This window comes from Pseudomonas sp. Z18(2022) (assembly GCF_036346535.1).
Lineage (GTDB): Bacteria > Pseudomonadota > Gammaproteobacteria > Pseudomonadales > Pseudomonadaceae > Aquipseudomonas > Aquipseudomonas yamanorum_A.
This window is the reverse complement of the sequence record NZ_JAOTOA010000027.1, coordinates 1-55,993: the sequence shown is the minus strand read 5'-3', so window position 1 is coordinate 55,993 and position 55,993 is coordinate 1. Positions and strand designations below refer to the sequence as shown.

The window sequence follows — 55,993 nt, the reverse complement described above, 5'->3', positions numbered from 1 at the left end:
GCCCGTATATCGTCGGGTTTGTGAAGGATGCCACCGGGTCTACGGACCTGGCGCTGTACTTGCTGGCGGCGGTGATTGTCGCGGGCAGCGTGCTGGCGTTGCGCATGACGCGCACACTCAAGGCCTGACATCAGGGTAAACCGGCGCTGTCGACATCCACGGCGGCGCCGGTGTTTTTATAGTCAAAACACCGCCGGTCCCTCGTATTAACTCCAGCACCAAAGCCAAGTAACAAGAAGGCTACAAACCTTACCTAACCTTTACTCTGGCGCCGCGTAATCCCCTCAAAAAGCACTGTCTGAAACGTATGCCCGGGAATATGATTAAAACCGGTTCGATGCATAGGTAGAGGACTTGTCATGATCAGTCGACTCTCAAAAATGAAAGTAGCCATCGTGCTTATTGCCACCCTCGCCATCGCAGGGCAAGCAGAAGCCCGTGGTGGGTACGGCTATGGATGGGGTCACGGTGGTTACCGTGGAGGCTGGGGCTGGGGTGGCCCGGCACTGCTGGGCGCAGTGGTTGGCGGGCTGGTAGTGGGTTCGGTGGTCGCCAACTCCCAGCCTCCGGTCTACGTGCAACAACCGGTTTACGTGCAACCGCAGCCGGTGTACATCCAGCAACCGCCGCCGGTCTACTACCAGGCGCCGCCGCCTCCGGGCTATTACTACCCGCCGCAACCGGTTCCGCAGCCGCGTTATTGATCGCTCACCCTTGCAGGTCCCGCATGAAAGCGGGGCCTGTCTGGATTGACCGGCGCTTAGAGTAATCCGCCGCCGTCGACATCAATCACGCTGCCAGTGACAAACCCGTTTTCCATCGCCAGCACATACCCGGCCGCCACTTCTTCGGCCTGCCCCACTCGCCCCACCGGCAATGCCCCGCCCGCCTTGGCAAACATCGCCAGTCGCTGCTCCTCGGACAAGCCAGAATACGCCTCGGTATCGATCACCCCAGGGCTCACAACATTGACCCTGCGTGGCGCCAGTTCCTTGGCCAGTTGCTTGCCGAGCGCTTCAGTCGCCGCATTGATCCCGGTCTTGATGAACTGCCCTGCCACCGTTTTGCGCCCCAATTGCCCCGAAGTCAGGGTAATGCTGCCGCGCTCGTCGAGAAACGGCAGCGCCGACTGGATCGCCCGCAGCGAGCCCCAGAGCTTCACGTTGTAGTTGTCTTGCGCCAGGTTCAGGTCGGTCTCGATCAAGGTCTTGGCCTGTACCGCAGGGCCGGCGGTGTAGACCAGATGGTCAAAACGCCCCACTGTTTCAAACAGGCGCTGCAAGGAGGCGGCGTCGGTCACGTCCACCTGCTCGCTGCGCACACCGTTCTCCACGGCTGAAGACAAGCGTCGCCCGGCCAGCACCACGTGGGCCCCGCGTGCCAGAGCCTGTTTGGCCACGGCCGCACCAATACCGCTGCTGCCACCGATGACGATGACGGTTTTGCCGTTGAGGGGAGAAGTCATGAAGAAATACCTGGCTGGGAAAATGAGCTTTCATCTTCCCAGCTTGGCAATCGTTGAAAAATCCCGGTAAAACGACAAGATCTTTAAAGGATTTTTACAGATGAGCTCAATCCTCGATCTTGAAGTGTTCGTGCGCACCGCCGATACAGGCAGCCTGTCGGCGGCGGCCCGCAGCTTGAGCCTGACCCCGGCAGCCGCAAGCATCGCCCTCAAGCGCCTGGAAACCCGTCTGGGTATCCGGCTGCTGGCGCGCTCCACCCGCAGCATGCGCCTGACCGAGGAAGGCCGGCGCTACCTCGACAGCGTGCGCGTGGCGCTGGAAGCATTGTCGGAGGGCGAGCAGGCGATCAAGCAGCAGGGCCAGAGCTTGAGTGGTTTGCTGCAATTGGCGGCGCCCTCGGATTTCGGGCGCAATGTGCTGCTGGGCTGGCTGGATGAGTTCAAGCTCGAACACCCGAATGTGCGCCTTCAATTGCTGCTCAACGACAGCAATGCCGACCTGTTCCGCGAAACCGTCGACATCGCCCTGCGCTTCGGCGTACCACGGGATTCCAGCCTGGTGGCACTGCCGGTGGTGCCCGATCACCAGCGCATGGTGTGTGCCAGCCCAGACTACCTGGCACGCCACGGTACGCCCCGCACCCCACAGGACCTGGCGCAACACAGCACCCTGCGCTACATGCGCCAGGGCCGGGCGAACAACACCTGGTATTTTCGCCAGGGCTCCGTGCTCCAGGAAGTCGAGGTGAGCGGCGACTACCTGAGCGATGACGGCGAGATCGTGCGGCGCTGGGCGCTGGCCGGGCATGGCATTGCCTATAAAGCACGGCTGGATGTGGCCCGCGATATCAAGGCCGGGCGCCTGGTGCCGTTGCTCACCGACTGGCAAGGCGAGCCGACGCCATTCAATTTGATGTGCCCGCACCGGCTGCAAGTGTCGGAACGGGTCAAGGTGCTGCATCGCTTCCTGCAACTGCGCTGCGCCGAACTATTACCGCAATAACCGTCGCGGGGCTTGTTCCAGAGCCTTGCTCTCTGGTATTGGATAGGCACTGTCTCCCCCTTTTGAGGTGTTCACGATGATTTACCGCACACTGGGCCAGTCCGGGTTGAAGGTCAGCGCACTGACCCTGGGCAGCATGATGTTTGGCGAGCAGACCAGCACCGAGGACTCGCTGCGCATCATCGACAAGGCCTGGGACCAAGGCATCAACTTTATCGACACCGCCGACGTCTACACCGGCGGGCGCTCCGAGGAAATCGTCGGTGAAGCCATCGCCCGCCAGCGTCAGGATTGGGTGCTGGCCTCCAAGGTGGGCATCGGCCCGGTGGATGGCCTGCCAAACCGCAGCGGCTTGAACCGCAAGCGGATTTTCAATGCGCTGGAAGCCAGCCTGACGCGCCTCGACACCGATTACCTGGACATCTACTACCTGCACCGTGAAGACCACAACACGCCGCTGGAAGTGACGATTTCTGCGATTGGCGACTTGATCCGCGAAGGCAAGATCCGCCATTGGGGCCTGTCCAACTACCGCGGCTGGCGTATCGCTGAAGTGATCCGCGTGGCCGAACGCCTGGGGGTAGACAAGCCGATCATCAGCCAGCCGCTGTACAACATCGTCAACCGCCAGGCCGAGGTGGAGCAGATCACCGCCGCCGCCGCGTATGGCCTGGGCGTGGTGCCTTACAGCCCGCTGGCCCGTGGCGTGCTCAGCGGCAAATACGCGCCGGACGTGACGCCTGAAGCCGGCAGCCGCGCCGGGCGCCAGGACAAGCGCATCCTGGAAACCGAATGGCGCGTGGAGTCCCTGCGTATCGCCCAGCAGATCCAGCAGTACACCCAGGGCCGCGGCGTAGGGATTGTCGAGTTCGCGATTGCCTGGGTGCTGAATAACTCGGCGGTCAGCTCGGCGATTGTCGGGCCCCGCACCGAGGCACAGTGGGATGCCTACACCGGCGCGCTGGAGGTGAAGATCACGGCGCAAGATGAGGCATTCATTGATTCGCTGGTCACTCCGGGGCATTCCTCGACGCCGGGTTTCAATGACGTGAGCCACTTCGTGTCGGGGCGGATTGCCCGGCCATAACCACGCTTTACGGGAGGATCCGAGAAATCCTCCCGTAAACTGCCCCAAAACAGCGCAAACATCTCACCTTAAAAGCACTATATTCCCTCCCTGAAATCTTCCCTCTTTTGTATAAATCGGTTTTCGCGAGGACAGCGTGTCTAAAGGTGTTGTGTTATCGGTCTTGGCCTCGGTGTTGTTTGCCGTAATGTATTACTTCACGTCGCTGCTCACGCCCTTGAGCGGCCTGGAGATTTTCGGCTGGCGGATGTTGCTGACGGTGCCTTGCATGACCGTGTTCATGGTCGTCAGTGGCGAGTGGCGCCGTGCCTGGGAGTTGGTGCGTCTGGCCGCAGCCAAACCCACGTTGATTGGCGGGCTGGTGCTGTCTTCGGCCTTGCTGGGGGTGCAGTTGTGGCTGTTCATGTGGGCACCGCTCAACGGGCGCAGCCTGGATGTATCCCTGGGGTATTTCCTGCTGCCGTTGACGATGGTGCTCACCGGACGCCTGGTGTATGGCGAACAGTTGTCGCGCCTGCAAAAGGTCGCGGTGTTTTTTGCAGCCTGCGGCGTGCTTAACGAGCTTTATCAGGTAGGCGGTTTTTCTTGGGCCACGCTGGTGGTGATCATCGGTTACCCGATCTACTTCATCGTGCGCAAACGCCTGAAGACCGACCACCTCGGCGGGCTGTGGCTCGATATGGCGCTGATGTTGCCGGTGGCGTTGTGGTTTGTACAAAGCGGCGAGCAGGGTTTTGCCGTGCTCGACGCCCACAAGGGTTTGTACGCCCTGATCCCGATGCTGGGCTTGATCAGTGCCTCGGCGCTGGTGTGCTACATCGTCGCCAGTCGCTTGTTGGCGTTCAGCCTGTTCGGGCTGCTCAGTTATGTGGAGCCGGTGCTGTTGCTCGGCGTGGCATTGCTGCTGGGGGAAAGCATCAAGGCCGGCGAATGGCTGACGTATATCCCGATCTGGCTGGCGGTGATGGTGCTGGTGTTTGAAGGTTTCAAGCACCTGGTTCGCCAGCGCAAGGCCTGATGTGAACCTGTAGGAGCGAGCTTGCTCGCGAAAAACCTGAGAGCAACGCGTTCATCCAGAATGTACGCGTTTTCGTTAACGTTCTTCGCGAGCAAGCTCGCTCCTACAGAAAGCAGGATCAGTCAGCGGTGAGCACACCACGACGTACCTGGTCACGCTCGATGGATTCGAACAGTGCCTTGAAGTTACCCTCGCCGAAGCCGTCGTCGCCCTTGCGCTGGATGAACTCGAAGAACACCGGGCCCATCAGGGTTTCCGAGAAGATCTGCAGCAGCAGGCGCTTGTCGCCCGCCACTGACGAACCGTCCAGCAGGATGCCCCGCGCTTGCAGTTGGTCCACCGGCTCGCCGTGGTTCGGCAGGCGGCCTTCGAGCATTTCGTAGTAGGTATCCGGTGGCGCGGTCATAAAGCGCATGCCGATTTTCTTCAGCGCGTCCCAGGTCTTGACCAGGTCATCGGTGAGGAACGCCACGTGCTGGATGCCCTCGCCATTGAACTGCATCAGGAACTCTTCGATCTGCCCGGCGCCCTTGGACGATTCTTCGTTCAGCGGGATGCGGATCATGCCGTCCGGGGCGCTCATGGCCTTGGAGGTCAGGCCGGTGTATTCGCCCTTGATGTCGAAGTAGCGCGCTTCACGGAAGTTGAACAGCTTCTCGTAGAAGTTCGCCCAGTAGGCCATGCGCCCGCGGTACACGTTGTGGGTCAGGTGATCGATAACCTTCAGGCCGGCACCCACCGGGTTGCGCTCGACGCCTTCGAGGTAGACGAAGTCGATGTCATAGATCGAGCTGCCCTCGCCGAAGCGGTCGATCAGGTACAGCGGCGCACCACCGATACCCTTGATCGCCGGCAGGTTCAGTTCCATCGGGCCGGTTTCGATATGGATGGGCTGGGCGCCCAGTTCCAGCGCCCGGTTGTAGGCCTGTTGCGAATCCTTGACGCGAAACGCCATGCCGCACACCGACGGGCCGTGCTCGGCCGCAAAGTAGGAAGCAATGCTGTTGGGTTCGTTGTTGAGGATCAGGTTGATCTCGCCCTGACGGAACAGGTGCACGTTCTTGGAGCGGTGGGTCGCGACCTTGGTGAAGCCCATGATCTCGAAGATCGGCTCCAGAATGCCCGGGGTTGGCGATGCGAATTCGATGAACTCAAAGCCCATCAGGCCCATTGGGTTTTCGTACAGGTCTGTCATTTTCGGTGCCTCATCATTCTTGTCATTAACGGATGTCGTTAGTTGCCAGCAAGGATGAGGTGGGAAGGAGGCGCACAGGAGATACCCCGCACGCTGCGGGCGAGGAAGTCACCAAAGATGAGGGGGGACCCGAGTAGCTTCATGGTTACATCAGTCTCTTACGGGCGAGGCTTGCGTTAGCGCAAGTCCTTATTCTTGTATGCGTAAATCGATTCTACACAGCGTAAACAGATTTGTCCGTACTCTTATCAAATCCCCATTGCCCTCGCCCGCGCAAGGGGTTTGTTGCACAGGTAGATGCCCAGCAGGATCACGGCTGCGCCCATCAGCATCGGCGTGGTCAGTTGCTCACCGAGCAGCAAAGCGCCGCAGATGACCGCCGTCAGCGGATTGAGGGCGATGAAAACGCCCGCGCGGGTGGCGCCGATACGGCGCAGGCCATCGTAATAGCCGATATAGGCCAGCGCCGAGCCCAGCACGCCGAGGTACAACAAACTCGTCAGTTGGGGCAGATCGATGGCGCTCAGTGCGGCCACCGTCAACCGGCCCGTCGCCAGCGTGGTGATCGTCAGCATCAGCGTGCCCAGCAGGATCGACCAGGTCACAGTTTGCAACGGCCCGAGGTGTTGGTTGAGGCTGCGGGAGAACAGCGAGTACACACCCCACCCCACCACACAGCCAAAAATCAGCAGGTCACCGATCCAGGCATCCGCCGCGCCCTGCAACAGCTGTGGGTTACGGCTGACAATTACCAGCCCCGCGCCGCCCAGGCACAGCGCGATACCCAGCAGTTTGAGCGGCCCTAAACGCTCCTTGAACAGCAGCCACGACGCCAGGCCAATCACCGCCGGGTTCAACGCCACAATCAGCGATGCCCTCGACGCATTGATGTAATGCAGCCCGTAGAAAAAGCACAGGTTGTAGAAAAAGATCCCGAAAAAACCCAGCACGCTTAATTGCACCCACTGCGCGATGGTCGGGCGCACCAGACGAATACGTGCCACGCCCAGGAAGCCCAGCAACGCCAGGCTGGCCAGCACAAAGCGCACGGTCGCTGCCAGCAGCGGGTCCAGGCCTGCGGCCAGATAGCGCCCGGCAACGAAGGTGCCGCCCCAGATCATGGTCACGGCCGCCAGCTTCAGATAGGTGAGACGGTCAGAGGTCGGGGTCATCAGATTTCTACTCAGGAAACACAGGAATGGCTTATTGTTTGGCTAATCCCTTGTCATCGTAAAATGAGTAAATACTCATGACCCTTACCCAGCTGGAAATCTTTTCACTGGTGGCCGAGCTGCAAGGCTTCACCAGCGCCGCCAATCGCCTGGGCATCAGCCAGTCGGCGGTGTCCCACGCAATCAAATCCCTCGAGCAGGAATTGGGTGTGGAATTGATCCGCCGCCATCAGTCCCAGGTGGAACTCAGTGATATCGGCCAACAGCTGCTGTTGCGCGCCCGGGCCATGCTCGGGTTGGCCAATACGCTGCAACAGGAAGCCGCCGATGCCCGCGGGATGAAGCGCGGGACGTTGCGCATCGGCTCTTTCGGGCCCACTTCGTCGATTCGATTGTTGCCCAGGATTCTGCAGCGCTTTGGCCAGTTGCACCCGGGTATTGAGGTGCATGTCGATGAAGGGCCGGATCGGCAGGTAATGCAGTGGCTGGAAGAGCGGCGCATCGATGTAGCGTTCGTGGTGCTGCCCGAGGAGCGCTTCGATACGTTCCCGTTGGTCGAGGACCAACTGGTGGCCCTTCTGCCCGTGAACCATCCTTCAGCCCATCAACCCTGGATCAGTTTGAAGCAGCTATGCAACACCCCATTTATCCTGACCCAGGCCGGGTCTGCCGAGCTGGTCTCGCGGCTGTTCCTCGGGGCCGGGCTCAAACCGGATATCCGCTACCGCTGCTCGCAGTTGCTGAGCACGCTGGACACTGTACGGCGCGGCAATGGTGTGACCATCGTTGCCGAGTTGTCACTGCCGCAGACGAACGAACCAGGTTATTTGAAAAAGCCACTGGCACCTGCCGTCAAGCGCCAGGTGGGGCTGGCCGTACTGGATCAACGCCAATCGTCTCCCGCCACCCTGGCGTTTATAAAGCTGGCAACCCAACAGGATTACTCATCGGACGTCCATTCGGCTTGATGGCTTTGTGTTGATCCGTTGTCGTCAATGGCCGTGAAACGGATCCCGGGCTTGTCCCGGGACGGGTCCGCCCCCGTCAAAAGCACGACTTCGGCAGTATACGGTGCGATCATCGGCGGGTCGTCGCTACGGCTTTGAACGCCATTGGCGGTCAATACAACGCTGGAAAGTGTCACGTAATAGGCACTGGGATTGCTGACCCCAAGCCTCGGTTCATCCCCCGCAAGCCTGCGCCATTTCAGCCCCTGCGGGGTCGCCAGAACGGACGACGACAATGTATTCGGGCGCAGAAACAATTTGATCCGTGCGCGAAACGCCACTTGCACCGTACTGGCTTCGCCCTCGGGCCTGGGCGGGACACCCAATACGTTGAGCCAGAACACCGACTCCCTGTCCGTTGGCAGCGCCGTGCCCTCCCCCTTATTGAACATCAGTCGCAACGCCTTGCCTTGACCGGCCTCCATACGCACGATGGGCGGACTCAGGCTAAAGGGAACATCGCTGAGTTCAGGCGCCAACTGCGCATCCCCATCGTCAACCCAGGCTTGTACCAACCGCGGGCCGCTGCTCTCGTTTGTCAGATTGACCGTGACCTCCCGCGCCTGCGCCGGATAGACCACACGGGTGCGGTCAATCACGATTTCCGCGCGAGGCAAGCTCGAAAACAGCAGCAGCACCAGGCCTGATGCAAATCCCGCCGGACTCAAAATCCAGCGCATCAGCGATAGGCCATGGTGAACGTTGCCACCCCGTTTGCCGTGCCCGGGGTAATGCTGGATCCGGTCTGAATATAACGGGCGGTCAGCGGAATAGTGAACGTCCCGTTGCCTGTGCTGCCTGCCAACCATTGGTTGGGGTTACCGATGGCCGAGGAGTCGGCGCCATAGCGGATCAGCGTGGGCCCGCGCAACAGCTGCAACGCCACACCGTCGGCGGTTGAGCCACCGGCCAGGGACAACACGTCGGTACGGTTGGCCGGTTGGGTCTGGTCGGTCACCGTGACGAATACATCGAGCGTGCTGCCGCCACCACCCCCGCAATTGAGTCGGATGCTTTCGGTGGCACTGCCGGCATGACTGCCGACCCCTTTGAATGCGCTGACCGTCACTTGCCCCAGAGACATTGGCACGGAAGACGTGGTAACGCTGCAGGTGGGTTTTAGCGGAGCGTTTATAACAACCCCGGGAATGATGAATCGGACGTTATTGTGGATGATCAAATCGAGGGGACGCAGATCAAAAGTTGCTACCTCCTGGGACCTGATGGTTCCTCCGACTGTAGGCCCAATCGCCACAAGAAAGACGCGTACGTTCGCCCCCCAGGCGCCGGGTTTGTTTTGCGTGGTTCCGTAAAGAACGGTTCGTCTGTCACTCAGTGCAACCATTGGACGGTTGGGGTCCTGAGCCGCCACTGCTATCCCCACCCCCGGCACATTCGTGCGATAGACACGTATGCTCAGACCCAACGCGTTAAGGCGAACGAGTGAGTCTTCCCCACCCAGATAGCCCCACATAACCGACTCAGCATATCTGGGGTGAAATATGTCCGTGTAAGTACAGCGCATCACGGATTGACTGTTGAAGGCATACCCGCTCGTATTACCAATTACCTGCCCGACTGCCGTTCCGGGAGGTACTGTGATGGGCGACGGGATGGAGATAACAATGTCTCTCGCCCCGCTTGGCTGACAGGTTCCAAAGGCGAACACACTGGACGATGCCACCAGACCGCACAGTATCAATACACCGCGCCCAAACCGATTCCCTGCCTTGGTCCACGTTCGGCGCCCAAGCTTGGTGACCATTGAACGACAGAAGCGGATGGCCATGTTCCCAACTCTCCAAGAATAGTTTGAGTGTTCCAATAAATCGTACATTTTCATATTCCTGTCACCGCGTGCGGTGCCCGCATCACCACGCATTGGCCTTGCAGAAAATCGGTATTGACTTGCCGCTCGCCACTGATTTGTTTCGGCAACTGATAGTCGATACTGCATTGCCCGCCCGCCGCATCGCTCCATTTCACGGTCAGCGAACCGCTGTCCGCGATCCCGCGCACAAACGCCTTGCTGGCCTGACCGACCACGCCCACTTCACGGCCCTGCTCATCGAACACTTGGGCGGCGAATGGCAGTGGCTGGCCGTTTTTCTGCGTGGCCTTGAGTATCACGGCGCGCCCACTGATGGTTTCGAAGGTGATCAATGTCACTGCGCCCAACGTCGGGGCCACCGTCTGGGTTGACTCCTTCAGCTCCACATCCAGGGCGGTGCCTTCGGGGTCGATCTCGACCACGTTGTTCTGGAAAGCCCTGAGTGACGGCACGACTGCGTAGCCGCTGCTGTCGATACGAGTACCGCCAGCGCCGCCCAGCATCGCGCCTTCGGCATTCGGTGCATGAACCAGCGTCGAGGCCTCCCCCAGGCTTTGGGACAAGGTCATGCCACCCGCGTGAGCAACAACAGCGCCATCGGCACTGAAGGACAACTGAGAACTGTCCCTGCTCTGGCCATACCCCGCCCGCAAGTTGGCCGCACGCGTGCGGTAGCCCGCATACGTATTGACATCGCTGGAGCTACTACCCCCGCTGGTACTGCGGTTAGCCGAAACCCCATAGCTGCCTTCGGCATTTTCCCCGTACAAACCGTTGATCCCCACTTGCTGCTGGGTGCCGCGGGACGAACCGGTGTCACGGGATAACGTGGTATTGATACTGGGCGATTTGAAATCACTGCCCAATGGCATCGACAGGGACAGCATGAAGCGATTGTCGATGCGACCCTGTTGCGCGGTGCGCCCAAAAAACACCTCGTCAGCAAGTTCACCATCAGTCAGTTGGCGGGTGTCCTCGATCCGCGAACGCTGGGCCGAAAGGTTCCAATTGACTTTTTTCCAAGTCGCCCCGTAGCCCACCGTAAACGAGGTCTGGCGTCCTTGCTGCTGCCCCCAGTAATCGACCGAGCTGCCATACAGGCTCAACGTACCGTCCCCCAGTTTTTGGCTGACGGTCAGGTCAATACGGCTTTTCTGACGGGCATAGCCATTGATGTCTTCGTCCCGGCGCCCGAGATCACGCACGTTGATCGCATCAGGCAAGCTGAGAAAACCGTCGGACGAAAAACGATAGGCCCCCAGCAAAAAATGCGTACCCGAGCTCGGCAGGTTCTTGTTGTAGCCCAGGCCAAAGCTGTGGCCGGACAAATTGCCCTGTCCCGGCACGCCCGTTCGCGAGCCACTGCCGTCCAGGGAAAACGCGCCGAGAGGCGTACTCACCGCCACACCGACCTTGCCCTGGTTATAACCCTCGGAAAATGAGCCGCCGCCATACAGCGTCACCTCGTCGGTCAGGCCTCGCTGTAACGTGCCCTGGAACACCGACGGGGCTTTGCCTTCGATCCCCCGCTGCTGTACCTCGCCCAAGGTTGCGCTGTATCGGATGGCGTCGGCACGCAACAACTGTGGGGTCACAGAATATGGCACTACAAAGGTGTTCCGGCGCCCGTCCACTTCGGTCACGCTGACGGTCAGGTCGCCGCCGGAGCCAGTGGCAAACAAATCACTGATGACAAAGGGACCTGGAGCAACCTTGGTTTCATAAATGGTGTAACCGTTCTGGCTGACCGTGACAGTGGCATTGCTGCTTGCCACACCACGAACCTGCGGCGCATAGCCTTGTTGCGATTGCGGCAACATGCGCTCATCGGTCGCCAGGGTCACGCCGCGTATGCGCACGCCGTCGAGAATCTGCCCACTGCTGAAGCTGTCGCCAATGGTCAGCTGTGACTTCCAGGGAGCGATGCTGCGCTGCACGTAGGTCGCGGTATTTTGATAAGGCTGCAAGCCAGTGCGAGAGTTTTGACTCAGAGCTCCCTGGTGCCGCAAACGCCAACTGCCCAGGTTAACGCCCGTATTGAGCCCCAGGTAGGATCGATCGTCTACGTTGCCCGAGGTGCGGGCCGACGTACTGAAGTTGTAGTTGAGCAAGCCGGCGGTGACGCCGTCATCCCAATAGGCCGGATCGACATAATCCCGGGCGGATTGCTTGAGGTAGAGCTGCGGAACGCTGGCAGACCACTCCAGCGCAGATGCATCAAAATTGCTGCTGGCCAGTGGAATCCATTGCCCCAGGTCGCCGCAGAGCGCGCCGTCCAGCCGCGGGCTGGTTTTCACGTCAAGGCCGGCGTCGCGCTCAACGTTGTCCCACGCAATACCCAACTGCTCCAGCATTTGCCGGGAAAAACAGGGCACGGCGCCACTTTTCGTATCGAGGGCGATAAAGTCGACATCGCGGCGCCCCACGCGCTGACCGTTGACGATGATATCAACGCGGTAAACACCAGGGCTCATGACGTTGCTGGTATTGAAACGGGACATGTCCACCGTGGCCGCCGTACCGCCGGAGAACGCTCCCAGATCAAAGGTCGGCGTGGTCGCAAAAGCCATCTCGGAGTAGATCAATACCGCGCCGAACAGCCCGCCAAGCATCAACCTTCCAGGTTTGAAGGGCAAAACCGGGGCGCAACGATATACCCGTAGTTGAACGTAATTTGGCATAGTCAAAACTTCAGAAGGGGCTTAGAGCAATCTGTGCGACATCGAGCGATGCGTGCAGCCATCCAACCGACGTCAACAGCCGTCTGTTCACGCTCAAAATTGCAGCGCAGCTCGCTGGGTGGGTGAAAAGGCACCGTAGTCATTGATGTACTTGAAATGCACTTGAGCACTGGGAGGGATGACGGCTACCGCCTCGCGAACCGGCAGGCTCAGCGTGCCGCCTGGCTCGACCATCTGCGCGTCGACCGGGAGCACTCTGGCGCCAGGCCCGGCTCCCATGGCCAAGGCAATTTCATTGAACGTCACGTGGTACGCCGAAGGGTTGTGTACCTGCAGTAACACGCCCTTGGCGCTGCGCTGCAGGGCGAAACGCAGTTGGCCAGGAGCTGTGTCTGCATTGCCGGGCAAACCGGTCGGCCGGAAGAACACCTTGGTGCGTATACGGAAGGCGAATTGCAGGTGATTGCGGTCGCCCTCTTCGGTTACCGGGTCGAATTCGTTAATCCGGGGCGGCACCTCCAACACATTCAACCAGAACAGGGACTCTCGGTCGGCGGGCAATGGAGCCTTGTTGTAGGCCAGGCGCATCGCCTGACTTTTCCCCGCATCCAGGCGAAACACCGGTGGCGAAAGACTAAAGGGGGCTTCGTTCAGCTCACGAGCCTGATGTGCATCACCGCCATCGACCCACGCTTGTACCAGCCGAGGTGTGTGCTGATCATCATTGGTCAACTGGATCGTGATCTCACGGCGCTGCTCTGGATAAACCTGCCGTGTGCCGTTGATGATGACCCCGGCAGAGGCAAGCTGGGTGGCCTGGCTCAGACTGAAACCCAATACAACTCGCATCAGCAAACGGCTGCATGTCGTTGAGAGATTGAACATTGTTTATTCCTTGATAGGCTCTTGTCTGCACCCGGCAATCGCACCGGGTGAGAACTTCAGGCAAAAAACGCAGGGGCAATCAGCCCGGCCTGATCAAGGAAACGTAACGGAGTACTGCACACTGGTACTGACCAACCCAGCGCCCGCGGGCCCACCGGTGGCGATATAGCGTGCTGTGAAAGGCAGCGTCGCCAGGCCGCCGGTGACGGTTGCAGGCGTCGAATTGAGACCCGAGCGCAAGTCGATGGGTGTGTTCACGGCACTGTCGACAATCTGTACTTCTACGTTGGTCGCCGGAGTTGCCGCTGCGACGTTACGTAGGTTGCCGGTGCCCGGATTGATGTTCGGGCTGCTTGCCTCGTACAACACAGCAACTACAGTTCCATCCGGGCATGTTGCGTTACCACCGACGTACACGAAGAACGGTTTTGCCCCGGCGGTTTGACCAGCAGCCGCAAGGGCTGAGGTCTGGACGCTTGACAGCACGACGGGGAAGTTGGCTCCCGTACCTGGAGAGGCACCGGTACCGCCGCTGATCGTGCACGTAGTGCCTTTAACCTCGCCGGAAATCGTGATGGTTCCGTCCGCCGCAGACACAGCAGTGGCCATTACCCCAGAAGTTGCCAGTAATGCCATTGCCAATAGTTGTTTCTTCATCATCAACGCTTCCTTAAGAAAATGGGCTAACGAAAGCGGCCCAAGACAACGTCGTCCTTTGGTCACACCTTCGTAGCCTTCTGTGGGGAGCACGCTGAGATTCGATCCATACAAAGTCTCATCAAATTGTTTCGCGCCTGCGCCTCAACTATTCCGCTTCGGTTTCAACGGGCGCCAGCGCATGGCTCAGGGATGCGCCATTGTCATCGAGGGTCGTGAATTGATCCTCGACCTGCCCTGCCGGCCCTGCGGCGGTGAGCGTCAGCGTGGCGCTGGAGCGCGGTGTCAACATTGGAGGGAGGTCGTTGCGCCAGGTACGGCCTTCGCGGTTCAGCACCACAGAAGACAAGGTGATGAAATAGTCGCCCGGATTGCTCACGTGCAACGAGCGGCCCTGCCACGTCCAACGCAAGGCTGCGGGTGCGTCCTCCACGGCGCCCGGCAAGCTTTCGGGGCGTAAAAACAGCTTGATCCGGGTGCGAAAGGCCAGGCTCAGGTGGTTGCTTTCACCGGCCGGCGGCGCTGGCCGGATCACCAGGACATTGAGCCAGTACAACGACTCCGTGGTGAGGCGTGGCTGATCGGGCTCCGACGTATGGATCAGGCGCAACGCCTGCCCCGCTCCGGCCTCCACCCGCAAGAGGGGCTGCACCACCAGAAACGGCACATCGCTGGACTCAGGCCGCGCCATGGCATCACCCGCGTCGATCCACACCTGCACCAGCCTCGGCTCAAGCGCCTCGTTCGTCAGGCTGAGGGTCATCTCCCGGGCCTGTTGGGGGTATACCACCCGGGTGCGGTCAATGACGACATCTGCCGATGTTTGGGTACTGGCCAACAGGGATGCAGTGACCAGCAATACCCTGATGTTCATCAGCGATAACTCAGGGTGAAGGTCGCAACACCATTGGCGCTGCCCGGAGTGATGTTGTCCCGGGTTTGAATGTAGCGGGCGGTCAGCGGGATACGCAGGGCACCGTTGCCAATGCTGCCCGCCAGCCATTGGTTAGGGTTGCCCTCGGAAGCCGAGTCGGCGCCGTACAGGATCAATTGCCCGCCACTCAATAATTGCAGGCCGACCCCCGTCGCCTTCGACGCAGGCGACAACGACAAAACACCGCTGCGGTTGGTGGGCACCGTCTGGTCGGTCACGGTGATCAATACATCAGTGGTCCGCTCTTCGGTGGCCCCCGCGCAGTTGATCACCAGGTTATCGGTCACGGAGCCGGCATGGCTGCCAACCCCTTTGAAGTCTCTCCTGGCCACCGCGCCCAACGCCAGGGTGAGCGTCCTGGTGCTGACGCTGCAGGTCGGTTTTATCGGTGCCGCGATCACTGCATTGCCCAGGTTCACGGCGAGAAACCCCGGCCCGCTGACGTCCGCAGGGCTGACCGTAAACCTGGCAATCGTGCGAGGGCCCAGCGTGCCCCCCGACACCTGCCCGGTGACCACCAGGTAGAGGCGCCCCTTCAAGCCCCAGGTTCCCGGCTTGCGCTGAGGCGCAATGTGCAACTTGATCGGGCTATCGGAGATGGCCCTCAACGGCGTGTTCGGGTCTTGTGCCGCAATGGCGAATCCCAGCCCGGGAATGTTGCTCGCAAACACTGGCATAACCAGCCCCAGGGCGCGGTAGGTCTGCCCTGTGGCCGGGCTGTTGACGACGGCCAGGGACGACGCCTCGGCTATCTGGATCAGCCAGTTGGGGTAGGTGCAACCCATGGCATGTGTGGTACCGAAGGGAAACTGGCCGATGGCGTCTCCCACCTTCGCGTCAGCCGGCACCTTGATCGTGGGAAGAGAGAGGTTGATGTCGGTACCGGGAGTGCATTGGGCCTTCTCGGCGGCCTGTGACATGCCCATCACACCCAACAAGAACAGGCCGATAAACAGCCTCATGATTGAGTCACCCTGCACTGTCCCTGCACTTGATCCACCTGGCTCTGTCGCCCGCTGCCGGCAGGCGGTAACCGATAGAGGATGGCGCATTGATCAGTGGATTTTTCGCCCCACTTCACAGTCAACGTGCCCTGGTCGGCGATACCGCGCACAAAGGCCTTGCTGGCCTGGCCGATCACCCCCACTTCGTTGCCCTGTTCATCAAACACCTGCGCGGCAAACGGCAATGGCTCCCCCCGCTCCCGGCGGGCCTTGACCACCACCGCACGCCCGACAACCGTCTTGAAGATCACCCGCGTCACCGCTCCCAGGGTCGGTACCACGTCCTGTGTGGTCTGCGTCAGTTCCACATCCTGCGCGGTGCCATCGGGGTCGATGCCCACCGTATTGGCCTGGTAGGCGCGCAGCGAAGGCACCACCGCGTAGCCGCGCCGATCGACCCGCACGTTGCCACTGTTCAGCAACGCGCCCTGGGCATCCGGCACATGCACCAGCGCCGCCGCTTCACCCAGGTAGTGGGAGAAGGTCAGGCCACCGTCATGCACAATCAACCCGCCGTCAGCATTGAACGACCATTGGCTGTTGCCGCCCGCCTGCCCATAGCCCATGCGCACATTGGCCGTGCTGGCGTGGTAACCCACGTTGGCACTGGCCGAGCGCTGGGCGCCACCTGCGTCAGCCGCATTACTGGCAGACACCCCGTAGTTGATCGCCCCGGCGTCATCCAGCACACCGCTGATGCCCAGTTGCTGCTGACGGCTTGAGGATTCGCCGCGGCTTGCGGACAGGGTCGTACTCAGGCTCGGCGCACGCACGCCGCTGCCCAGCGGCATGGACAACGTCAGCAACAGGCGATTGTCTACCTGGCCGCCGCCGGGTGTGCGCTCATCCCGCAGCCCGGTGTGCTGACGGTACTCCTCGACCCGCGAGCGCTGGGCCGAGAGGTTCCAGCTGACCTGGCGCCAGGCGGCGCCGTAACTCACACTCAGGGACGTTTCACGCCCTTGCCGGCGGTTCCAGTAATCGGTCGAGCTGACGGAAAAGCCCAGCGCGCCGAGGCCGACCTGCTGGCTCACACTCAGGTCAAGCCGGCTTTTCTGCCGGGCATAGGCGTCGATATCCCCTTGCTGGCGGCCCAGTTCGCGCACGTTCATGGCATCCGTCAGGTTCAAGTAACCCACGGTGGAAAAACGATAGGCACCCACCGTGAAATGGGTACCGGTTTGCGTGAGGTTCTTGTTGTAGCTCACACCGAGGTTTTGCCCGGTCAGCACGCCATGCCCGGGAATGTGGGCGCGTGAATCCGTGAGGTCCACGGAAAACGCCCCCCAACCGGTGCCGAACGCCACACCTGCATTGCCCTGGATATAACCCTGGGACAGACTCGCGCCGCCATACACCGTCAAGCGGTCGAGCAGGCCATGCTGGAGCGTGCCCTGAAAGGCCAGTGGCGCACCGCCTTCAATGCCACTGTGACGGACTTCACCCAGCGCCAGGCTGTAGCGCGTGACCTCGCTGCGCAACAGGTGTGGCGCGACGGAAAAGGGCACGGTGTACACGGTTTTGCGGCCATCCACTTCGCTGACCGTGACGGTCAGGTCGCCGCCACTGCCGGTGGGGAACAGGTCATCAATGACAAACGGGCCGGGCGCAACGCTGGTCTCATAGATCGTGTAACCATTCTGACTGACACGCACCGTCGCCTGAGTGTCGGCAATGCCTCGCACCACGGGCGCATACCCTTGCTGCGAGGGCGCGACCATCTGATCGTCACTGCTCAGGCTGATCCCCCGCAGGCGAGTGCTGTCGAGAACCTGGCCACTGCTGAAGCTGTCCCCCAGCGTCAGGCGCGACTGCCACGCCGCAAGGTTGCGTTGCAGGTAGGTCGACGTGTTCTGATACGTCGCCCGCCCGTGGCGGGAGTCCCATGACTGGGCGCCCTGGTGACGCAACCGCCAGTGCCCGAGGTTAAGACCGCTGTTGAGCCCCAGGTAGGCATGATCCTCGCCCGTGCCGCGGGTGGTGGTCGAACTGCTGAAGTTGTAGCTGAGCAAGCCGGCGGTGATGCCCTCGTCCCAGCGGGCCGGATCCACCGCGCCACGGGCGGCGGCGTTCATGTAGACCTGCGGCACACTGATCGCCAGCGTCAGTGCCGCCGAATCAAAGGTGCTGACGGCCATCGGGATTCGACTGCCCAGGTCGCCGCACAGCGGGCCGGGCACAGGCACTGGCTCGACCTTGCCGCGAACCACCCCCAGGCGCTCGAGCAACGGCCAGTCCAGACACGGCACGGCGCCCTCCTGCTGCGGCTCGGCGATAAAATCCAACTCGTGACGCCCCGCGCTCTGGCCGTTGATGGCAAGGTCGACGCGGTACTGGCCGGGGCCCAGGTTGTTACGACGATTGAAGCGAGACACATCCACGCCAGGGGTCGTTCCCCCCGAAAACGCGTCAAGGTCGAACATTGCCGCAGACGCCAGCACCTTCGGGCAGAACAACAGGCCGCAGATGCCACTGAGTACCGCAGGTGCAGAAAGAGAACGGGTTTGGGTTTGGATCCGCATAAATCAGGGCTTCAGGTGACTGTCGTTAAAGGAGGCCTGCCGAGGCGCAGAGAACCCGCCGAAATCATTGATGTACTGAAACTGCACCTGCGCGCCGGTCGGCAACTCGCCCAAGGTGCCGGGCAGTGTCAGATCCAGGCTGGCGTACGGCGCGACCATGCCTTGGTGCTCGGTGGGCATTCGCCCGGCGCCCGTCACCAGCGCCACTTCGTGAAGGGTCACGTAGTAGGGTGTGGGGTTGTGCACCCGCAGCAGCGCCGGGCGGCCTGCCAATACACGCCACTGCAGTTGGTCCGCCGCGTCGTGGGCAGTGCCGGGTAAATCCTGCGGGCGGAAAAACACCTTGGTGCGAATGCGAAACGCAAAGCGCACCTGGTTCGCGTCCGCCTGAGCCCCAGCACCGTTGGGCGGCACTTCCAGCACGTTCAGCCAGAACACGGACTCCCTGTCCGATGGTAATGGCTCGCGGGTGTATGCCAGGCGTATGGCCTGGCTTTTACCCGGGTCGACGCGAAATACCGGCGGGGAAATGCTGAACGGCACCTCGCTGCGTTCGGCGGCGGCCTGGGGGTCGCCACCGTCCATCCACACCTGCACCAGGCGCGGGGCCGATGCATCGTCGTTGGTGACCTGGACGGTGATCTCCTGTCGCGGCTCCGGATAAATCTGCCGGGTGCCATTGATCACAATGCCCGCCTGCGCAACACCCATGGTCAGGCAAAACAGCACGATGCCGGCTGGAAGGCTTGATAGAGCGAACATGGTCGGTCCCCTCGGTCAAGGCAGGTTTACGGGTAAGTCACCCAATACTGCACTTCGGTCTTGAAGGCACCGGGACCCGCCACGCCGCCATGGGCCACGTAACGTGCCGCGAACGGCACCGTCGCCTTGCCTCCGGTAACCGTGGCAACCGTTGAGGCCTGGCCTTTGCCCAGGTCTATGGGGGTGTTCGCCACCGTGTCGATAATTTGCACTTCCACGTTCGCTGCTGCCGGGGCCGCGGCCGTGTTGCTCAAATTACCGGTAACCGGGTTGATGGCCGGGCTGCTGCGCTCAAACAACACCGCGACCTTGGTGTTGTCGGCGCAGGTACCCGCCGCCCCGCCCACAGAGATAAAGAAATCCTTGGATGGGCTTGCCCCGCCGGCCAGGGAGCCGGCCTGGACGTTGTCCAGTGCCACCACAAAGTCTGCACCTGAGCCCGCAGCGCCACTGGTGCCACTGCTAATGGTGCAGGTGCTGGCCTTGATTTCGCCGGTCAGGGTGATCGTTCCATCGGCCGCACTCAGGGAGCCGGAAACAAGCGCAGCGGCCATTAATAAACGGGCCAAGCCGGATACATGTTTTTTCATGACGCAGGTATTCCTCATTCATTGAAGTAAGTGCCCCGAGTGACCTGACAAACAGGCAGGCGAAGGCCTTGCGCGAAACATTCGATCGCGAGGGCTGCTCAACTGGGGACTGGGGGTCGTGGCACGTGCAGAGGCCACACAAAACGCCCGACGTACGTTATTGCAACGCACGACGAGAGCCGTTTGACGTAGGTGCATCCAGGACACGGGATGAACAACGTCACTTTGTTATTAGGCGGGATACAAGTCCGAGCACTTTTGCAACAGACTGGGCACCTGCAGAGGGCGCCAAATATGTTGCAAAGTATGCAACGGTCAAAAAACGCTCACAACTGACCGAATGGCTAGGTGCACCTCAAATCGCCTGCCGAACATGCTTATTTGACCAACGCCATCTATCATCCTGGCTTACTGTCCGTCCCTCACTCGGGGGCTTTTTTCTTTCGCCACAGGCTGCCCCATGCCACTCACCGTCAAAGGCCCGCGAAAAGCCTCCACACGTCACCTGATCACCTTGCTCAGCGGCGCACTGCCGATCTTGCTGGGCGTGCTTATTCTGTACTGGCAAGCCGGGCGCACCCTGGAAAACAGCACGGCGCAAACCGCCATCGAGGCCGTGCGCCAGTTTGACCTGATGCTCGACAACACCGCCCTCGCTGCCCAGGAACTGCTGCCACTGGCCGGTCATGAATGTGATAACCCGACACAACTGGCACTGCGCGAACAAGTCACCCGGCGCCCTTTCGTGCGCGCCACCACCTTGTCCTGGCAGCGAAACATTTATTGCAGCTCGTTGTTTGGCGGCAACTACCAGTCGCCGGTCAATCCTGAGGACTACATCGACGGCCGGCTCTGGCTGATGAAAGGCAACCCGGTCACGCCCGACACTGCCTTGCTGGTGTACCGCCTCACCGAGGGTGACCGGGGCGCCTTTGCCTCCATCGATGGCTACCACTTGACCAACGCCTTGCGCCTGATCAGCCGCTACGCCGACCTGGTGTTGCAGGTAGGGTCCAACTGGCTGGCATCGGATGGCAAGGTGCACAACACGGCTCTGCCAACGTTTGCCGTGGCCCAGCATCATCTGGATTCCAAGCGGTATACCTACAGCGTGGAAGCCGGGATGCCGGAAGGCGAAACCTGGCGCTACATGAAAGCGCGGTATCCGGCTCTGTTCGTTCTGGTAGTGTTTTTCGGCGTACTGGCGGGCATCCTCGCTCACTGGCTGCAAAAGCGCTCATCCGCGCCGACCCTGGAACTGCAACGCGCCCTGGGCGCCAATGAGTTCGTGCCCTACTACCAGCCAGTGGTGCGGGGTGACAGCATTCGCCAGTGGGCCGGCTGTGAAGTGCTGATGCGCTGGAATCACCCTAAGGAAGGCCTGGTGCGCCCCGACCTGTTCATTCCCCTGGCCGAACATTCCGGCCTGATCGTGCCCATGACCCGCGCCTTGATGCGCCAGACGGCCCTGCAACTGGCACCTCACGCCGCTCAATTCGCTGATGGCTTTCATATCGGCGTCAACATTACCGCGCGCCATTGCCATGACCTGGAACTGGTGGAGGACTGCCGGGAGTTCCTCGCCGCGTTCCCGCCGGGCAAGGTGATCCTGGTGCTTGAGTTGACCGAACGTGAGTTGATCGAGCCCACCGACATCACCCGCCAGTTGTTCCAGGCGCTGCACGAAATGGGGGTGATGATTGCGATCGATGACTTCGGCACCGGCCATTCAAGCCTGGGTTATTTGCGCAACTTCAATGTCGATTACTTGAAGATAGATCAAAGCTTTGTGGCGATGATCGGTGTTGATGCACTCTCGCGGCATATACTCGACAGCATCATTGAACTGTCCGCCAAACTGGACCTGGGCATCGTGGCAGAAGGCGTCGAAACACAAGAGCAATGCGACTATCTTACCGCTCAAGGTGTAGATTTCTTGCAAGGTTACCTGTTTGGCAAGCCTGTCCCTTGTGATGAGTTCATTAGATTCCTGAACGGTCATTGAATAGCCCGCCACTTCTGCGGAAATATTGTTATTTATACAAAAGACATGATTTACTCATGGCTGATTAACTACTACAATTTTTCCTGCCTGTGCTGAATTGGCAGGAGGGCCACTTTCACTGAGTCGCCTTAAGGCTCTTGGCTTATCGCTTTGTTTGCAGTAGATATCAGCCAAATACACTATTGGAGTATAGATTTTGTCCAGACTCGCCGAATTTCGCGCAGCAGAAAAAGCCCTTCAAGAGCAGCTTGCCCAGCTGGAATCCCTGAAGAACGATGCTGGCCTGAAGAAAGAAATCGAATTCGAAGAAAAGCTGCAAGGGCTGATGAAAACCTACGGCAAAAGCCTGCGCGACATCATCTCCATCCTGGATCCTAACCCGGGCAAGTCCGGCGCTTCCGTCGCCGCAGCACCCAAACAGCGCCGTGCACGTGTGGTCAAGGTTTACCACAACCCGCACACTGGCGAACTGATCGAAACCAAAGGCGGCAATCACCGCGGCCTGAAGGCATGGAAAGAACAGTACGGCGCAGCCACTGTAGATTCCTGGCTTCGCGGCTAATGCTTTCCAGCTAGTACAAACGCACTAACCAAAGCCCCGCAGATGCGGGGCTTTTTTGTTTGCAGGCATCAACATTGAAACAAAATAGTACCGAAGCACCTTCAAAAACGAACTTTAAATAACATTTCACTTTGTTCAATCGACTAATTTCCAGCCCTTCCTACAGCACTCAAAGTTTAAGGCTGTCGCGCACCGAACTGACTTCGTCCTTGCTTGATTCGTAAGCTTCAGCCTGGCCTGCGTATGAAAAAACATAGGCCTTATCCGTATCGACCGCCCCGACCAACGTTTGCGACAGCACGTGCCGACCGTTCTCGGTGATAACACAGGTAGTTTCCAGCGCCTCGAGCCGGCTCAATGTAGTGGGATGCATCTTGGTGCACACACTTTGATAACCGCCTTGGGCAAAGTCCTTCTGGATGGATTTGCGCATTTCCAGTAGCACGCCCTGGAGGTTGACCGTATGCCCCGCTTCAATTGGGGTTCCCGTCAACTCCATGACCATCAGGGTCGCACCATTTTCATCGTTCTTTATCGCGCGCTGACGGGACACTGCCGAGGGCTGCGCCGGGGCTTGATCGTCCGGCACCACCTCCTCCACCTGCCAGCCGCTGGGCCAATGAATTTCGGGGTCGGCCGCCCATACGGCGGTGCTGCCCAACAACAGGCCCAGGGTACTTAACAGCGGTGCGCGAAATCCGATCATTGCGAAAAACACTCAAGGTTCAAGCGACAAAGTTTGGGCCCCGACGCCCGCTGCCCGCAAGGGCTGCGTGACCTTTTTCATTTGGCGCAGCAGGCCGGGCTGCGTATCATGGACCGGCTGCACGGATGCCAGCCGCAAGCCAAGGGATGCTCCAACCGGAGCCACGTTTGCCCCATTTTTCTCTGGAGGGCCCATGAGCCTGCACGAACTGAACACCTTCCCGGGCGTCACTGCCCAACCTGACACCGCCACCGCGAACTTCGTGTTCAACCACACCATGCTGCGGGTCAAGGACATCACCAAGTCGCTGGATTTCTACACCCGCGTCCTGGGTTTTTCCCTGGTTGAGAAACGTGACTTCCCGGAAGCCGAATTCAGCCTGTACTTCCTGGCCCTGGTCGACAAGTCCCAGATCCCGGCGGACGCCGCCGCCCGCACCCAGTGGATGAAGTCGATTCCGGGCATCCTCGAACTGACCCACAACCACGGCACCGAAAACGACGCCGACTTTGCCTATCACAACGGCAATACCGACCCGCGTGGCTTTGGCCATATCTGCATCTCGGTACCGGACATTGTCGCCGCCTGCGCACGCTTTGAAGAGCTGGGCTGCGACTTCCAGAAGCGCCTGTCTGACGGCCGCATGAAAAGCCTGGCCTTCGTGAAAGACCCGGACGCGTACTGGGTTGAAATCATTCAGCCAACGCCGCTGTAAGGTTTCACAAGCAATAAAAAACCCCATGATCACTCATGGGGTTTTTCATTTCCGGGCCAGTATTTACGCCGGAGCGGAAGTGCGGATCAAGTGATCGAAAGCACTCAGGGAAGCCTTGGCGCCCTCGCCTACTGCGATCACGATCTGCTTGTACGGCACAGTCGTTACGTCACCGGCGGCAAAAACGCCTGGCAGCGACGTCTCCCCACGGGCATCGACAATGATCTCGCCACGTGGAGTCAGTTCCACAGTGCCTTTGAGCCAGTCGGTGTTGGGCAGCAAGCCGATCTGTACAAAGATGCCTTCCAGGTCGATCGTCTTGAACTCACCGCTGTCGCGATCCTTGTAGGCCAGGCCGGTAACTTTCTGGCCATCGCCCTTGACTTCACTGGTCAGCGCGCTGGTGATCACATCAACGTTCGGCAGGCTGTATAGCTTGCGCTGCAACACGGCGTCGGCGCGCAGCTTGCTGTCAAACTCAAGCAAGGTCACGTGGCTGACGATACCGGCCAGGTCGATGGCTGCTTCAACGCCAGAGTTACCGCCGCCGATCACCGCCACACGCTTGCCCTTGAACAGCGGACCGTCGCAGTGCGGGCAGAAGCACACGCCCTTGGCTTTGTATTCCTGCTCGCCCGGCACACCCATTTCACGCCAGCGGGCGCCGGTAGCCAGGATCACGGTCTTGGACTTGAGGGTCGCACCGCTTTCAAAACGGATTTCGTGCAGTTCACCAGCGTTCTTCGCCGGGACCAGCGCAGTGGCGCGCTGCAGGTTCATGATATCCACGTCGTACTGACGCACGTGGGCTTCCAGGGCGCTGGCCAATTTCGGCCCTTCGGTTTCCTGTACCGAGATAAAGTTCTCGATCGACATGGTGTCCAGCACCTGCCCGCCAAAGCGCTCAGCGGCAACACCGGTGCGGATGCCTTTACGTGCAGCGTAGATAGCAGCTGCCGAACCCGCTGGGCCACCGCCGACGACAAGCACGTCAAACGCGTCTTTGGCGCTGATTTTCTCGGCAGCTTTTTCGATGCCGCTGGTGTCGAGCTTGGCGAGGATTTCTTCCAGGCCCATGCGGCCCTGGCCGAAGTTCACACCGTTCAGGTAAACGCTGGGCACGGCCATGACCTGACGATCATCGACTTCGGCCTGGAACAACGCACCGTCGATAGCGACGTGACGGATATTCGGGTTCAGTACCGCCATCAGGTTCAGCGCCTGGACCACGTCCGGGCAGTTCTGGCACGACAGCGAGAAGTAAGTCTCGAAGCTGAACTCGCCTTCGAGGGCGCGGATCTGTTCAATCACTTCGACACTGGCCTTCGAGGGGTGGCCGCCGACTTGCAGCAGCGCCAGCACCAACGAAGTAAATTCGTGGCCCATCGGGATGCCGGCGAAACGCAGGCTGATATCGGCACCCGGGCGGTTGATGGAGAACGATGGCTTGCGCGCATCATTGCCATCTGTTTTCAGGGTAATCAGCGTGGTGAGGCTGGTTACGTCCTGCAAGAGAGCAAGCATTTCCTGGGATTTCGCACCGTCGTCGAGGGTGGCGACGATCTCGATCGGCTGGGTGACCCGTTCCAGGTATGACTTCAACTGAGCTTTAAGATTGGCGTCCAACATACGGGCGATTTCCTATTAATTCGGTTTATTGCAGACAAAAAAACGCCCGAGCGAATCTCGCCCGGGCGTTTTGAGGGCGGATGCAGCTTACTTAAGTGCGGTAACCCGCCCTTGGGACTTCACAGACTTAGATCTTGCCGACCAGGTCCAGGGACGGAGCCAGGGTGGCTTCGCCTTCTTTCCACTTGGCTGGGCACACTTCGCCCGGGTGAGCAGCAACGTACTGAGCGGCCTTGATTTTGCGCAGCAGCTCGGAAGCGTCACGGCCAACGCCGCCATCGTTCAGTTCAACGATTTTGATCTGGCCTTCAGGGTTGATCACGAAGGTGCCACGGTCTGCCAGGCCAGCTTCTTCGATCAGTACGTCGAAGTTGCGGGAGATGGTCAGGGTCGGGTCGCCGATCATGGTGTACTGGATTTTGCCGATGGCTGGCGAGGTGTTGTGCCAGGCAGCGTGGGCAAAGTGGGTGTCGGTGGAAACGCTGTAGATTTCGACGCCCAGCTTCTGGAATTCGGCGTAGTTGTCAGCCAGGTCTTCCAGTTCGGTTGGGCAGACGAAGGTGAAGTCGGCTGGGTAGAAGAAGACGACAGACCATTTGCCTTTCAGGTCAGCATCAGTCACGTCTACGAAGTTGCCGTTTTTGTAGGCGGTAGCTTTGAACGGTTTTACTTGGCTGTTGATGATAGGCATCGTTGACTCTCCGTCAGGTTTTGTAGAAGGGCTTAGTAAGTTGATGGGGTGAATCCTACCCACTCTCCCGGCCGATGGCTCATTGGCAAACCTGATGCTGACGATTGGTTTTCACTATTAGGCGACAGTATTAATAGAAGAAACCTTCAATCACTCAAGGGACGCGCGGGTCATGCCGAGAAAGGGCGTCGCCTCAACATAGCGCATGGCAGATTTCATGTCCTTCCAGCCGACGTAAGTCATCAGCGACTTCAAGTCCCAGCCGCTGCGATGGGCCCAGGTGGCGAAGCCCCGGCGCAGGGAATGGCTGGTGTATTGATCAGCCGCAATGCCGGCACGCTCCAGGGCCTGGCGCAACAGCGGGATCACGCTGTTGGGGTGCAAGCCCTCCTCACCCAGGTTGCCCCAGCGGTCAATCCCGCGAAACACCGGGCCACGTACCAGCGCCGAGGCACTGAGCCATTCGCTGTAGGCCTGTACCGGACACAGGCGCAACAGTGCCGGTGTCTGATAGGTGCGGCCAAGATTTTCCCGGTCGCTTTTACTGCGCGGCAGATACAGGGTGATGCCTGAGCCGGGCACCGCCTGCACATGTTCGATATTCAAGCGGCACAACTCATCGCTACGAAAGCCACGCCAGAAACCCAGCAGGATCAACGCCGCGTCACGCTTGGCCCGCAGCCACCGTGGATGATCTTCGGCGCTTCGAGCATCGTGACCTTCCTGTTCGAGAAACTGAATAACCTGCTCCAGGTGCTGTAGCTGTAACGGCTCAGCCTGTTTTTCCTGGGCCGGATGCACGGCACGAATCCCTTTCAACACTTTGCGCACCACCGGCGCCTTGGTCGGATCGGGAAACCCCTGGCTGGTATGCCATTGGGCCAGGGCCGACAAGCGCAGTTTCAGCGTGTTGACCGACAGTACACCCGCATGCGCCACCAGGTAGCGCGCCACGCTGTCACTGGTCGCCGGCAGGAATCCACCCCAATTCACCTCGAAATGCTCGATCGCCGCGCGATAGCTGCGGCGGGTGTTATCGCGGGTGGCCGCATTCAGATAACGGTCCAGCTCACTCATGCCTGTACTGCCATTGGAGGTTGCCCACTTCAAAATCCTGATCACACGGGATAATACGCCAATATCCCATCTGTTAAATCATCAATTTCAGGTGAAAGTAAATCGTGATATAGTACGTATATACATACTACGTACCACAGTACTAAATCGACGGAGACTCCATGGCTCGCGGCGGCATCAATAAAGCAGTAGTTCAAACGGCACGCCTGGCGATTCTCGCCCGCGGCGAAAACCCCAGCATCGACGCAGTACGCATCGAGATGGGCAATACCGGCTCGAAAACCACGATTCATCGCTATTTGAAGGAGCTGGACGAAAGCGAAACCCGCCAGACCATCACCGACGCGCCCATCGACGACGAGCTGGGTGAATTGGTGGCACGCCTGGCCCAGCGCCTGAAGGAGAAGGCTCAGGAGCCTATCGACCTGGCCCTGGCGCAGTTCCAGCAACAGAAAGCCGCCCTGCTCGCCCAGGCCGAAGAGCTGGAAGCCGCCCATAGCCAACTCAAGCAACAGTTCGATATCCAGGCGGCCGCCCTGGCCGATGAAAGCGCAGCCCTGCAAAGCACCCGTTCCAGCCTGCAAACCGAGCAAACCCGCAACGCTGGCCTGAGCCAGGCCTGCAGCGATTACGAGCTGCGGATCAACGACAAGGACGAGCAGATTCGCTCACTGGAAGAGAAGCACCTGCATGCCCGGGATGCCCTTGAGCATTACCGCAACGCGATCAAGGACCAGCGCGAACAGGAACAGCGCCGCCACGAAGGCCAGTTGCAGCAGGTACAGGCAGAATTGCGCCAGGCCCAGCAGAGCGCGATGGTGCGCCAGGATGAAATCACCCAGTTGCATCGCGATAACGAGCGCCTGCTGATTGAGCACCGGGTTACGGTGAAAGAATTGAGTGCACTGCAGGAACAGGCTCGCCAGGACCGCGAACAGCAGCGTCAGTTGAGCGAACAGGTGAATGTGATCGACAGCGAGCGCACCCTGTTGCAGGAACGCTTGCGGGTTGCGCAGTTGGAGAATCAGGCACGCCAGGAAGCGCTGGCCGAGCACCAGCAGGTCAACAAAACCCTGGAGCTGGACCTGGTCAAAGCCCAGGCCAGCATCGAGGCGCTGCGCCTGGCGGCCGTCGTTGCGACGGCGCCAGAGGCAACTACCGAGGGCTGATTACTGCGCCACCGGCGTGCGCATGGTGACGAACTCTTCGGCCGCCGTAGGGTGCACGCCGATGGTTTCGTCGAAATGCTGCTTGGTCGCGCCCGCCTTGAGCGCGATCGCCAGGCCCTGCACGATCTCGCCGGCGTCGGGGCCCACCATGTGGCAACCCAGGACCTTGTCGGTCTCGGCGTCGACCACCAGCTTCATCAGGGTCTTTTCCTGGCATTCAGTCAGGGTCAGCTTCATCGGCCGGAAGCGGCTTTCAAAAACCTGCACCTTGTGGCCGTCTGCCCGGGCCTGCTCTTCGCTGAGGCCCACGGTGCCGATGTTCGGCAGGCTGAACACCGCCGTAGGGATCATTGCGTAGTCCACCGGGCGATATTGCTCAGGCTTGAACAGTCGACGCGCCACAGCCATGCCTTCGGCCAGCGCCACCGGCGTCAGCTGCACGCGACCGATCACATCGCCAATCGCCAGGATCGACGGTTCGGCGGTCTGGTAGAGGTCATCCACTTCGACAAAGCCACGCTTGTCCAGCTTGACGCCGGTGTTCTCCAGCCCAAGGTTGTCGAGCATCGGACGGCGGCCGGTGGCGTAGAACACGCAATCGGTCTCCAGCACGCGACCGTCTTTCAAAGTGGCCTTGAGGCTGCCATCGGCCTGCTTGTCGATGCGCTCGATGTCGGCATTGAATTGCAGGTCGAGGCCGCGCTTGGTCAGCTCTTCCTTCAAGTGCGTGCGCACCGAGCCATCAAAGCCGCGCAGGAACAAATCGCCGCGGTACAGCAGCGACGTCTGCGCGCCCAGGCCATGGAAAATCCCGGCAAACTCGACGGCGATGTAACCGCCACCGACTACCAGCACACGCTTGGGCAGCTCTTTGAGGAAGAACGCCTCGTTGGAACCGATCGCGTGCTCGCGCCCCGGGATTTCCGGGATCTGCGGCCAGCCACCAGTGGCCACCAGGATGTGTTTGGCGGTGAAGCGCTCACCGTTGATTTCCACCTGGTGCGAGTCTACCAGCCGCGCATGCCCTTCGTGCAGGGTCACGCCGCTGTTGACCAGCAAGTTGCGGTAGATGCCATTAAGACGGTTGATCTCGCGATCCTTGTTGGCGATCAGGGTCGCCCAGTCAAAGTTCGCTTCACCCAGTGACCAGCCAAAACCGCTGGCCTGCTCGAAGTCTTCGGCGAAATGCGCGCCGTACACCAAGAGTTTCTTCGGCACGCAGCCCACGTTCACGCAGGTACCGCCCAGGTAGCGACTTTCAGCCACTGCCACTTTGGCGCCAAAACCGGCAGCGAATCGTGCAGCGCGCACACCGCCGGAACCGGCGCCAATTACATAAAGGTCAAAATCGTAGGCCATTTCACTCTCCTCGGCAGGACAACAGCATACCTGCTTACATGGGGCCGAAAAACGAAAAAGCCACCCGAAGGTGGCTTTCTCAGATCAGGCAGGCAACGTGAATCAGTAAGCCTTGCCAGTCTTGTAGAAGTGCTCGTAGCAGAAGTTGGTCGCTTCGATGTAGCCTTCAGCGCCACCGCAGTCAAAGCGACGACCCTTGAACTTGTAGGCAATCACGCAACCGTCTTTAGCCTGCTTCAACAGGGCGTCGGTGATCTGGATCTCGCCACCCTTGCCCGGCTCGGTTTCTTCGATCAGCTTGAAGATGTCCGGGGTCAGGATGTAGCGACCGATGATCGCCAGGTTCGACGGAGCGTCTTCCGGCGCCGGTTTTTCAACCATGTCGCGTACGCGGATCAGGCCATCACCAATATCGTCGCCGGCGATTACGCCGTACTTGTTGGTTTCCTGAGGGTCAACCTCTTGAACTGCAACGATGGTGCAGCGGTACTTCTGGTACAGCTTGACCATCTGGGTCAGGACGCCGTCGCCTTCCAGGTTTACGCAAAGGTCATCGGCCAGTACCACGGCGAACGGTTCGTCACCGATCAGCGGGCGACCGGTCAGGATCGCGTGGCCCAGGCCTTTCATTTGGGTCTGGCGGGTGTAGGAGAACGAGCACTCGTCGAGCAGTTTACGGATGCCGACCAGGTATTTTTCCTTGTCGGTGCCCTTGATCTGGTTTTCCAGCTCGTAGCTGATGTCGAAGTGGTCTTCCAGGGCGCGTTTGCCACGACCAGTCACGATGGAGATTTCGTTCAGACCGGCATCCAGTGCCTCTTCAACGCCGTACTGGATCAGTGGCTTGTTCACCACCGGCAGCATCTCTTTGGGCATGGCCTTGGTCGCTGGCAGGAAGCGAGTGCCGTAACCGGCTGCTGGGAACAAGCATTTCTTGATCATATGAGTCCTTACAAAGGGCTGTGCGTACGAAATTCGGCGCAGTCTAATCAGGCCGCAGTCACCTTACAATGGGTCCTGCTGGCGTTGCGATGTCAACATAGAGAAAAAATGTCGGCGTAAGTTCCGCCGGCATTCAATCAAGTGCCTTCGACGCTGTTAAAAATCGTCGGCTTGCGCCCGTCATTCAAAGGGCTTCAACCTTTTTAGCACGCTTTATGGCGATCGGCACTGACCTGCAACAACTTGCGCCGCCCCACGCCGTTTGGCGCTATCATTGCAGCCTGAACCAAACAACGAGATTGATAGATGTCAGAACCAAAAGGCGTGAACGGCTACCTGATCACCAAGCGAGCGGATGGCTGGCACCTGATCAACTTCCACGGCGACAGCGTTGCCGGGGCATTCGCGAGCGAAGCCCAAGCCATAGCGGTGGCCGAAGTGTTTGTGGATGAAGCAGGCCACGCGTCGAGCAAACGTCCCAAGACCAAGTAATACCCGCAGTAACGCCAATCAAGCCTCGTTTAACGGGGCTTTTTTGTGTTTGTCTGTACGTTGATGGCGGTTCGCTATAATCTCGCCTGAAACGCCCCACGACAGTGTCCGCGCTCCCCTCCAACACCCTGATGACGACTCCTACATGAACAAGATCCTGGCACTGATTGCGGTACTGGCGCTTACCGGTGGCTGCACCACCACCTCCGACACCGTCCTGAAAAATGGCGAACAAGGGCTGGCCATCGATTGCTCCGGCGAAGCCAACTCCTGGGCCAGCTGCTATGAAAAGGCGGATGCGTCCTGCGCGGGCACCGGCTACCGGATTGTCGGCACCGAAGGCACGCCGGCCCTGAAAGAAAGCGACAAGACCCTGGGCAAGGATGTGGGCAACTATAAAACCCGCAGCGTGACCGTCGTCTGCAAATAATTACATGTGAATTTCGGCGAACTTGATCCCCAGGCCGCGAATGGTCTCGATCAGGTCGTCCAGGCGAGAAAAGGATTCGACTTCGTCCTGGTCATCCACCAGGAAATAGCTGCGGCCGCCGCTCTTCTTGAAGAACACGATCCACTCGCCCGTATCCGCGGGATTTTGAATCACATGGGTCGCAGAAATATGCCCCCCTGCATGTCGTTCTCTGACTTGCTCACGCTTCATGACTGAACTTCCGAAAAGACAATGCCGCTGTTTCAGCGGCATTTTTTGTGTGGATTATCGACAGTTTAACGGATGCCTTGGCCGATCAGCACGCCATCGACCGTCTGCCCGTAAAGATTGACGCCATCATTGGCGTGAAACTTCACCCGGGTTTTCTCCACGGAGCCCTCCACCAGGCGCGGATCCTGAGGCCGCTCGTGGCTGTTCACATAGCCCGCTACGTCCCACGCCTGCTGATCGGTCAAGCTGCCGCCCTGGCCCAGGGGCATGTTGTGCTTAATGAAGGACGCTGCCGTGTTGATCCGGTGCATACCGGCCCCCCAGTTGTAGGAGTCTTTACCCCAGAGCGGCGGCATCACATAGCTGTCACCGACTTTCTGGCCCTGGCCTTCGGCACCATGGCACACCGCGCACTGGCCTTTGTAGACCTCCGCGCCCTGGGCCAGGTTGTAACCCTTGGCGGGAGTCGGCACATCCGGATAGCCACGCCCCGGCAACTCGACACCCAAAGGCGCCTTGCTCGCCAGCCAGTAGGCATACACCGACAGCGCGGTAATCTCCGGGCTGTCTGCAGCCGGTGGCGTGCCGCCATTCATGCTGAACTGGAAACAGCCCTGCAGGCGCTCGGCAAAGGTGTTGACCTTGTCGTTCTTTTTTCGATAGGCCGGGTACATCGGGTAGGCACCCCACAGCGGCGCGGAGTTGGCCAGGCGGCCCTGGTCCAGGTGGCAGTTGCTGCAATTAAGGCCATTGCCGACAAACTGCGGCGCCAGGCGCTTGGTGTCGACAAACAGCGCGTAACCCTGTTTCACCAGTTTGCCATAGGCATTGTCCGGCAGTTCACTCTCTTTCGGCGGCTGGAACTGCGCTGCAGCGGGGTGAGCGGCTGGCTGCAACTGTGACTGGTCCTCCATGGCGATGGTCGCGGCATGGGCCGGCACACTGATCAGGGTTCCCAGCAACGCAGCAAACAAGAAGCGCTTCATGGCTTGGCCTCCTGGCCGCTCAACGACGCAAAATAGGTGGCCACGGCCTGCACTTCTTCAGCGCTGAGGGATTTGGCGACATGCCCCATCAGATCGTTCGGATCGTTATGGCGTGTACCACTGCGCCAGGCGTTCAACTGCCCCGCCAGGTAGGCTGCCGATTGGCCGGCCAAGGGTGGAAACGCATCGCCGACACCCACGCCGGCCGGCCCATGACAACTGACGCAAGCCGGAATCTGGCGCTCCCATGCGCCTTGCAGGGCGATTTTTTGCGCAGCGTCAGTGGGCAAATCGCTGCGGTGCATCGGGGCAGGCGCCGGCGCGGGCATTGCCGCCAGCGCCTGGGTCACGGCGCTGATTTCTTCTTCCGTCAGTGCGCTGGCCAGCGGTTGCATCACGGGACTGTTGCGCGTGCCGCTTTTGAAATCCTGTAGTTGCTTGCGCAAATAACCCGCAGGCAAACCGGCCAAGCGCGGAAAACCCGCCGCCGCCAGCCCCAGGCCATCAGCCCCGTGGCAAGCCACACAGGGCGCCGCTCCCGGCTGGGAACCGCCCTGAGTAAACACGTTTTTTCCCTCTAGCGCGTGGGCATTGCCCAATAACAGCAGTAACGCGCCACCCATCAGAACTCGTTCCAGAGACATCATCACGACTCCATTTTTATAGTTATATGCTTAGGCGAATTAGGCATAAGCCTACAAATGGTAGGGTAATGGTCCGATAGCTACAACACTCAAAACCTACAGAAAGGGACTACGCACAAAAAACACGCACAAAAAACCCGACACTGCGATTGCAGGCCGGGCTTTTTGAGCGGATTCGAAGGTGTGCGGCTTACAGGCTCAACCGGAAATGCAAGCCTCCCCCGCTGCCTTCACGTCACCTGGGCGAATAGGCACATTGGACATGCTCTCGTAGAGCTTGATGCTGCTGCCGCTGGAGCGCTCTTCAATTTCGAAGATAGCCGACGGATCAGCAGAGAACTTCTGCGGCACAATCACTTGCACACCATCCTTGTGGGGCTCGATCTGCGATGGCCGGCGGGTTTTGGACAGTTTCTGGACCACACACGCCGCGTATTCCTGCGGCTTTTTGCCAGAGATCACTGCCAGCGTCGGTGGGGTCTGCTTGATATCCGCCACCGAAGCACATCCACCCAACGCCAGGGCCAGAACCAACACACTCCACTTCATATAAAAAACCTCCGATAAAGACCCTACGACAGCGGGGAAGGTATTTTTCTCCCGCCCACGTTGGATTTATCCCTGATAACTCGGTAAATAACTGTTTTAAATTGTCGAAGTCGTCGACGACGGTCCGATAATAAACGTGCTGGGGCTGATAAACTCTATCTTAACCTACGTATCGTTCTGATTTTTCAGAAAAAGCCCTTCTGGAGACACCCCATGAAATTCATCCACCAGCGCGAACACCTTAATGAGGGAGACATTGTCGTCATTGAATGCTCGCAAACCTGCAACATCCGCCTGATGAGCGACGCCAACTTTCGCAGCTTCAAGAACGGCGGCCGCCATACCTACCACGGCGGCGCGTTTGACAAGTTCCCGGCAAAAATCACCGCGCCGAGCACCGGGTTCTGGAACATTACCCTGGACGTCGTGACCCGCCGCGCCATCAGCGTGACCAAGAAGCCGACCTTGTCCCACAAGATCCGCATCGTGCGCCGTACCAATTCTAAACTGAGCTGACAGGAATGCCCGTGACCACCACCAAATATGTGATCAAGTACAAACTCAACGGTGAGCGCCGTTTCGAATTCGCCCAACTGCAAGCTGGCAGCATCGAGGAAGCCAAGGAAGCCCTGGCGAAAATCCACGATGCCAGCGATGAAATCACTGATATCAATGTAAGCAAGGCCCTGTAATTCGAGCGCAAGCATCGGAGTGTCATGACACGGGTGACTTCCTAGACTGGCCGCCTTTATCCGCTGCCACAGGAACTCGTCGATGTCTTCTACCCCACTGCAAGAGCGCCTGGCCAATCTGGACTGGCGCGCGATCGAGCAGGACCTCGATCAACAGGGCAACGCACTGATTCCTGCCTTGCTGAATCAGCATGAGTGCGCTGAACTGAGCGGCCACTATCCCCGACACGACCTGTTTCGCTCCCATGTGCTGATGGCCAGGCACGGCTTTGGCCGGGGCGAGTACAAGTATTTCCGCTATCCGCTGCCACCACCGATCAGCGAGCTGCGTGAACAGCTGTATGGGTACCTGGCGCCCCAGGCCAATCGCTGGAACGAACAGATGAACCTGCCCATCACCTACCCGGCCGATCATGCCCGGTTCCTCGCCCGTTGCCACGCTGCCGGCCAGCAGCGCCCTACCCCGTTATTGCTGTAATACGGCCCGGGCGACTACAACTGCCTGCACCAGGATCTGTATGGGGAACACGTGTTTCCCCTGCAAGTTGCCATCCTGTTGTCCCAGCCGGGAGAGGACTTTCGTGGCGGGGAGCTGGTATTGACGGAACAACGCCCAAGAATGCAATCCCGGGCGCAGGTGGTCCCGCTGAACAGGGGCGACGCGGCGATCTTCGCGGTCAACCAGCGGCCGATGCCCAGTGTGAGGGGGTTTCATCGGGTGACCTTGCGTCATGGGGTCAGTGTTCTGCACAGTGGCACGCGGCATACCTTGGGAGTGATTTTTCACGATGCGCAGTAAGACCCATCCCGGCACCACCGCCGATCTGTTTGCCGACGAGGCCTTGCAGCAGCCCTCGGGCCGCGAACAAATCGGTGAGCAGTCCTACGTCCTCAGGGGTTATGCCCTGCCCTGGGTCGAGCGTTTGCTGCCGGAACTGCGACGCGTATTGGCTCAATCGCCGTTCCGGCAAATGGTCACGCCGGGCGGCTTTACCATGTCGGCGGCGTTGAGCAGTTGCGGCGAGTTGGGCTGGACAACCGACCCTACCGGCTATCGCTACTCTGCGATTGACCCCAACAACCAACAACCCTGGCCAGCCCTGCCTGCCACATTGCGCCAACTCGCCGTGATGGCGGCGGCAGATGCGGGTTTCGATGACTTTGAGCCGGATGCCTGCCTGATCAACCGGTATGTGCCCGGGGCCAAAATGTCCCTGCACCAGGACAAGAACGAGCGCCGCTACGCAGCCCCTGTGGTATCGGTATCACTGGGGCTGCCGGCGATCTTTCTGTTCGGCGGCCATGAACGCAGCGACAAGACGCAAAAGGTCTCGTTGTTCCATGGCGACGTGGTGGTGTGGGGCGGTGTGGATCGCCTGCGGTTTCACGGCGTCATGCCGATCAAGCCTGGCACGCATCCAGTCATGGGGCCGCAACGCATCAACCTGACATTCCGAACCGCCGGATGAATTTGACCGCAAGCATCGGAGTGATGCGAATGCCCCACGGGACTAACCTGGCACTCTTCATCCAGGAGCCATCACCATGACCGCGCCTCACGCCACCGAACTCGATCCCCGCTGGGCCGCCATCGTCGCCCGCGACGCCAGAGCCGACCTCACTTTCGTCTATGGCGTGAAAACCACCGGTGTGTACTGCCGCCCCAGCAGTTCCGCACGGCGGCCGCGCCCGGAGAACGTCGAGTTCTTTGACACCCCGCAACAGGCCGAAGCCGCGGGCTACCGGCCCAACAAACGTTCGTCGGGAGACCAGACCCAGGTGGCTGCACGCCATGCACAACTGGTGGCCGCCGCCTGCCGGCACATCGAACAGGCCGAAACCTTGCCGCCCCTCGAAGCCCTGGCCGACCTCGCCGGCTTGAGCCCGTTCCATTTCCACCGGGTGTTCAAAGCGGTGACCGGCCTGACACCCAAGCGCTACGCCAGCGCCCATCGCTCGCGCAAGGTACGCGACGGGCTCAAGGACCAGCACTCGGTGACCGATGCGCTGTATGACGCCGGGTTCAACTCCAACAGCCGCTTTTACGAGGCTGCCGACCAATTGCTCGGCATGAAGCCTCGCGACTACAAGGCGGGCGGCACCAACACGGACATTCGCTTTGCCGTCGGCGAATGCTCATTGGGCGCAATCCTGGTGGCGCAGAGCAATCGCGGCGTGTGCGCGATCCTGCTGGGGGATGACCCGGACAAACTGGTGCGTGACCTGCAGGACCAGTTTCCTCGCGCCAACCTGTTGGGGGCCGATCATGACTTCGAGCAACTGATTGCCCAAGTGGTGGGTTTCATTGAGGCGCCGGCCCTGGGCCTGGACTTGCCCCTGGACCTGCGCGGCACCGCGTTCCAGGAACGGGTCTGGCAGGCCCTGCGGGAAATTCCGGTGGGTTGCACCGCCAGCTACGCCGAGATCGCCCAGCGTATCGGCGCACCTACCGCCTACCGCGCCGTGGCCCAGGCCTGTGGCGCCAACAGCCTGGCCGTGGCGATTCCCTGCCACCGTGTGGTGCGCGCCGACGGTAACCTGTCGGGCTATCGCTGGGGCGTTGAGCGCAAACGGCAATTGCTGGAGCGCGAAAGCCCGGCAGAATCCTGAAGACGGTTACTGGAGTTTACGTTTGCGAAACTCCGCTACCTTATGCCGGTTGCCACACAGCGCCATGCTGCACCAGCGGCGCTTGTGGCCCTTGGTACGGTCGTAGAACCACAGCACGCACTCGGGATGCTCACAGGTGCGAATCAGGCCGAAATCCCCTTCCACCAGCAACGTCGCGGCGGCTTCGGCAATCGGCGACAAGAATTGCTCAGCCGTTTGCTGTTTGCGCTGGCGCTCCAGGCGTAACTCACCGGGCGCCGGCCAAGCCAGCTGCGGGTGGCTGACCGCCTTGCGCAAAAATCCATTCAGTGCGCCAGGGTCGCCCTGCTCACCGGCCTTGCGCTGTTCCAGCAACAGCCGGATCACTTCCCGCAATCCTCGCGCCGCGCCCAGCAAAGCGCCCTTCTCGAACACCGGCACCGCGCCCTCATCGCACCAGCCAAGTCGCACCAGCCAGCGTTCGACATCGCCATCGCCTTGCCAGAATTCAAAGGGCACGCCGTCGACATTGGCCCGGGTGTTGAGCATGTCCAGCACCGGGTGGTCGGCCAGAACGTAGGGTTCCAATGGGGATGAGGTGATAGCGGTCATGGCGGGTCCTCTGCAAGTCCGCGTCATCGTAACCGTTTATTGCGCTTTTGGATAGTTACAGAATGCGCAAAAAAGTAACCCTATAAATTAATTTGACAGGTTACATTTTCCAGCGCAGGCTGAAATCCAGTAACCCAAAAAATAAATTTATCTAGTTACAGAGAGGACTCCGATCATGTCGATTACCGCCCCAGTGGTTCGCTACCAGCACGTTGATGCCGATGGCGTGCGCATCTTCTACCGCGAAGCCGGTGACCCGTCCGCCCCCGTGCTGTTGCTGCTGCACGGCTTCCCCAGCTCGTCCCACATGTACCGCGACCTGATCCCGCTGCTCGCCACGCGTTACCGGGTCATCGCGCCGGACCTTCCAGGCTTCGGCTTCACCGAAGTCCCCGCCGAACGCAATTACCGGTACAGCTTCGACAACCTGGCGATCACCGTCGGCCACTTCGTCGACGCCCTGCAACTGAGCCGTTATGCCCTCTACGTGTTCGACTACGGCGCACCGGTAGGCCTGCGTCTGGCGGTGGCGCACCCGGAACGGGTCAGCGCGCTGGTGTCGCAGAACGGTAACGCCTATCTGGAAGGTTTGGGTGATGCCTGGGCACCGATTCGCGCCTATTGGGCAGAACCAAGCCAGGCCAATCGTGAGGTGATCCGCAATGCGGTGATCAGCCTGGAAGGCACGCGCTATCAGTACCTGCATGGCGTTTCGCAACCGGAGCTGGTTGCACCGGAGTCCTACATGCTTGACGTGCTGTTGATGCAGCGCCCCGGCAATGACGAGATCCAGCTGGACCTGTTCCTCGACTACCGTAACAACCTGACGCTGTACCCGGCGTTCCAGGCGTTTTTCAAGGCCACGCAAGTGCCGGCGCTGGTGATCTGGGGCCAGAACGATCCGTTCTTCATCCCGCCGGGCGCCCATGCCTATAAACGCGACAACGCGAACGCAGTGGTGGAATTGCTCGACACCGGCCACTTCGCCCTGGAAACCCACGCCGCACATATTGCCCAGCGGATTCATGAGGTATTGGGCCACGCCATCGATTGATGGTCGCCCACGAAACACTGGATTCGTCCAGTGAATAATACAGACTGGCCTGGTGCTACTTGGCCCTGCTAAAACGACGGTACAGCATTCCATCGTTGGAGAAGCGCCCCATGAGCACCTGGCCAGACACCCGAATTCTTGACCTGCTGGGCATTGAGCTACCCATTATTCAGGCGCCCATGGCCAATGCCACGAGCACCGCCATGGTGATCGCCGCCAACGCGGCCGGCGCCCTCGGTTCGATGCCGGCCGCCGCGCTGAGCATCGAGCAACTGCGTGAAGCGCTGGCCACTATCCGCCAAGCCAGCACACGACCACTGAACGTCAATTTCTTCTGCCACCAGCCTCCCCCGCCGGATGCAGAACGCGACCGACAGTGGAAGAACCTGCTGGAACCCTATTACCGCGAACTGGGCGCCGACTTTGACGCCCCGACGCCTGTGTCCAACCGCGCCCCCTTCAACAACGCCGCCTGTGAAGTGGTAGAGGAATTGCGCCCGGAAGTGGTGAGTTTTCACTTCGGCCTGCCGGAAAAATCCCTGCTGGAGCGGGTCAAGGCCACCGGGGCGAAAGTACTCTCGTCGGCGACCACCGTGGAAGAAGCCATCTGGCTGGAACAGCACGGCTGCGACGCAATCATCGCCATGGGCTACGAAGCCGGCGGTCATCGCGGGATATTCCTCGGCGACAACCTGAATAGCCAGATTGGCACCATGGCCCTGGTGCCACAGATCGTCGACGCCGTGAGCGTGCCGGTGATTGCGGCCGGTGGTATCGGGGATGCACGGGGCATTGTCGCCGCCTTGGCCCTCGGCGCGTCGGCGGTACAGATCGGTACGGCCTACCTGTTCACCCCCGAGGCCACCGTCTCGAAGTCACACCACCACGCCTTGCGCACGGCACAAGCCAGTGAAACCGCGCTGACCAACCTGTTCACCGGGCGCCCGGCGCGGGGCATCATCAACCGGGTGATGCGCGAGCTCGGCGCGATCAACCCGACGGCCCCGGCGTTTCCGCTGTCCGGCGGTGCGTTGATGCCACTCAAGGCCAAGGATGAAGCCGGCTTCAGTAACCTGTGGTCGGGCCAGGCACTGCGCCTCGGCAAAGACATTTCAACCTATGACCTGACGCTGGAACTGGCCGCGCAGACCCTGGAAAAACTCGGCCGGCGCTGAACCTGAACTCCCGGGGCAACTTTGCACTGTACCGGCAGTGGCCAACCGCTATATATTCCCATACATAGCGGTAGACCCCCTCTGCCTATAACAAGCCGCAAACCCCCAAGGAGCTTCTTGATGATGATTCGCGCCTCACGCCTGGCCCCCACGGCCCTTGCCACCCTGATCGCCGCGTTTGCCTTCGCCTCGGCGAATGCCGATGAAGTACAGGTGGCCGTGGCTGCCAACTTCACCGCCCCGATCCAGGCAATTGCCGCCGACTTTGAAAAAGACACCGGCCACAAACTGGTCGCCGCCTATGGCGCCACCGGCCAGTTTTACACACAGATCAAGAACGGCGCGCCGTTTGAAGTGTTCCTCAGCGCCGACGACACCACCCCGCAGAAACTCGAGGCCGAAGGCGACACCGTCAAGGGCTCGCGCTTCACCTACGCGGTCGGCACCCTGGCGCTGTGGTCGGCCAAGGAAGGCTACGTGGATGCCAAGGGCGAGGTGCTGAAGAAAAATCAATTCCAGCACCTGTCCATCGCCAACCCGAAAGCCGCGCCTTATGGCCTGGCCGCCACCCAGGTGCTGGCGAAGGAAGGCCTGACCGAGAAGGTCAAGGACAAGCTCGTTGAAGGCCAGAACATCACCCAGGCCTATCAGTTCGTGTCCACCGGCAACGCCGAGCTGGGTTTTGTCGCGCTGTCGCAGATCTACAAGGACGGCAAGGTCACCAGCGGTTCGGCCTGGATCGTGCCGTCGTCGATGCATGACCCGATCAAGCAAGACGCCGTGATCCTTAACAAAGGCAAGGACAGTGCCGCCGCCAAGGCCCTGGTTGAATACCTGAAAGGTCCGAAAGCCGCCGCAGTGATCAAGTCCTACGGTTACGAGCTGTAAATGCCGCTGTCGAGTGCCGATTTTTCCGCGATCTGGTTGACCCTGAAACTGGCGTCGCTGACCACGGTTATCCTGCTGATCATCGGCACTCCGATCGCCCTGTGGCTGTCGCGCACCCGTTCGTGGTGGCGCGGCCCCATTGGCGCAGTGGTCGCCTTGCCGTTGGTGTTACCGCCTACGGTGATCGGCTTCTACCTGCTGCTGACGATGGGCCCGAACGGCTATTTCGGCCAGTTCACCCAATGGCTGGGCCTGGGCACCCTGACCTTCAGCTTCGCCGGGCTGGTGATCGGCTCGGTGATCTATTCCATGCCGTTTGTGGTGCAGCCGTTGCAAAACGCTTTCTCCGCCATCGGCACTCGCCCACTGGAAGTGGCCGCGACGTTGCGGGCCAATCCCTGGGACACCTTCTTCACGGTGATCCTGCCCCTGGCACGCCCGGGGTTTATCACCGCGTCGATTCTCGGTTTTGCCCACACTGTCGGTGAGTTCGGCGTGGTGCTGATGATCGGCGGCAATATTCCAAACAAGACCCGGGTGGTCTCGGTGCAGATCTACGACCACGTCGAAGCCATGGAATACGCCCAGGCTCACTGGCTGGCCGGGTCCATGGTGGTGTTTTCATTCCTGGTGTTGCTGGCGCTCTACTCCAGCCGTAAAACCAAAGCGGGCTGGAGCTGATGTCGATGATCGAGGTGCGCCTGCAACTGAAGTACTCCGGGTTTGCCCTGGACGTCGACCTGCAATTGCCCGGTCGCGGGGTGACGGCGCTGTATGGCCATTCCGGCTCCGGCAAGACCACCTGCCTGCGTTGCATCGCCGGGCTGGAACGGGCCGAAGAAGGCTTCGTGCAGATCAACGACGAGGTCTGGCAAGACAGCCGCAAAGGCCTGTTCGTGCCACCCCACAGGCGCGCCCTGGGCTATGTGTTTCAAGAAGCCAGCCTGTTCCCGCACTTGTCGGTGCTGGCCAACCTGGAGTTCGGTCTCAAGCGCATCCCGCGCGCGCAACGGCGGGTCGACATGGCCCACGCGACGGAGTTGCTGGGCATCGGCCACTTGCTGGACCGCCACCCGCAGCACCTCTCCGGCGGCGAACGCCAGCGCATCGGCATTGCCCGCGCGCTGCTTACCAGCCCGAGCCTGCTGCTGATGGACGAACCGCTGGCGGCACTGGACAGCAAACGCAAAAGCGAAATCCTGCCGTACCTCGAACGCCTGCACGATGAGCTTGAGATTCCGGTGCTGTACGTCAGCCATGCCCAGGACGAAGTGGCGCGCCTGGCCGATCACATCGTATTGCTCAGCGACGGCAAGGCCCTGGCCAGCGGCCCCATCGGCGAAACCCTGGCCCGGCTGGACCTGCCCATGGCCCTGGGCGACGACGCCGGCGTGGTGATCAACGGCACCGTCAGCGCCTACGACGCACACTACCAATTGCTCACCCTGCAACTGCCCGCCAGCCAACTGCAGATGCGCGTGGCCCATGCGCCGCTGGCGCTGGGCAAATCGTTGCGCTTCAAGATCCAGGCCCGGGACGTCAGCCTGAGCCTGCAGGCCGAGGAGCACAGCAGCATCCTCAATCGCCTGCCGGTGACGGTGACACAGGAGATCCCGGCGGATAACGCCGCCCATGTGCTGGTAAGCCTCGATGCGGCCGGCACACCGTTGCTGGCGCGCATCACCCGGTACTCACGGGACCAGTTGCAACTGCATCCGGGCCAGACGTTGTGGGCGCAGATCAAGGCGGTGGCGGTGCTGGCCTGAGTTGCACTATGCGTGGTTCGCAACGGCTTAGCCCTCCCCAGTCTCCGACAGCGCACAGGCCTGTGCTTGTGGCATCAGACGTATATCCACCCGACGGTTGGCTGCTCGTCCAGATGCCGTGTCATTGCTGGCGATCGGCTGCTTGCCTGCCGCGCCCTGGACGGCAAAGCAATTATCCGGAAGATCACCCATACGCTGCATCCAGTCGCGTACCGCCGAGGCACGGGCGTAGGAGAGTTGGAGGTTCTGCTCGGCGTCGCCGGTTGTGTCGGTGTGCCCGACGATCACGATCAGCCAGCCGGGCTGGGCCTTGATGTTGACCAGTGCATTGATCAGCACCTTGGTCGAGCCGGGTTTGAGCTCGATGCTGCCGGCATCGAACAGCGACAGGCTGTCCAGGTGCACAGTGCCGGGCACCGCTGGTTGCGGCTGGACGCGTTGATCAACCCACCACCAGCAACCACCACCCAGCGCCATCAATGTGATCAGCGCAAACAGCCACAGAACGATACGGGGCTTTCGGGAGACCGCAGGCGGCAACTCTGGCATTGGTAGGGCGGGCAGGATAACCACCGGCAGGACAAAGGCCGGTTCCGGGGCGCTCGTCAACATCAGGTCCGCTCCACCTGCATTTTGGCTGCGCTCCAAACGCCGCATCAAACTGCCAACCTGATGACGCACCGCCTGCAGGCTGACCAGAGGCGCCTGCCCCTGACCATCCAACTGCGCGGCCAACCGATCCAGTTCACCGCCCAGGCGCTCAAGGACGGGCACTGCCTGACAGCTACTTTCCACGCGGCGCAGCAACGGCTGCCATTGGCCAAACAGCCAGGCGAGAATACCCAAACGCACCGAAGTCTTAGGGGGCCACACCGTAGTCCATTCGCTGCATAACGCCTCAATCAGCGTCACTCCATGGGCCATGCCCTCCAGGCCGTAGCGTTGGCTGCGCGCCAACGCAAAAGCAGCGGCGGTCTGCAGCTCCGCGCCGTTGTTCTGAAACAACGTCAGGCACAACTGTTCAACCTTTGCCCAGTCGACGTCCGGACATGCCGGATGGCTCAGCTTGGCCAACTCGTCCCGCAAGGCAGTGAACTCACCAAAGCCGCGAGGATCGCCACCGACTCGAACACGCATTTCAAATAACGCTGTCATCCAGCTTCCCTTCCGTTACAGGTTTACGGCTTCGACAAGTAGTCCTGCTGTCTTAAATGACGTACCAATACTTTGCCCTCGGGCGCCAGGGTTGTGCCGAAGGTCGCCCGCTCGCCGTTTTTCAGTTGTACATCGAGGGAATATTCCAAATGGCCGGGCCGGATCTGTGGCAACAGTTCGATGTTGACGGCTTCCAGACGCGGTTCGTACTTGAGCAACGTATTCATCAGCGTTCCCATCAGCCCATGCGCCGAGGCAGGCAGCCCTTGCAGCGTCTGCGCCATATCCGGCAGGCCATAATCCGGCAGGTGACTGAGGGATCCCGCCCGGCTGTTGAGAATGCGCCGCAGGTTATCCAGCACCGATAACGTGTGTTGGTCCTCTTCCCGGACGCGGTACATGTCGAGTTCGCCGTCGAAATTCTGCAAAAGCATTTCGTAAAGCGAGGGGTTCAGTTCGCTCACGGCTTACTCCGGTGCCAATGGTTTCAGGGCCAGTCGATTGTCGCCGAGCTCAATCACCCTGGCTCGGTCCGGGTCCAGATCGTCGCGGGTCAGCGTCAGGCGCCACGTGTTCATCCGCGTGTCGGGCGTGCGGAACAACGCCACGACCGTAACGAATTGAGCGTCTTTATCCAGCGGCACATCCAGCTGTGCCCCCTCCCCGGGCTTGATCACCAGCGCTTGCTGGTCCAGCAGGTCGGCACGCAGCAGGTTGTCAGCGTCGCTCAACACACTGTCGTAGGCGGCTTTTTCCATGGTTTTGTTGTCGCGCAGTTGGTACACGCGCACTACTGTTGGCACCGTTAGCCCGGTCATGTCCGTCCTGTCAGCGTTCGTCGCTGCTCGGCCGGTAAAGTCCAGGTGCAGGGTTTTCACTTGCTTAAAGAAGATGGCCTTGGCCGCAGACGTGGTGGCATCACTCACTGTCTGAGTCAGCCCGCACCCGGTGAGCAGTGCGCCAAGCAGCGTCACCTTCAATAGATTAAAAATGATATGCGACATGCTGTGCCTCTCGGAATCGGGGGTTGCTGTGCAGGCCTTGGTATCGGCCCAGATTGATGGTGATGGTTTCGTGTTCGCCGACCTGCCAGGCCTCACTGCCCAGCCCCAGGACGCCGGTCATGCCCAGCAGCACCGGCGTGCCACCCAACACGGGACTGGGGAGGCTATTTATAGGCAGAGACAGCTGCAATTTCGCGGTGCAACGCCAGCCCAGATATACCCTCAACAACACCAGCAAGTCGTTGTGCAACAGGCCGCCCGGCAACCAGCTACGCGCTTCGTTCAGGTCCTCAGTGAACAGCGCGAGGTGCAACTGGCTGTTGGCATCAACGCCGACGCTGCCCAATGGCGTCCCTTGGGACAAACTCACCGGATGACGCTTCGACAGACTGGCCGGCTGAACCAACGCAACTTTTTGTGGCCAGTGCGGTGTTACCCGCGCCTCGGTATCAGGTGCCAACAGCTTGACCAATGCGCTGATCCCCTCGGCATTGCGGGTAGGCAGGCGCATCACGCTGAGCAGCGCAAGAAAGCGCGAGACCGGCGTAGCAATCTGCTTGGCCGTACCGGGAATCCCCAGGCCGATCAACCCCAGCAGGCACTGTGACGTTGCGTCACTACCACCTGCCTCGAACGTCGCCGGGTAGGAATACTTGCGCCAGATGCGATAGAACTGGGTGAAGATCCGGTGGTTGAAAATATCCAGGAATGCCTCCAACGCTTCGTGACCTTCGCGACGCTGGGCGATATCGTCCTGAAAGGTCGTTGGCATCGGCGAGTCAACGCCGTAAAGCCCGAGCAGGCGCGTGCGTACCGTCGCAGGACGTTCAGGCAGGTCCCCACAGGTTTCGATGGCCTTTAGTTCCCCCGCAGGAAATCCCATGCCAGGGTCAGGCCGAAAGCGCACCGGATCATCCGCCGGATGCGCGGAGCTCCCCAGTGGCGGGTGATTGGGCAACGCCTGTTCCAGCAACTGGCAGAACCGGTAGAGGTTCGCCTCGGCGACCCGCCCGTCCAGCGCCTCCAGTAACCCGGAAGCTTTCAGCCGGGAATACGCTGACTGTGGTTCTCGTTCCATCGCAGGCACTTTCCAGTAGGTTGCAGGATCAGCGTGAGCTGGTTGAACAAATGAATATCGGCGTACAGGCCAAAGAAGCGATGGAGCATCTCGCCGAACAGGCTGATATCGCCCTCCCCTGAAAAACCATGGGCGTCGAGAGTGATTTCAATATCCACCCCCCGCAGCAGAAAGCCCTTCTCGAAGCGCTGAACCAGATGGTGGCGAACCTCGACGATCGCTTGCAGCCGACGACGGTTCAGCTCACTGCCGGTCCAGTCGTACAGTGCCAGGGTGCCGCGCAGTACCTCGGCGCTGTCGAGCATCGGCAGGAAGTTGGAACCCAGATGACTGAGTACGCGCCAATGAAAACGGTCACGGCTGGGTGGGTAGCACGGCAAGCTGGGGGCGCACAGGTTACGTACCCGCAGGCCGGTCTGAGTGGACTGCATGACGGTGTCGAGCAAGGTGCTTTGCAGGGCCTTGCGGGGTAGCAGTCCGTTGGTGCCGGTCAAGCGTAACGACAGGCTTTCGCTGTTGCTTAGCAGATCCTTGTCGAACCCGTCACCGCCCAGGATCAACCAGGTGTCATGCAAGCCCTTGGCCGAACGTTTTAAACGGGTATGGAAATACCACTCCGGGGCATCGTCACGCAGCATTCCGCCCTTGTGGCGAAAGCTGCTGAAGGGCACGTAGTCGTGGCGTACGTTGCTCTTTGACGAGGTCACCTGGTCGACCGAATAAATTTCGGTGTGCCCGTCCTGCAACCGCATGGGCCGCAGCAGGTAGTCCGTTTGCAACGGCGCCAGCGTCAAGGGGTCGCAGTCCAGCGCGAACAGGTTGATCACCGGCACCGCATGCAGGCGAATGTGTTCGCTGCTCACACTGAATTCACGCGGCCACGCCTCACGCAACACCACGTCCAGTTCGAACCAGGGTGTACCGGCGTTGAGGCTGAGTTGTTCCAGACCACAGAGGGTCACGAACATGAACTTCTCGCGAAACGTGAAGTACTCCAACAGCAACTGATAGCCACTGAACGCGCTATCGCCCTTGGGCCACAGGCGATCCTCGTCGGCGAAGCCCTTGGGCGCGAAATGGCCGTCAAGGGCTTCGCGTTCGTCTTGCCCAGGCAGACGCACGTACAGCGCCTGGGTGTTTAGCGTCAGCGCCTGGTGCAAGGCGCTGGCCAGCGGTGCATCGGCGCTCAGGTACAGCGGCAGACGGCTCAGGTCGAGCTGGTTCCAGTCCGTCAACGCGCCGCAGGCAAAGCGCAGACGCAGCAGCGAGCGTCCGTCTGGCTCATAAGCCAACCGCACCGACTCCAGGGCCAGCGGCTGCAAGGTCAGGTCCTGAGTGGTGGTGTAACGACAACGAGTAGCTTGCGGGCCGATGGGTTGGGATAACACCTCAAACCCCTTGCCAACGGACTCGCTGCATTTCATCTGCGCCAGCTCCGGCACCAGCTCGATCACCGACAGCGACGGAATGGTGCGCAAATAATGCGGCCACAACAGGCTCACCAGCCCCTCGGTCAGCTCCGGCAAGTCATCGTCAAGCTTCTCCCGCAGACGCCCCATCAAGAAGGCAAACCCTTCGAACAGCCGTTCCACATAAGGGTCTTGCGCGCCCGGTTTATCCAGATTGAGCTGGGCCGCTCGATCCGGGAAGGCTTCGGCGAACTCCTTGCCGGCCTCGCGCAGGTAACGCATTTCGGCGTCGTAGTAGCGCAGTGTCAAATTGTCCATGCTCACAGAAAGACTCCAGATGAAAGAGGGTTAGCCGCAGAGCACAGCCGCGCTTACCGGGTCAATTGCGACCAGCGCTGCCAGCAGCGCCTCGGTGCGCCGGGTCAGGGAGGGTTTGTCGGCATCGGTGCGTTGCGCCTTCAGACGCAACAGCTTGAGCAGGCGAGCCTTGACCTCGAAATTCAGCTCCGGCTCCCACACATCCAACGCGTGGTGCTGCGCGGTGGCGTCCAGTTCGGCCAACAGGTGCATGGCCAGGTCACTTTTGCCGTATTGCTCCGCCACACGCGCCATCAACAGCCGCAGCAGCCAGCGCTGGCGGCCGGTCTGCATGTCGGGCCGGGCCGCCAGCCACGCGAGTGCGACTTCTACGCCGGCGCTGTCGGCCTGAGCCAGGGCCTCGCTCTCCAGCGACAAGATGTCTGTGTCAGCGGTGGTTGGCACCGCCTTCGGTGCGGCCAGCCATTGCTGCGCGCGATTGCCAGTGACGTGCTGGGTGATCCAGTCACGGGTAATCTCGTCCGCGAACGGCGCACCGTCGCTCCAGTGCAGCAGTTCCAGGCCCGGCAAGCGGTCGAGAAACATGCCCAGGTCACGCTTGACGATGTCCGCCCAACTGTCTTGTGGCGCGGGCTGTTTGCTCAGCGCCTGGTAGAGGTACCACTGCAAATCCAGCCAGAAATGGTTCACGCCTTCGGCGTATATCCGCTCGACCTGGTCGAGCAGTTCAGTCCAGCTCTGTTGCAGGTAGAGGCGCTTGAGCTGTGCCCGATAGTCGCCACGGGGCGACGCCAGCCGAGTGTGGCCGCTGGCTTCCTCAGGTGGCGCCTGGTGCACTGTGTCCCAACGCAAACTCTTCATCAGCCGATGCGCCGCCAGCCAACCCTGGGGCTGCTCGCGCAAATAACCTGCCAGCGCCCTGCCGCTGTCCAACAGATCGCGTCCGGACTTGATGGCCGTGGCGCTAGGCGATGTGTGCGCGTTCGACTCATGGCTGGCGCTGTGCTGCGGCACCAGAGCATCCACTCCGCCGGACTGAGTCAACCGGGTGGACAGCGCGCCGTAAAATGCACCCAAGGCTGGGCGCTGATCCTGCGGCCAGGCTGCAAGCCCGCGTTCAAGCCAAGCCAACGCCGCCACCGTGCGCTCGGCTTCGCTGCGCACCACCTCGGGGTACAGCGACAGGCTGTCCAGCACCTTGCCGCTGGCCAGCCATTCCAGGGCCATCTTGCGGCTATTGGCGCGCACCGGCAGTACATCAGCGGCGAAACGCTCCACTAATGCGGCAAGCAACGTCAGGCCGTCAGCCAGCCCAGCCTCCCCATCCTTCTGCAAGCGCGCCCACAGGTAATAGGTGGCCACCCGCAGGTCTTTGCAAGTGTGGATCAGCAGCTTTTCTGCCAACTGGGCCACCCGTTCTGCATCCGCGCCGGACAGTTGGTTGACCTCCTCGCGCATGCGTTGGAAGTCATCGTCATAGCCTGGGTCTTCGCCTGCCGGCGAATGGCTGCTGATGGGTTGGAGCCAGGGTTGCCAGCGTTCCGCCTGGCTGCGAGCCAGGACCAAAGGATCGCGGTCGCCCAGGCAGTGGGAGATCAAAGCGTGCAGGCTCATTCAAAGCCTCCGTTCTGTGCATAGGGCTCTGCAACGGCGCCCTCGTTGAGAAATATCTGCGGCGGCAATGCGAAGTTACGCAGCTTGAGCAACGCCAATGGCCCTGCCCCCAGTTCGGTGCGCAGGTTCCAGGTCAGGTTCAGGCCATCAGGCGCTTTCAGGACCATGCGGTAACGACTGTCACCGTCGTCCAAGGTGGTGATTCGGGCTTTCTCCAACAGGCGGATCAAGCCCCAGGTGCCCTGATAATCACCGAACAAGCGCTCGCCGGTGTGGATGCTGGTCCAGCTCAGGCTCGCCCCTGGGTAGTCGCTGCGACCAGGCCAATTGAAACGCTGCCAGCTTTCTTTCTGGTTGAAGTAGTGGTGCCGTTCGCCGTTGAGGATGAAGGTGGTTTGCACGATGTCCCGGGCGGCCTTGCCCTGGAGTTCGAAGCTCAACCCCATGCCGCCGTCGGTGTAGATCACGTCGGCCAGGTGGCTGAGCTGATTGATCGCCGCCAGGAACTGTGGATTGATGCGTAACCCCTGACTATGGCGCGGGTCGGCGACCCAGCGGCTGCCTTCCTTGCGCAGCACGCCGCTCAGTTGGCTGCGCAAAAACTGCTCGATGCGTCCGGAGTCGGCGCGGATCATCTGCCCCAGCATCGGCAGGGAAGCATCGCTGGCGGTTTCTGCAAACGGGTAGCGCCCGGCGAAGGCACTCTGCCAATCACGCACGATCGCACGCTGCCACTGGCTGTTAAGCCCCGCGGCCGAGGGTTGCAATACTCGCTGCCAGGCTTCGTCCAGCGGCTGCACAAACAGGGTGTGACCGATCCCATTCCATTCGGCTCCCAGGCTCGCCGCGACCAGGCTGCCGTAGGACTGGGTTTGCGTCAGGTCCACGCTTTTGCCCTGAAACACGGTTTGCGCCAGCGCCTGGGTCATTTCCTGCGGATCGGGAGCGTTGCTCACTTGCTGCAGTTTCAGGCGCAGCCGGGTGACGCGGGTCAGGAACGCTTGCAGGCTCAACCGATCATTGTCGGCCTGGCCCTGCGGGTCTTTGCCGAGCAGGGTCAACAGCGGGCCGAAGGTGGCGTCCAGCGGGCTGCGCGGTGCTTGTGCCAGTTGGTCAATCATTGGCACTTTGTCTTGCGTGATCAGCTTTTGTGCGGAGCGCACCAGCGAGTCGGCCAAGGCCTGGCTGCGCGTGCCAGCCTGCCCTTGATAGGCCAGGGTATTCATCAACGCGATCAAGGGCGATTGGCGCACGTCGGTCATCAGTGTCAGCTGGTCGATCACATCACTCAGACTGCTGGCCTGGTTCCAGCGCAGGCTGTTGAGAAAGTCCAGCCAGGCACTGGCGTAATCCTGAAAGTAACGCTCGACGAGGCGCTCCCTGAGCACCTCCGGGGTCAGCTCGGTGGCGATTTCGGTCTGGTTGTCGCTGAGCACCCAGTCGATTTCTTCACGGCGGGCTTCGGCGATAGTGTCGATGGCCTGACGTACCTGCCCTTCCCAGGCCTGACGGGTGAACACGCCCGGCACACTGGCCACGGTATGGAACAGCGCCGTGGCATCGGTTTCGCCGGTCATGGTTTGCAGGTGCAGCTCAGGGTATTGATTGGCGGCCGCATCGAGGACCTGCTGGTACAGATGGGTTTCGGCGTTGCGCTGGCCCAGTTGGCTGAGCAAGACCCGTCGGGCCTGAGCCACCAGCTTCGGGTCGGCCTGGATCGCCCAGGCCGGATGCGCCGACAGGTGTTCGCCATAGAACCGCCACAGATTAGGCGCCAGGCCCTGCCACAGGCCCGGCGACACACCCTCGCGCAGCGGCTCGGCGTTGCCCAGGGCCTGGGCCAGGAAGGTGGCGTCGGCTTTTGCCGGGCGCGCCATCATCAGGTACGCCTTCAATTGCTCGTAGGCCTCCTGGGCACGTTCAGCCCGTTGTTCGCTGTCCGGGGGCAGGCTGATCAACGCGCTGAGCTGGCGGTGCAAATGGGCGGCCGCCGGGTCGCGAATCAAGCGATTATTGGCTTCGACGTAACGCGGCCACAGCACCGCGAGCAGGTCTTGATTCCGGTTCAGACCGAAGCGTTGATACCAGGGCGTGCCGTGTTTGGCGCGGTAGTCGAGGCGCCCCAGTTCGCGCACCAGATCGTTGAGCGCGCTGAGTTGCTCGTCGGGGCTTCCCGACTGCTGCAATGCCGCCAATGATGTTTGTACCTGGGCGATTTGTACGCGGTTGCTGGCGAAGGACAGCAGCAAGCCGGCGCCCCACACCAGCGCCAGACCCAACGCCAACGCATACCCGACTCGCGGCGCGCTCCAGCCCAGCCGGCGGCCGCTGGCGTTATCGTTGGTTACCCCATGCCACACCGGGGCAACTGACCAGTCATGTTCTCTATCATGCGGCGTGCGCTGTACCGGCAGGCTGAACCACAGGCCACGCAGGGGCACCTCATGGGCAAACGTATCGCCGAAAGGCCCCAGCGCATGACGCCAGCGGGCGATGCCCTCGCCCTGTAAATCCCGGGACAGGCGCAGCAGGAAGTCATGCTTCATCACGGTGCTGATCTGCGCCAGACCCTCGCGACGCAAAGGCTCCAGCAGGCGCGTTAGAGAGGTTTCCAACGCTGCCGCCGTAAAGCGCTCGGGCAGCAGGCAGCCCACTGGGTGCGCCTGGCGGGTGTCTTGAGGCCACTCACTTTCGCAGACCTGCCAGAGGTATAACGGCAGTTGCCACTTCACGCCACTGGCGAGGCGCTGCACCTCGCGTACGCCTGCGCTCATTGCAGGGTCGTCGGCGGTTTGGGTTTTATTCAGTGCCCAGACCACACCGTCCAGTGCGCGCCAGCGGCTCAGGCCGCTCCATTGGTCTGGGAATGATTGATTCAGTTTGGCCTGCGCGCTGCCGCCCCATAGCAGGACGGTGCCTTGACCTTCCAGCCACTTCTGATCGGCCAGGGTTGGGGCGATGGCTGCGATTTCGGCGGGTTCGCCGATGACTAGGAGCAGGCGGACTTTTCGGCGCCAGAAGAGGCCATATTGTTCACGCAGATGAAATTGAAGGTCAGGAGCCTTATCGGGCGAAACTCCTGGCTGTTCCAGTTGTGGAGGCGGCGGCAAATCGTCCGCACCATGTTGGCCATAATTGGCACGCCCCCGCGCTCCCGCCAACAAAAAGCGCCCAGCCAGCAATATCAGAAACAACACGCAGACCAGAACTCCAAACCCGACAACGTCTCGAAACGGCATCCAAGCCTCCTACTGAGAAAGCGTCGGCACAGGCGTCAACGCCGTGCCCCAGAGCAGCGAGTCAACACCGCTACTTCCGCTGAAAATGAATTGCGGTCCGGCACCGCGTTGAAAAGTTTGCGTTGCGGCAGCGATCGCCAGCCAGGGTGATGCCTTGCCTGTGCACCCCAGCAAGGTATCTAGATCATGAAGTCCCTGGCTCTGTGGCATTGGCATCGCGACCTCATTCAGCACCGCTGTCAGCGCAGCGTTACGCTGTTTCCCCACGCCCACTCGCCAAACATGCTCGATGAAGCGCCCGGGCAGTGGCACCCAGTCGAGTGCTTGGAAAACGGCATAACGCAGCGCCTCCAAGGTCGGTCCATGCTCCTGCTCAGGGCGATGCAGATAAGCCATTGGCGACAGAGTGGTTTGCGTCAGCCGGTTACCCAACAGGATCCCGACGGCAACCTCACTCGCGCCTTGTGGCTGGGCCTGGGCAAATTGGATTGCCACAACCAACAACAGCGCCTTATCGGAGATACGCTGGTCGAGCCATTGATCCACTGCAAACAACCCGCTGCTATCAACCGAAACAACCGGCTGACGAATCCCTGCCTCACTCCAGGCCTGCCCCCATACTCGGCGCCACTGGGCCTCCGGAAAACCACTATCGATTTCCAACAATAAGCCCAGTGGCGTGTCGTTTGGGAGTTTCGTAAGAGCGGGCAATAAATCATCGAGCACCCGCCCCATCACCTTTAACAGCGCTTGTTCAGGGTCTGGCGTATCGGCCGACAAGCAACTTTTGCACAACAATGCCGGCGCCATTCTGGACGGCAGGGCCGTTGGCCTTTGGCTCCCACCAAGCAGCTCGTCCAACTGGACCTTCGGGTCCCCCAGAGCAGTATGCAAACTCACACTCAATACCTGCTGCGAGCGTCGGCCACGGCGTTTTCGCTCAGCCAAATCCTGGTCCCTAGCCTGATCCCAACCATTGGCTGCATGCTTTTGATCGAAATACAGTAAAAAACGCCCGAAAACCAACAGACACCAACCAAAAGTCGGCACGCCCACAACGATCCCCCAGAAGACATCGACCTGTTCCTGCAAGGGTTGACTGCTGAACAATAATGCACCGCCAGAAGCCACCAGCAAGAGCAAAGGTAACAGCGCCAGCCAAAGCCAAACGCGAGGCGGTGACGGACGCGATGCCGGTGGCGGAACTTGATTCAATTTGACCGGCATGACTAGCTTGCACTCACTTCAGGTAGTGACGAAATCAACGTACAACCGCACGCACAGCGATGACCTTGAAAGGCCACGGTAATGCCGTCGTCGCGAAATGCTGGATTTCCCTCCGCAATAACAGTTCTGCCGTGGCCGGAAACAGGACACTCCACCGGATCACCATGGCGGGCGACTCCGATGTTCGCGAAACGCATGCTCGAGGAGCCGGATAGGACCGTGCCGTTGCCGGTAGTTTTGTCACCGATGCGGATTATGTTTTTCATAAGCTTTGATTAATCCGTTGAGGAGGTTTTTATTTTGAGTTTGATTCATTCCGAAACAGGAAACTTAGACATAAACCTAGAAAACTATCGACTTACAATCGATCCACATCGTGATCGATTTCAATTTTGCGGCGTAGGTAACTTTGCATCTGCCGCCCGTCGAGTCCTCTACCTTAACCTTATCCCCTTTTATCAAATACATCCCCGTTTTAAAGCTGGGCTCAGAGTCACCGCGATAAAGGAAAGACTTTTCCCTTACAACCCCTTCAACCGGACTTGACGTCCTGACGACATCAAAGAGAGGCGAGCGTACCGCCGCCTCTACAGCTGTTCTATCCTTATAGGGATAAAAATATGTAGGCTGACCTTGTGCATCGACAAAGTCGCCCCCCATATCAAAAAAACGGGAAAGCCGTTTATCCAGAATTGGAACCTCACCCTGAAACCTTATCACACTCACATCATAAACATCACTTACAGGGTCCCAAGACCTTGGCGTTTCAATACTATGAATAACAAATAGTACCTCACCATATTTTTTGCCAACTGGGATAAAAAATGCATCGTTGATTTTCCCTCGAGTTCCAGCATATGGAAATTCATAGACAAGCTTCGCCCCCTCTGACTTTCGAAAAAAAAACACAGATATCCCATCAGGGCTTTTTGAAAAATCGCCATCGTATTGTTCGTCTGCTCTAGTGTAAACAAAGCACACTACCCCTCCTGATATGTCTTTGGGAGGATAGGCCTGCCCCAACCCAGCCTTGTTGCAAAAGCTTTCACTTCCAACAGCATTTCTTACAAAAATAAAAACCAAGAACCCAATTAGCCTAATCATATTCTGAACAACCACTCTTAAAATTATGATAGAAAATAGACGTAATATCCCGTTTATGTTGCTTACGCTCAGACAAACCTGCAAGCCCCGCATTTATTGGGCGAGTGACAGCAGTAACGGCAGAGTCACTTGATAAGTGACCGTTATCTGCGATCGCTGCTATGCCTCGCCATCTCCAGAACCACAATGCAGTTTCTATAGCGATCGAGTAATCGCGCTCCAACAAATCAGGATTTGAATCAACTGCCAAACCTGTTTCCAAGGCACACTTTTTATACGTCTCGTAGTGAGTTAAATGAATCAGCCCGCGACCACGAAAATCTTTACCTGGCTGTTCATCACTTCCATAGCAATGCATACCATACGCCGCATCGTTTGCTATTAAGTTCTCTTCTATCCACTTTAACTTACGCTCCTCATCCAAAAACGCCATACCTCTTCTAGAGAATCCAGCATTTATTACACTTGGAGACAGACGATATAGCTTTTTAGCCGTATAGGTCTTTCTTGAGTAATTTAGAGACTCCCGAAAGTCAACAAATCCTCCAGTCTCCACTTTTGCCTGTGCTAAAAGATGAGTCACCTGACTGCAACTATTTATGCCATATTTCTCAAACATACCCCCTGACGCATCTACCATCGCCTTAATGAAAGACGCCTTAACCCCACCCCCACATATTTTTTTAACAAACTCTTCGGTCAAATTTATTTTTGTACGACATTTATGGCAGATCAACACACCTTCACTACAACTCATAAACTGACTCGGCAACGCCACCGGATGAAAGTGATACACCTTCCCATAAGTAGGTAACCCTACCCTCTCAGCCACCTCCCCCCACCAGCTCAACTCCTTGATCCGCTCCTTCTCCGCCAGCCAATTCAAATGCGGCGTCGAACCACTGTGCCCAAGAATCTCATCCAAAATGTCCCACCGTTGCGGGCGGTGCCATTCGCTTTCACTGTGAACAATCAGCTGCGAGATTGTTTGCGCATGGGCCGGCAAGTTGATCGCCGCTTGCAACTCATCAGCCGTTATCTTTCCATCGCGGTTGCGGTAAAGCAGGTT

56 protein-coding genes and 1 pseudogene (1 of these 57 cut by a window edge) are annotated in these 55,993 nt (G+C 60.0%); 22 read left to right on the top strand and 35 right to left on the bottom strand.

From position 1 onward, the window contains the following. On the top strand, positions 1 to 128 hold the 3' end of the coding sequence (locus V3W39_RS30145) for an MFS transporter (protein ID WP_330213933.1). Its footprint begins 1,183 nt before the window's first position; only the last 128 of its 1,311 coding nucleotides appear in the window; the start codon falls outside the window, past its left edge; it ends in the stop codon at positions 126 to 128. 231 nt (positions 129 to 359) lie between these two features. Further along, positions 360 to 704, top strand: coding sequence for a hypothetical protein (locus V3W39_RS30140; protein ID WP_256348161.1), 345 nt, complete (start codon positions 360 to 362; stop codon positions 702 to 704). Between the two features lie 56 nt (positions 705 to 760). On the opposite strand, the gene V3W39_RS30135 is transcribed toward V3W39_RS30140, so the two are convergent. Next, positions 761 to 1,465, bottom strand: coding sequence for an SDR family oxidoreductase (locus V3W39_RS30135; protein WP_330213932.1), 705 nt, complete (start codon positions 1,463 to 1,465; stop codon positions 761 to 763). A 100-nt stretch (positions 1,466 to 1,565) separates the two neighbouring features. Here V3W39_RS30135 and V3W39_RS30130 point away from each other — a divergent pair, with 100 nt between their 5' ends. The 3 genes from V3W39_RS30130 to rarD all read left to right on the top strand — a co-directional run bounded on the left by V3W39_RS30130 (position 1,566) and on the right by rarD (position 4,573). Then, positions 1,566 to 2,468, top strand: a complete 903-nt coding sequence (locus V3W39_RS30130) for a LysR family transcriptional regulator (protein WP_330213931.1) — start codon at positions 1,566 to 1,568, stop codon at positions 2,466 to 2,468. Between the two features lie 76 nt (positions 2,469 to 2,544). Then, entirely contained in the window at positions 2,545 to 3,555 is a 1,011-nt protein-coding gene (locus V3W39_RS30125) for an aldo/keto reductase (protein ID WP_177121389.1), read from the top strand. A 136-nt stretch (positions 3,556 to 3,691) separates the two neighbouring features. Then, positions 3,692 to 4,573: an EamA family transporter RarD gene (gene rarD, locus V3W39_RS30120; protein WP_177046382.1), complete on the top strand. Its 882-nt coding sequence runs from the start codon at positions 3,692 to 3,694 to the stop codon at positions 4,571 to 4,573. A 118-nt stretch (positions 4,574 to 4,691) separates the two neighbouring features. Here rarD and hppD read toward each other — a convergent pair whose 3' ends face one another. Both hppD and V3W39_RS30110 read right to left on the bottom strand, forming a co-directional pair. After that, on the bottom strand, positions 4,692 to 5,768 hold the full coding sequence (gene hppD, locus V3W39_RS30115) for a 4-hydroxyphenylpyruvate dioxygenase (RefSeq protein WP_177046384.1): 1,077 nt from the start codon (positions 5,766 to 5,768) through the stop codon (positions 4,692 to 4,694). Between the two features lie 248 nt (positions 5,769 to 6,016). Next, positions 6,017 to 6,940, bottom strand: a complete 924-nt coding sequence (locus tag V3W39_RS30110; protein WP_330213930.1) for a DMT family transporter — start codon at positions 6,938 to 6,940, stop codon at positions 6,017 to 6,019. Positions 6,941 to 7,017: 77 nt separating this feature from the next. Between V3W39_RS30110 and V3W39_RS30105 the strand changes: the two genes are divergently transcribed. Beyond that, positions 7,018 to 7,908 carry a LysR family transcriptional regulator gene (locus V3W39_RS30105; RefSeq protein WP_330213929.1) on the top strand — a complete coding sequence of 297 codons (891 nt, stop codon included), beginning with the start codon at positions 7,018 to 7,020 and terminating at the stop codon, positions 7,906 to 7,908. Here V3W39_RS30105 and V3W39_RS30100 read toward each other — a convergent pair. The 10 genes from V3W39_RS30100 to V3W39_RS30055 all read right to left on the bottom strand — a co-directional run bounded on the left by V3W39_RS30100 (position 7,881) and on the right by V3W39_RS30055 (position 19,813). Beyond that, the gene (locus V3W39_RS30100; RefSeq protein WP_330213928.1) at positions 7,881 to 8,627 is read right to left on the bottom strand and encodes a fimbrial biogenesis chaperone; all 747 of its coding nucleotides are present in this window, start codon (positions 8,625 to 8,627) and stop codon (positions 7,881 to 7,883) included. The genes V3W39_RS30105 and V3W39_RS30100 overlap by 28 nt on opposite strands. After that, positions 8,627 to 9,292 carry a fimbrial protein gene (locus tag V3W39_RS30095; protein WP_330213942.1) on the bottom strand — a complete coding sequence of 222 codons (666 nt, stop codon included), beginning with the start codon at positions 9,290 to 9,292 and terminating at the stop codon, positions 8,627 to 8,629. Before V3W39_RS30095 ends, V3W39_RS30100 begins: the two co-directional genes overlap by 1 nt. Positions 9,293 to 9,786: 494 nt before the next feature. Next, positions 9,787 to 12,390 carry a fimbria/pilus outer membrane usher protein gene (locus tag V3W39_RS30090; RefSeq protein ID WP_330213927.1) on the bottom strand — a complete coding sequence of 868 codons (2,604 nt, stop codon included), beginning with the start codon at positions 12,388 to 12,390 and terminating at the stop codon, positions 9,787 to 9,789. 162 nt (positions 12,391 to 12,552) lie between these two features. After that, positions 12,553 to 13,344 (bottom strand): fimbrial biogenesis chaperone, encoded by a 792-nt coding sequence (locus V3W39_RS30085; protein ID WP_259198856.1) that lies wholly within the window; start codon positions 13,342 to 13,344, stop codon positions 12,553 to 12,555. 93 nt (positions 13,345 to 13,437) lie between these two features. After that, complete coding sequence (locus V3W39_RS30080; RefSeq protein ID WP_177046397.1) at positions 13,438 to 14,004, bottom strand: fimbrial protein; 567 nt, start codon at positions 14,002 to 14,004, stop codon at positions 13,438 to 13,440. 145 nt (positions 14,005 to 14,149) lie between these two features. Beyond that, positions 14,150 to 14,875 (bottom strand): fimbrial biogenesis chaperone, encoded by a 726-nt coding sequence (locus V3W39_RS30075; RefSeq protein ID WP_330213926.1) that lies wholly within the window; start codon positions 14,873 to 14,875, stop codon positions 14,150 to 14,152. Further along, positions 14,875 to 15,897, bottom strand: coding sequence for a fimbrial protein (locus tag V3W39_RS30070; protein WP_330213925.1), 1,023 nt, complete (start codon positions 15,895 to 15,897; stop codon positions 14,875 to 14,877). The genes V3W39_RS30075 and V3W39_RS30070 overlap by 1 nt, the downstream gene beginning before the upstream one ends. Beyond that, positions 15,894 to 18,461, bottom strand: coding sequence for a fimbria/pilus outer membrane usher protein (locus V3W39_RS30065; protein WP_330213924.1), 2,568 nt, complete (start codon positions 18,459 to 18,461; stop codon positions 15,894 to 15,896). Before V3W39_RS30065 ends, V3W39_RS30070 begins: the two co-directional genes overlap by 4 nt. Positions 18,462 to 18,464: 3 nt before the next feature. Beyond that, positions 18,465 to 19,223 (bottom strand): fimbrial biogenesis chaperone, encoded by a 759-nt coding sequence (locus V3W39_RS30060; RefSeq protein ID WP_330213923.1) that lies wholly within the window; start codon positions 19,221 to 19,223, stop codon positions 18,465 to 18,467. A 26-nt stretch (positions 19,224 to 19,249) separates the two neighbouring features. After that, positions 19,250 to 19,813, bottom strand: coding sequence for a fimbrial protein (locus V3W39_RS30055; RefSeq protein ID WP_177046407.1), 564 nt, complete (start codon positions 19,811 to 19,813; stop codon positions 19,250 to 19,252). A 460-nt stretch (positions 19,814 to 20,273) separates the two neighbouring features. Between V3W39_RS30055 and V3W39_RS30050 the strand changes: the two genes are divergently transcribed. Both V3W39_RS30050 and V3W39_RS30045 read left to right on the top strand, forming a co-directional pair. Further along, complete coding sequence (locus V3W39_RS30050; RefSeq protein ID WP_259198851.1) at positions 20,274 to 21,818, top strand: EAL domain-containing protein; 1,545 nt, start codon at positions 20,274 to 20,276, stop codon at positions 21,816 to 21,818. Positions 21,819 to 22,014: 196 nt separating this feature from the next. Next, complete coding sequence (locus V3W39_RS30045; protein WP_003212570.1) at positions 22,015 to 22,380, top strand: histone-like nucleoid-structuring protein, MvaT/MvaU family; 366 nt, start codon at positions 22,015 to 22,017, stop codon at positions 22,378 to 22,380. A gap of 169 nt (positions 22,381 to 22,549) precedes the next feature. Here V3W39_RS30045 and V3W39_RS30040 read toward each other — a convergent pair whose 3' ends face one another. Then, positions 22,550 to 23,086: a DUF4946 domain-containing protein gene (locus tag V3W39_RS30040; RefSeq protein WP_177046411.1), complete on the bottom strand. Its 537-nt coding sequence runs from the start codon at positions 23,084 to 23,086 to the stop codon at positions 22,550 to 22,552. Positions 23,087 to 23,279: 193 nt separating this feature from the next. Here V3W39_RS30040 and gloA point away from each other — a divergent pair, with 193 nt between their 5' ends. Beyond that, a complete protein-coding gene (gene gloA, locus V3W39_RS30035; protein WP_177046413.1) occupies positions 23,280 to 23,801 on the top strand; it encodes a lactoylglutathione lyase in 522 nt (173 codons plus the stop codon). Positions 23,802 to 23,864: 63 nt separating this feature from the next. On the opposite strand, the gene ahpF is transcribed toward gloA, so the two are convergent. From ahpF to V3W39_RS30020, 3 genes are all read right to left on the bottom strand, one after another. Next, positions 23,865 to 25,430: an alkyl hydroperoxide reductase subunit F gene (gene ahpF, locus V3W39_RS30030; RefSeq protein WP_330213922.1), complete on the bottom strand. Its 1,566-nt coding sequence runs from the start codon at positions 25,428 to 25,430 to the stop codon at positions 23,865 to 23,867. 127 nt (positions 25,431 to 25,557) lie between these two features. Next, positions 25,558 to 26,121, bottom strand: a complete 564-nt coding sequence (gene ahpC, locus V3W39_RS30025; protein WP_003173835.1) for an alkyl hydroperoxide reductase subunit C — start codon at positions 26,119 to 26,121, stop codon at positions 25,558 to 25,560. 150 nt (positions 26,122 to 26,271) lie between these two features. After that, positions 26,272 to 27,198 carry a site-specific integrase gene (locus tag V3W39_RS30020; protein ID WP_330213921.1) on the bottom strand — a complete coding sequence of 309 codons (927 nt, stop codon included), beginning with the start codon at positions 27,196 to 27,198 and terminating at the stop codon, positions 26,272 to 26,274. A 161-nt stretch (positions 27,199 to 27,359) separates the two neighbouring features. Here V3W39_RS30020 and V3W39_RS30015 point away from each other — a divergent pair, with 161 nt between their 5' ends. Next, positions 27,360 to 28,367, top strand: a complete 1,008-nt coding sequence (locus V3W39_RS30015; protein WP_330213920.1) for a DNA-binding protein — start codon at positions 27,360 to 27,362, stop codon at positions 28,365 to 28,367. Here V3W39_RS30015 and gorA read toward each other — a convergent pair whose 3' ends face one another. Then, complete coding sequence (gene gorA, locus V3W39_RS30010) at positions 28,368 to 29,726, bottom strand: glutathione-disulfide reductase (RefSeq protein ID WP_330213919.1); 1,359 nt, start codon at positions 29,724 to 29,726, stop codon at positions 28,368 to 28,370. Positions 29,727 to 29,828: 102 nt separating this feature from the next. After that, the gene (galU, locus tag V3W39_RS30005) at positions 29,829 to 30,668 is read right to left on the bottom strand and encodes a UTP--glucose-1-phosphate uridylyltransferase GalU (RefSeq protein WP_003212579.1); all 840 of its coding nucleotides are present in this window, start codon (positions 30,666 to 30,668) and stop codon (positions 29,829 to 29,831) included. A gap of 306 nt (positions 30,669 to 30,974) precedes the next feature. Between galU and V3W39_RS30000 the strand changes: the two genes are divergently transcribed. Next, entirely contained in the window at positions 30,975 to 31,160 is a 186-nt protein-coding gene (locus V3W39_RS30000; protein WP_010171394.1) for a hypothetical protein, read from the top strand. A 145-nt stretch (positions 31,161 to 31,305) separates the two neighbouring features. Beyond that, a complete protein-coding gene (locus V3W39_RS29995; protein ID WP_003212581.1) occupies positions 31,306 to 31,590 on the top strand; it encodes a hypothetical protein in 285 nt (94 codons plus the stop codon). Here V3W39_RS29995 and V3W39_RS29990 read toward each other — a convergent pair whose 3' ends face one another. From V3W39_RS29990 to V3W39_RS29975, 4 genes are all read right to left on the bottom strand, one after another. After that, positions 31,591 to 31,821 carry a hypothetical protein gene (locus V3W39_RS29990; protein ID WP_010171395.1) on the bottom strand — a complete coding sequence of 77 codons (231 nt, stop codon included), beginning with the start codon at positions 31,819 to 31,821 and terminating at the stop codon, positions 31,591 to 31,593. Between the two features lie 65 nt (positions 31,822 to 31,886). Beyond that, the gene (locus tag V3W39_RS29985; protein ID WP_330213918.1) at positions 31,887 to 32,807 is read right to left on the bottom strand and encodes a c-type cytochrome; all 921 of its coding nucleotides are present in this window, start codon (positions 32,805 to 32,807) and stop codon (positions 31,887 to 31,889) included. Next, positions 32,804 to 33,454 carry a c-type cytochrome gene (locus V3W39_RS29980; RefSeq protein ID WP_330213917.1) on the bottom strand — a complete coding sequence of 217 codons (651 nt, stop codon included), beginning with the start codon at positions 33,452 to 33,454 and terminating at the stop codon, positions 32,804 to 32,806. Before V3W39_RS29980 ends, V3W39_RS29985 begins: the two co-directional genes overlap by 4 nt. Before the next feature lie 195 nt (positions 33,455 to 33,649). Then, on the bottom strand, positions 33,650 to 34,000 hold the full coding sequence (locus V3W39_RS29975) for a hypothetical protein (RefSeq protein ID WP_003212585.1): 351 nt from the start codon (positions 33,998 to 34,000) through the stop codon (positions 33,650 to 33,652). 213 nt (positions 34,001 to 34,213) lie between these two features. Here V3W39_RS29975 and V3W39_RS29970 point away from each other — a divergent pair, with 213 nt between their 5' ends. From V3W39_RS29970 to ada, 5 genes and pseudogenes are all read left to right on the top strand, one after another. Continuing rightward, positions 34,214 to 34,516, top strand: coding sequence for a DUF1883 domain-containing protein (locus V3W39_RS29970; protein WP_003212586.1), 303 nt, complete (start codon positions 34,214 to 34,216; stop codon positions 34,514 to 34,516). Between the two features lie 11 nt (positions 34,517 to 34,527). Then, positions 34,528 to 34,692 (top strand): hypothetical protein, encoded by a 165-nt coding sequence (locus V3W39_RS29965; protein ID WP_177046340.1) that lies wholly within the window; start codon positions 34,528 to 34,530, stop codon positions 34,690 to 34,692. An 82-nt stretch (positions 34,693 to 34,774) separates the two neighbouring features. Continuing rightward, positions 34,775 to 35,491, top strand: a pseudogene (locus tag V3W39_RS29960) (2OG-Fe(II) oxygenase). After that, a complete protein-coding gene (gene alkB / locus V3W39_RS29955; protein ID WP_177046437.1) occupies positions 35,481 to 36,161 on the top strand; it encodes a DNA oxidative demethylase AlkB in 681 nt (226 codons plus the stop codon). Before V3W39_RS29960 ends, alkB begins: the two are co-directional and overlap by 11 nt. Before the next feature lie 76 nt (positions 36,162 to 36,237). Then, positions 36,238 to 37,302 carry a bifunctional DNA-binding transcriptional regulator/O6-methylguanine-DNA methyltransferase Ada gene (ada, locus tag V3W39_RS29950; protein ID WP_177046439.1) on the top strand — a complete coding sequence of 355 codons (1,065 nt, stop codon included), beginning with the start codon at positions 36,238 to 36,240 and terminating at the stop codon, positions 37,300 to 37,302. 6 nt (positions 37,303 to 37,308) lie between these two features. On the opposite strand, the gene V3W39_RS29945 is transcribed toward ada, so the two are convergent. Beyond that, positions 37,309 to 37,893, bottom strand: a complete 585-nt coding sequence (locus V3W39_RS29945; RefSeq protein WP_330213916.1) for a CGNR zinc finger domain-containing protein — start codon at positions 37,891 to 37,893, stop codon at positions 37,309 to 37,311. Between the two features lie 175 nt (positions 37,894 to 38,068). On the opposite strand from V3W39_RS29945, the gene V3W39_RS29940 reads away from it, so the two are divergent. The 5 genes from V3W39_RS29940 (at position 38,069) to modC (ending at position 42,776) form a co-directional block, all read left to right on the top strand. Next, entirely contained in the window at positions 38,069 to 38,947 is an 879-nt protein-coding gene (locus V3W39_RS29940; protein ID WP_294736517.1) for an alpha/beta fold hydrolase, read from the top strand. Between the two features lie 110 nt (positions 38,948 to 39,057). Continuing rightward, positions 39,058 to 40,122: an NAD(P)H-dependent flavin oxidoreductase gene (locus V3W39_RS29935; protein ID WP_330213915.1), complete on the top strand. Its 1,065-nt coding sequence runs from the start codon at positions 39,058 to 39,060 to the stop codon at positions 40,120 to 40,122. 120 nt (positions 40,123 to 40,242) lie between these two features. Beyond that, positions 40,243 to 41,010: a molybdate ABC transporter substrate-binding protein gene (modA, locus tag V3W39_RS29930; protein WP_256352355.1), complete on the top strand. Its 768-nt coding sequence runs from the start codon at positions 40,243 to 40,245 to the stop codon at positions 41,008 to 41,010. Beyond that, positions 41,011 to 41,691 (top strand): molybdate ABC transporter permease subunit, encoded by a 681-nt coding sequence (gene modB / locus V3W39_RS29925; RefSeq protein ID WP_003212595.1) that lies wholly within the window; start codon positions 41,011 to 41,013, stop codon positions 41,689 to 41,691. A 5-nt stretch (positions 41,692 to 41,696) separates the two neighbouring features. After that, positions 41,697 to 42,776: a molybdenum ABC transporter ATP-binding protein gene (gene modC / locus V3W39_RS29920; RefSeq protein ID WP_330213941.1), complete on the top strand. Its 1,080-nt coding sequence runs from the start codon at positions 41,697 to 41,699 to the stop codon at positions 42,774 to 42,776. Positions 42,777 to 42,803: 27 nt separating this feature from the next. Here the strand turns inward: modC and V3W39_RS29915 are convergent, their stop codons facing one another. From V3W39_RS29915 to V3W39_RS29865, 11 genes are all read right to left on the bottom strand, one after another. Beyond that, positions 42,804 to 43,931 (bottom strand): OmpA family protein, encoded by a 1,128-nt coding sequence (locus V3W39_RS29915; RefSeq protein WP_330213914.1) that lies wholly within the window; start codon positions 43,929 to 43,931, stop codon positions 42,804 to 42,806. Between the two features lie 23 nt (positions 43,932 to 43,954). Continuing rightward, positions 43,955 to 44,395, bottom strand: a complete 441-nt coding sequence (gene tssE, locus V3W39_RS29910; protein ID WP_177079780.1) for a type VI secretion system baseplate subunit TssE — start codon at positions 44,393 to 44,395, stop codon at positions 43,955 to 43,957. Between the two features lie 3 nt (positions 44,396 to 44,398). Next, complete coding sequence (tssJ, locus tag V3W39_RS29905; protein ID WP_330213913.1) at positions 44,399 to 44,935, bottom strand: type VI secretion system lipoprotein TssJ; 537 nt, start codon at positions 44,933 to 44,935, stop codon at positions 44,399 to 44,401. Next, the gene (gene tssG, locus V3W39_RS29900; RefSeq protein WP_177079782.1) at positions 44,916 to 46,013 is read right to left on the bottom strand and encodes a type VI secretion system baseplate subunit TssG; all 1,098 of its coding nucleotides are present in this window, start codon (positions 46,011 to 46,013) and stop codon (positions 44,916 to 44,918) included. The genes tssJ and tssG overlap by 20 nt, the downstream gene beginning before the upstream one ends. After that, the gene (gene tssF, locus V3W39_RS29895; protein ID WP_330213912.1) at positions 45,977 to 47,746 is read right to left on the bottom strand and encodes a type VI secretion system baseplate subunit TssF; all 1,770 of its coding nucleotides are present in this window, start codon (positions 47,744 to 47,746) and stop codon (positions 45,977 to 45,979) included. The genes tssG and tssF overlap by 37 nt, the downstream gene beginning before the upstream one ends. A gap of 24 nt (positions 47,747 to 47,770) precedes the next feature. Then, positions 47,771 to 49,354: a type VI secretion system protein TssA gene (gene tssA, locus V3W39_RS29890; protein WP_330213911.1), complete on the bottom strand. Its 1,584-nt coding sequence runs from the start codon at positions 49,352 to 49,354 to the stop codon at positions 47,771 to 47,773. Further along, positions 49,351 to 52,593, bottom strand: a complete 3,243-nt coding sequence (locus tag V3W39_RS29885) for an ImcF-related family protein (RefSeq protein WP_330213910.1) — start codon at positions 52,591 to 52,593, stop codon at positions 49,351 to 49,353. The genes tssA and V3W39_RS29885 overlap by 4 nt, the downstream gene beginning before the upstream one ends. Before the next feature lie 9 nt (positions 52,594 to 52,602). Beyond that, a complete protein-coding gene (locus tag V3W39_RS29880) occupies positions 52,603 to 53,820 on the bottom strand; it encodes a hypothetical protein (RefSeq protein ID WP_330213909.1) in 1,218 nt (405 codons plus the stop codon). A gap of 2 nt (positions 53,821 to 53,822) precedes the next feature. Beyond that, complete coding sequence (locus V3W39_RS29875) at positions 53,823 to 54,086, bottom strand: PAAR domain-containing protein (protein ID WP_177046509.1); 264 nt, start codon at positions 54,084 to 54,086, stop codon at positions 53,823 to 53,825. 76 nt (positions 54,087 to 54,162) lie between these two features. Beyond that, complete coding sequence (locus V3W39_RS29870; RefSeq protein ID WP_330213908.1) at positions 54,163 to 54,924, bottom strand: hypothetical protein; 762 nt, start codon at positions 54,922 to 54,924, stop codon at positions 54,163 to 54,165. Next, on the bottom strand, positions 54,917 to 55,993 hold a 1,077-nt coding region (locus tag V3W39_RS29865; RefSeq protein ID WP_330213907.1), incomplete at its 5' end, for a glycoside hydrolase family 19 protein. The genes V3W39_RS29865 and V3W39_RS29870, both read right to left, overlap by 8 nt.

Excerpts from the sequence above, each read along its gene's own strand:
- V3W39_RS30140 (WP_256348161.1), top strand. The coding sequence starts at position 360 with ATGATCAGTCGACTCTCAAAAATGAAAGTAGCCATCGTGCTTATTGCC.
- V3W39_RS30135 (WP_330213932.1), bottom strand. The coding sequence starts at position 1,465 with ATGACTTCTCCCCTCAACGGCAAAACCGTCATCGTCATCGGTGGCAGC.
- V3W39_RS30130 (WP_330213931.1), top strand. The coding sequence starts at position 1,566 with ATGAGCTCAATCCTCGATCTTGAAGTGTTCGTGCGCACCGCCGATACA.
- V3W39_RS30125 (WP_177121389.1), top strand. The coding sequence starts at position 2,545 with ATGATTTACCGCACACTGGGCCAGTCCGGGTTGAAGGTCAGCGCACTG.
- hppD (WP_177046384.1), bottom strand. The coding sequence starts at position 5,768 with ATGACAGACCTGTACGAAAACCCAATGGGCCTGATGGGCTTTGAGTTC.
- V3W39_RS30110 (WP_330213930.1), bottom strand. The coding sequence starts at position 6,940 with ATGACCCCGACCTCTGACCGTCTCACCTATCTGAAGCTGGCGGCCGTG.
- V3W39_RS30105 (WP_330213929.1), top strand. The coding sequence starts at position 7,018 with ATGACCCTTACCCAGCTGGAAATCTTTTCACTGGTGGCCGAGCTGCAA.
- V3W39_RS30100 (WP_330213928.1), bottom strand. The coding sequence starts at position 8,627 with ATGCGCTGGATTTTGAGTCCGGCGGGATTTGCATCAGGCCTGGTGCTG.
- V3W39_RS30095 (WP_330213942.1), bottom strand. The coding sequence starts at position 9,292 with ATGGTTGCACTGAGTGACAGACGAACCGTTCTTTACGGAACCACGCAA.
- V3W39_RS30090 (WP_330213927.1), bottom strand. The coding sequence starts at position 12,390 with ATGCTTGGCGGGCTGTTCGGCGCGGTATTGATCTACTCCGAGATGGCT.
- V3W39_RS30085 (WP_259198856.1), bottom strand. The coding sequence starts at position 13,344 with ATGTTCAATCTCTCAACGACATGCAGCCGTTTGCTGATGCGAGTTGTA.
- V3W39_RS30080 (WP_177046397.1), bottom strand. The coding sequence starts at position 14,004 with ATGATGAAGAAACAACTATTGGCAATGGCATTACTGGCAACTTCTGGG.
- V3W39_RS30075 (WP_330213926.1), bottom strand. The coding sequence starts at position 14,875 with ATGAACATCAGGGTATTGCTGGTCACTGCATCCCTGTTGGCCAGTACC.
- V3W39_RS30070 (WP_330213925.1), bottom strand. The coding sequence starts at position 15,897 with ATGAGGCTGTTTATCGGCCTGTTCTTGTTGGGTGTGATGGGCATGTCA.
- V3W39_RS30065 (WP_330213924.1), bottom strand. The coding sequence starts at position 18,461 with ATGCGGATCCAAACCCAAACCCGTTCTCTTTCTGCACCTGCGGTACTC.
- V3W39_RS30060 (WP_330213923.1), bottom strand. The coding sequence starts at position 19,223 with ATGTTCGCTCTATCAAGCCTTCCAGCCGGCATCGTGCTGTTTTGCCTG.
- V3W39_RS30055 (WP_177046407.1), bottom strand. The coding sequence starts at position 19,813 with ATGAAAAAACATGTATCCGGCTTGGCCCGTTTATTAATGGCCGCTGCG.
- V3W39_RS30050 (WP_259198851.1), top strand. The coding sequence starts at position 20,274 with ATGCCACTCACCGTCAAAGGCCCGCGAAAAGCCTCCACACGTCACCTG.
- V3W39_RS30040 (WP_177046411.1), bottom strand. The coding sequence starts at position 23,086 with ATGATCGGATTTCGCGCACCGCTGTTAAGTACCCTGGGCCTGTTGTTG.
- gloA (WP_177046413.1), top strand. The coding sequence starts at position 23,280 with ATGAGCCTGCACGAACTGAACACCTTCCCGGGCGTCACTGCCCAACCT.
- ahpF (WP_330213922.1), bottom strand. The coding sequence starts at position 25,430 with ATGTTGGACGCCAATCTTAAAGCTCAGTTGAAGTCATACCTGGAACGG.
- ahpC (WP_003173835.1), bottom strand. The coding sequence starts at position 26,121 with ATGCCTATCATCAACAGCCAAGTAAAACCGTTCAAAGCTACCGCCTAC.
- V3W39_RS30020 (WP_330213921.1), bottom strand. The coding sequence starts at position 27,198 with ATGAGTGAGCTGGACCGTTATCTGAATGCGGCCACCCGCGATAACACC.
- V3W39_RS30015 (WP_330213920.1), top strand. The coding sequence starts at position 27,360 with ATGGCTCGCGGCGGCATCAATAAAGCAGTAGTTCAAACGGCACGCCTG.
- gorA (WP_330213919.1), bottom strand. The coding sequence starts at position 29,726 with ATGGCCTACGATTTTGACCTTTATGTAATTGGCGCCGGTTCCGGCGGT.
- galU (WP_003212579.1), bottom strand. The coding sequence starts at position 30,668 with ATGATCAAGAAATGCTTGTTCCCAGCAGCCGGTTACGGCACTCGCTTC.
- V3W39_RS30000 (WP_010171394.1), top strand. The coding sequence starts at position 30,975 with ATGTCAGAACCAAAAGGCGTGAACGGCTACCTGATCACCAAGCGAGCG.
- V3W39_RS29995 (WP_003212581.1), top strand. The coding sequence starts at position 31,306 with ATGAACAAGATCCTGGCACTGATTGCGGTACTGGCGCTTACCGGTGGC.
- V3W39_RS29990 (WP_010171395.1), bottom strand. The coding sequence starts at position 31,821 with ATGAAGCGTGAGCAAGTCAGAGAACGACATGCAGGGGGGCATATTTCT.
- V3W39_RS29985 (WP_330213918.1), bottom strand. The coding sequence starts at position 32,807 with ATGAAGCGCTTCTTGTTTGCTGCGTTGCTGGGAACCCTGATCAGTGTG.
- V3W39_RS29980 (WP_330213917.1), bottom strand. The coding sequence starts at position 33,454 with ATGATGTCTCTGGAACGAGTTCTGATGGGTGGCGCGTTACTGCTGTTA.
- V3W39_RS29975 (WP_003212585.1), bottom strand. The coding sequence starts at position 34,000 with ATGAAGTGGAGTGTGTTGGTTCTGGCCCTGGCGTTGGGTGGATGTGCT.
- V3W39_RS29970 (WP_003212586.1), top strand. The coding sequence starts at position 34,214 with ATGAAATTCATCCACCAGCGCGAACACCTTAATGAGGGAGACATTGTC.
- alkB (WP_177046437.1), top strand. The coding sequence starts at position 35,481 with ATGCGCAGTAAGACCCATCCCGGCACCACCGCCGATCTGTTTGCCGAC.
- ada (WP_177046439.1), top strand. The coding sequence starts at position 36,238 with ATGACCGCGCCTCACGCCACCGAACTCGATCCCCGCTGGGCCGCCATC.
- V3W39_RS29945 (WP_330213916.1), bottom strand. The coding sequence starts at position 37,893 with ATGACCGCTATCACCTCATCCCCATTGGAACCCTACGTTCTGGCCGAC.
- V3W39_RS29940 (WP_294736517.1), top strand. The coding sequence starts at position 38,069 with ATGTCGATTACCGCCCCAGTGGTTCGCTACCAGCACGTTGATGCCGAT.
- V3W39_RS29935 (WP_330213915.1), top strand. The coding sequence starts at position 39,058 with ATGAGCACCTGGCCAGACACCCGAATTCTTGACCTGCTGGGCATTGAG.
- modA (WP_256352355.1), top strand. The coding sequence starts at position 40,243 with ATGATGATTCGCGCCTCACGCCTGGCCCCCACGGCCCTTGCCACCCTG.
- modB (WP_003212595.1), top strand. The coding sequence starts at position 41,011 with ATGCCGCTGTCGAGTGCCGATTTTTCCGCGATCTGGTTGACCCTGAAA.
- modC (WP_330213941.1), top strand. The coding sequence starts at position 41,697 with ATGATCGAGGTGCGCCTGCAACTGAAGTACTCCGGGTTTGCCCTGGAC.
- V3W39_RS29915 (WP_330213914.1), bottom strand. The coding sequence starts at position 43,931 with ATGACAGCGTTATTTGAAATGCGTGTTCGAGTCGGTGGCGATCCTCGC.
- tssJ (WP_330213913.1), bottom strand. The coding sequence starts at position 44,935 with ATGTCGCATATCATTTTTAATCTATTGAAGGTGACGCTGCTTGGCGCA.
- tssG (WP_177079782.1), bottom strand. The coding sequence starts at position 46,013 with ATGGAACGAGAACCACAGTCAGCGTATTCCCGGCTGAAAGCTTCCGGG.
- tssA (WP_330213911.1), bottom strand. The coding sequence starts at position 49,354 with ATGAGCCTGCACGCTTTGATCTCCCACTGCCTGGGCGACCGCGATCCT.
- V3W39_RS29885 (WP_330213910.1), bottom strand. The coding sequence starts at position 52,593 with ATGCCGTTTCGAGACGTTGTCGGGTTTGGAGTTCTGGTCTGCGTGTTG.
- V3W39_RS29880 (WP_330213909.1), bottom strand. The coding sequence starts at position 53,820 with ATGCCGGTCAAATTGAATCAAGTTCCGCCACCGGCATCGCGTCCGTCA.
- V3W39_RS29875 (WP_177046509.1), bottom strand. The coding sequence starts at position 54,086 with ATGAAAAACATAATCCGCATCGGTGACAAAACTACCGGCAACGGCACG.
- V3W39_RS29870 (WP_330213908.1), bottom strand. The coding sequence starts at position 54,924 with ATGATTAGGCTAATTGGGTTCTTGGTTTTTATTTTTGTAAGAAATGCT.